We start from the raw sequence: 51,708 nt of genomic DNA, 5'->3' as shown, positions 1-51,708 counted from the left end.
GTTGCCAGGCAACAAAAAGGACAGCCCGAAAGGGTTGTCCTTTTTGTATTAGATGGTAAAGATAGGGCTTAAAGTAAAAAAGTACGAAGTGTTTTTTAAGAAAACGTGTATAGACATACACCCAATTGAAGATTACAACATACTATATTACAAGAGCCTATCGAAAAGATAATTCAAAAAATTGTATACAAATCAATATTTAAGGACAGAATGGGTGTATGGAGGTGGACGGGATGAGTTCATTTTTAGCAAAGAGTCATTATGAAAAAACATGCATTATTTGTGAAAATCTTAAACCAAAAGGCATACATCTATACACTTCTTTTATTTGTACTGATTGTGAAAACGATTTAATTCAAACAGATACAAATGATCCTAAATATAAACATTTTCTCAAACAGCTAAAAAAAATAACAACCCCTGAAATATTTTCATAATAAGTCCAATTTGGGCTTTATTTTTTTGTGGAAAATAGGAATGGCTATCATTTTTTGTTAAAATGAATGAGACTCACAGAAGGAAGAGAAAAATGAATATGCAAATGAAGAAGCCTTTATATGAAGCGTTAATGGAACATGTCAACAAAAGACCTGTTTCTTTTCATGTCCCTGGACATAAATATGGTTTTATTGAGCAATCGGACGCAAATCACTATTTTGAGCAGATCTTAAAGATTGATGCGACTGAATTATCGGGGTTAGATGATTTACACTCGCCTGAGGGGGCAATCTTTGAAGCAGAAAGGCTATTAGCGGACTTATATCATACGAAAAAGAGTTTTTTTCTTGTGAATGGTTCAACCGTAGGTAACCTCGCGATGATAATGGCTACCTGTACAGAAGGATCAATTGTCCTTGTCCAAAGAAATTGCCATAAGTCAGTGTTAAATGGATTGAGATTAGCGAGGGTGAGACCAATTTTCCTCGAGCCAGAATATAATCACGATTGGAAGGTTGCTGTTGGGGTTAGTACTGAAACCGTTAAACAGGCTATAAACCGCTATCCAGACGCTAAAGCAGTGATTGTAACTTACCCAAATTATTATGGAATGACCTATGATTTAGAAAGTATTATTCATTTGGCCCATCTTCAGGACATCCCTGTATTGGTAGATGAGGCGCACGGGCCTCATTTTATCGTCGGGAAACCTTTTCCAGCATCATCCCTCGCATTAGGGGCAGATATGGTGATCCATTCAGCCCACAAGACACTTCCCGCGATGACGATGGGTTCGTTTCTACATATTAATAGTGACTTGATAAATGAAGCGAACGTAAAGGAATACTTAGGAATGTTGCAATCCAGCAGCCCCTCTTACCCGATTATGGCCTCGCTTGATATCGCAAGAAATTATGCTGCTACATACGAACAAAAGGATTTGTCTTTTTTACTAAGTGAGATAAATGACTTTAAAGAGAGCTTACTCGAAATCCCTGCAATAAAAGTGTTAGATTTTCCAAACTGTCAAGGTGATCACCTGAAAGTAACCATACAGTCACGGTGTGAGTTAAGTGGATTTGAACTGCAACAGAGGTTTGAAGAGATGGGGATCTATACAGAATTAGCAGACCCGTTTAATGTGTTGTTCATCCTTCCATTATTAAAGGAAGGGGAACATTATCCATTAGAGGAAACAGCAGTGAAAATAAGCAAGGCGCTCTCTGGTTTGGCCACTCAGGTGGAAAGAGAAGAGGTCCATCTGGAAAGTCAAGGGATTGCGGAGCTAGCTATCCCCTATCATAAAATGGAGACGTTTGCCGTAAGAGAGGTACCGATAGATGAGGCAGTGGGTCTTATTTGTGCAGAGTCACTTATTCCATATCCACCAGGAATTCCCTTGTTATTAAAGGGGGAACAAGTAACAAAAGAAAAACAGCAAGAACTGAATCGACTGGTACGATCTGGGGCAAGGTTTCAAGGGGGCTCCTCATTAAAAAAAGACTTGATAAAGGTATTTGTACTAGGATGAACATAGATGCTGGATAACTCGAGGCACCAAGTCGTACTGAGCAACATGAGATAGTTACATTTTGGAGGTTTAATATAGATGAGCAATGGAATTTTTATTACGTTTGAAGGACCAGATGGAGCGGGCAAATCGACAATTATTGATTTGGTGGCGAACCAGCTTCACGATGCCCTATTAACGCGTGAACCAGGTGGGATTGAAATTGCCGAACAAATTCGTAAGGTCATTTTAGATAAGGAAAACACGTTAATGGATCCTCGAACGGAAGCCCTTCTTTATGCAGCAGCTCGTAGGCAGCATTTGATTGAAAAAGTAAAGCCTGCATTAGCGGCAGGAAGAATCGTTTTATGTGACAGGTTTGTCGATAGCTCATTGGCCTATCAAGGCCATGCGCGAGGGTTAGGTATGGACGAGGTATTTACGATTAATCAATTTGCGATTGAGAATCTCATGCCGGAGTTGACCATCTATTTTGATATAGAACCAGAGGTGGGGCTTAAACGGATTAATAAGAATAAAGATAGAGAGATTAACCGGTTGGATTTAGAAGATCTTGCCTTCCATCAAAAGGTTAGAGAGGGGTATGAAATCTTAATGAACAGATTCCCTGACCGGATGAAGCGGGTGGACGCCTCTGGATCGATTGAGGAAGTGCTTAAGAGAACCCTGCAGATTGTAGAAGAGAAATTGGCAGAAAAATAGCCTCTATAGGTTGATAATAAAAGATGGTAAATAGGAATGCTGATTATCGTAAAATTAACTGGCTCCAGTCACTAGCGACGAGTGTACAAATTAATTATCTGAAAATTAATCATCTATTCTACTCTATTAAAGGAATGCTGATCGAGAACCTGTTATAATAAAGATAGAGGACATTAGCATTGTAATATATGGAGAAGAGGGTGTGTTCAAAATGAAACTTATCATAGCCGTTGTTCAAGATCAGGATAGCAATCGTTTATCTAAAGCCTTAATAGACTATAATTTTAGAGCGACCAAATTAGCTAGTACAGGTGGATTTTTGAAGTCGGGAAACACTACTTTTATGATCGGGACCGAGGATATTCGGGTTGACAAGGCACTCCAAATTATAAAGGACAATTGCAGGTCGAGAGATCAACTGGTCGCTCCTGTATCACCGATGGGGGGAAATGCCGATTCCTATGTTCCTTACCCTGTGGAAGTAGAGGTTGGAGGGGCAACTGTATTTGTTTTACCGATTGAACAATATCTGCATTTTTAAATGAATGTATTAACTGATAAAGTGAGTGATTTGCTTGGAAAAAACATGGGATCAACTAGAGGAGCTGCAGCCTACAGTCTTGAAAATGTTAAAAAACAGCTTATTGAAAAATCGAGTGGCCCATGCATACCTATTTGAAGGCATGAGAGGGACAGGTAAAAAGGAAGTCGGTCTTTTACTCACGAAGGCGCTATTTTGCGAGTCCCTTATCGAAGGCTATAAACCATGTGAGACATGTAACAATTGCCGACGTATTCAGAGTGGAAATCATCCGGATGTTCATATTGTCGAACCGGATGGGTTATCCATTAAGGTTGATCAGATTAGAAGCTTGCAAACTGAGTTTTCAAAAAAGGGAGTAGAATCCTTGAAAAAGGTGTACTTGATCTCTCATGCTGATAAAATGAGTGTAAGTGCATCCAATAGCTTGTTAAAGTTTTTAGAGGAACCGAACCCTGGAACGGTTGCTTTTCTGTTAACCGAACAATTGCAGCAGCTCTTACCAACGATTCTTTCAAGGTGCCAAATATTGACATTTAAGCCATTAGCACCTAAAGTAATGATGAAACAACTTGTTGAAAATGGCGTCGCGCCAGTAAAGGCACCGTTATTAGCCCAGTTAACCAATAACTTAGATGAAGCGCTTAAATTAAATGTCGATGAATGGTTTGCACAAGCCCAAAAAATAGTGGTAAAATTATATGAGGTGCTGAAAAAAAATCCGCTAGAAGCGATGGTCATGCTTCAAAGCGATTGGTTTTCACATTTCAAAGAGAAAGAACAGATTCATCGTGGTTTAGATCTTTTACTTCTTATTTTTAAGGATTTACTATATATACAATTAGATAAGCAGGAGCAAATGGTTTTCATAGAAGAAGACGAGCGGTTAAGGCAATTTGCCCTGCAAACATCTGGACGGCGCATATCGGATCAAATGTCAGCTATTCTTGAAGCAAAAAGAAAGCTGCAGGCAAATATGAATCCTCAGCTGATGATGGAACAGCTTGTGTTAAAATTGCAGGAGGGATCTTCATTTGTATGATGTTGTAGGAGTACGCTTTAAAAAAGCGGGGAAAATCTATTATTTTGATCCTGGAGACCTCTCAATCGAAAAGGACGACTTTGTCATTGTTGAAACGGTTCGTGGCGTTGAATATGGTAAGGCAGTTATCGCCCGAAAACAAGTAGAGGAGCACGATGTTGTCCTTCCATTAAAAAAAGTGGTGAGAATTGCTGATCATAAGGATCGCATGATTGTAGAGGAAAATAAGCAAGCAGCCGAAGAGGCGTATCAGGTTTGTAATGAAAAAGTGAATGAGCATCAACTGGATATGAAGCTAGTCGATGTTGAATATACATTTGACCGAAACAAGGTCATTTTCTACTTTACGGCAGATGGAAGAGTTGACTTCCGTGAGCTTGTTAAAGATTTAGCTGCTATTTTTCGAACGCGTATTGAATTACGCCAAATTGGCGTTCGTGATGAAGCCAAGATGCTTGGCGGGATTGGACCGTGTGGCAGAATGCTATGCTGTTCGACCTTTTTAGGTGATTTCGATCCTGTTTCCATTAAAATGGCGAAGGATCAAAACCTTTCCTTAAATCCCACCAAGATTTCTGGATTGTGCGGTAGACTTATGTGTTGCTTAAAATATGAAAATGATGAATATGAATCTGCTAAAGAGGCTCTGCCGGATTTAGGGGAAATCATCGAAACACCACAAGGTAAAGGAAAAGTGGTAGGATTAAATATATTAGAGCGGGTACTTCAGATTGAACTAAAGGAACAAGAACGGGTTCTGGAGTATACTTTGGATGAAATCATTAAAGAAGGTGCCTTTTCTATACAATCCACAGATTAATGAGGTGGAAGCCGTGGATAAAAAGGAAATTTTTGAATCAGTAAGTAATATGGAAACACAAATTGGCCATCTTTATCAGCAACTAGGGGAATTAAAGCAGCATTTAGCTGAGATACTAGAAGAGAATCATTATTTAAAGCTTGAAAATGAACATTTGCGGCGCCGTTTAGATGTAACCACGGAAGTAGAAAAGAAACAATTAGAGAATAAAAAGGGCGTTGAACCCCCAGGCCTGTCTCCTGCTGGTAAGCCATTTGATGTTGGTGAAGGATATGATAACCTCGCCCGTCTTTATCAAGAAGGGTTTCATATTTGTAATCTTCATTTTGGAAGCTTGCGGAAGGATGGCGATTGTCTATTCTGTCTTTCTTTTCTTAATAAGAAATAACCTAAAGAGGCTGACCACATCAGCCTCTATTTTCATACATACATTTTAGATTGGATTGATCTATTTGGTGAACCTAAAAGAAGATGAGCGGCTTGATTATTTACTTGCTGAGAATTTACGAATTATTCAAAGCCCTTCTGTTTTTGCTTTTTCACTCGATGCTGTCTTACTGGCACGCTTTGTTTATGTACCAATTCAAAAGGGGAATATAATCGACCTCTGTAGTGGCAATGGGGTCATTCCATTATTTTTAAGCGCTCGGACAAAAGCAACGATTACGGGGGTTGAAATACAAGAACGTTTATTTGATATGGCCATTCGCAGTATTGAATATAATGGACTTGAGGATCGTTTACAGATGATTCACGGTGATCTCAAGGATATCCCAAAGCAACAAGGGTTTGGAAAATATGATGTTGTAACCTGCAATCCTCCTTATTTTACAACGTCATCCAAACAAGAAATAAATCCGAATGAGCATCTGGCTATTGCCCGACATGAACTATTGTGCACGTTAGAAGATGCGATCAAAGCCTCAAGTCAATTAGTGAGGCAAGGTGGGAAGGTGGCATTTGTCCATCGTCCAGGTCGCCTGATGGATATCATTACGCTGATGCGGCAGTATCGACTGGAGCCAAAGCGGATTCAGTTTGTCTACCCTAAGCTGGGAAAAGAAGCCAACACCATTTTAGTGGAGGCAATCAAGGATGGCAGTCCGGATTTGAAAATTCTCCCGCCACTGATCGTTTATAACGAGGCAGATGAATATACTCCTGAAATCAGAGGGATTTTATATGGAGAGTAGCAGTCACTATTTTTATGTTCTAACCTGTATAGATGGTAGTTTATACGGTGGATATACCAATAATCTCGAACGCCGAATTAGACTGCATAATGACGGAAAGGGAGCCAAATATACACGTGGCAGGGGCCCAGTCAAACTTACCTATTTTAAAGGGTATGAACATAAAAGTGATGCTTTAAAGGCTGAGTACCAATTTAAACAATTACCTAGAAAGAAAAAGCTTGAGTTTTTACTAAGAGAAAATGGTGATGAACATGTGGCAGCAGAAAAGCTTTGAGAATGAGGAGCATAAAGGAATTCTCTATTTAGTTCCAACTCCCATCGGTAATCTTGAAGATATGAGTTACCGGGCAATTAGAATCTTAAAAGAAGCAGATTTAATTGCGGCGGAAGATACAAGAAATACGAAAAAGCTGTGCAATTATTTTGAAATAGAAACGTCGATTGTCAGTTATCACGAGCATAATAAAGAGGCAAGTGGAGAAAAACTGATCGAAAAGGTTAAGCAAGGGTTAAAGGTAGCCCTCGTGAGTGATGCCGGAATGCCAGCTATTTCTGACCCAGGCTATGAACTTGTGTTGGCAGCGATTGATGAACAAGTGGCGGTTGTCCCATTACCAGGGGCGAATGCAGCCCTTACCTCATTAATTGCTTCGGGATTGTCGTGTCAGCCCTTTTACTTTTATGGGTTTTTACACCGTAATAAGAAAGACAAACGAGTGGAGTTAGCAGGTTTGAAAAATCAAACGGCAACGTTAATCTTCTATGAATCTCCCCATCGCTTAAAAGAGACATTAGCGATTATGCTTGATGTACTTGGGAATAGAAATATTGCTCTGTGCCGGGAGTTAACGAAGAAATATGAGGAATTTATTCGTGGAACCCTTGAGGAAGCCATTGCTTGGGCTCATCAGGATGAAATTCGTGGTGAGTTTTGTTTGATTGTGGATGGGACGGATCAACAAGAGGAGGACGAAGCGCTTAGCTGGTGGCAGCATTTATCACTTGAGGAACACGTGAATCACTACATATCAGTTAAAGATATTCCTTCAAAGGAGGCCATTAAGCAGGCCGCAAAGGATCGTGGTATCACAAAACGAGAAGTATACCAGGCCTATCATGTTGAGGATAAATAAAAAATGCTCCAGCACTTTTTAGTGCTGGAGCTGTTTTATTATTTAGCTACTTCGAAGTTTTTTTGGATCTCTTCAAGTAATTGCTCTGCACCTTCACGGCTAAGAATTAATTTTCCGCCAGCAAGAGCTAAATTATCATCAGAAACTTCACCAGTTACTTGGCAAGTCATATTAGGCTTATATTTTTTCAAAACGATGCGCTCGTCGTCAACGTAGATTTCAAGAGCATCTTTCTCAGCGATACCAAGTGTACGTCTTAATTCAATTGGAATTACCACACGACCCAATTCGTCAACTTTACGAACAATACCTGTAGATTTCATTATGATGATCTCCTCTCAATTTTACAAAATTAGTAATCTATCTTTTAATTCATTCGTCACAATTCGACAAATTTCTTATAAATCAATAATACCAGTACTTCCCATATCCGTCAATTATTTTATTTTAAAAAATAAAAGGAAATTTTTCCTTATGGAGCAGTAGTTGATTTGTAAGGAAAAATTAAATACTTATTTCATTTATATAGGATAATTATAATATCTATAATTAAAACTACTATTATTGTAGAAAAGTGAGAATTCGACAATCTTCTACATTACTCTTGCTTATCCTACATATGGTTCGGTCGTTCCTTGAGAATTATGGGTGTATTAGGAAAATTTTTTTAATAAATGGAAGTCAATGAAGGTGCTTTCTTGCACAAATGTTTATTTTTCGGTATATTTTGATGATAGAAGCAGTAAAAAGAGGCAATAATAGTTTAATGGGGTTTTGGTTCATTTAGACTGTAAAACCTGTCAAGCTCAAGTACCCAGTGACTAGTCCATACGTCGCTAAATGGGTACTGCGCTTTTCTAATGAGGAGGGAAATTGATGGAGAAAAATGGTAAGAGCTTTTATCTAACAACGCCGATTTATTATCCAAGTGGGAATTTACATATTGGTCATGCGTATACCACAGTTGCTGGTGATGCAATGGCCCGGTACAAACGGATGCGCGGCTACGATGTGATGTATTTAACGGGTACAGATGAGCATGGTCAAAAAATCCAGCGCAAAGCTGAAGAAGCAGGGATAACACCACAGCAATATGTCGATGGCATTGTCAATGGTATTAAAGAGCTATGGAACAAACTCGATATTTCTTATGATGATTTTATTCGGACAACGGAAGAAAGACATAAACAAGTGGTTGAAAAAATATTTGCCCGTCTTTTAGAACAAGGGGATATTTATTTAGATCAGTATGAAGGTTGGTATTGTACTCCGTGTGAATCCTTTTTTACTGACCGGCAGCTAGTTGATGGGAATTGTCCTGATTGCGGTCGTTCTGTAGAAAAAGTAAAAGAAGAATCATACTTTTTTAGAATGAGTAAGTATGTTGATCGGCTTTTACGATTTTATGAGGAAAATCCTGAGTTTATCCAACCGGAATCTCGCAAAAATGAAATGATCAATAACTTTATCAAGCCAGGATTGGAAGACTTAGCTGTTTCTAGGACAACTTTTGATTGGGGTATTAAAGTGCCTGGTGATCCAAAACACGTTATTTATGTGTGGATTGATGCTCTTTCTAACTATATTACAGCCCTTGGTTATGGTACGGACAATGATGAGAAGTATGCTAAATACTGGCCGGCCGATGTTCATCTTGTTGGAAAGGAAATTGTTCGTTTCCACACGATTTACTGGCCAATCATGTTAATGGCTTTAGATTTACCGCTGCCTAAAAAGGTCTTTGCCCATGGCTGGTTGTTGATGAAGGATGGAAAAATGTCCAAGTCAAAGGGGAATGTCGTCGATCCAGTGACATTAGTGGACCGATATGGTTTAGATGCGCTTCGTTATTATTTATTAAGAGAGGTTCCATTCGGCGCAGACGGTGTGTTTACGCCAGAGGGCTTTGTTGAAAGAATTAATTTTGACCTAGCTAATGATCTTGGGAATTTGTTAAACCGGACTGTTGCCATGATTGACAAATATTTTGATGGGGTCATCCCGGATTATGCTGGCTCTGTTAGTGAATTTGACGAGTCATTGCTACAAGTAAATCGGGAAACGATTACGAAGTACGAGGAAGCGATGGAGAAGATGGAATTCTCCGTGGCATTAACGTCCATTTGGCAGTTAGTGAGCCGGACCAATAAATATATTGATGAAACGCAACCATGGACTTTAGCAAAGGATGAAGACCGTAAAGGGGAGCTTGCTAGTGTAATGGTGCATCTGGCTGAATCACTCCGCCAAACTGCCATTCTGTTACGTCCATTTTTGACACGGACACCTGACGGGATTTTTTCACAACTAGGTATACACGATGAACAGTTAACTACTTGGGATAGTCTTGAGACTTTTGGTGGGATTGCAAGTGGGACAAAGGTGGAGAAGGCTGCACCGCTATTCCCACGGTTGGAGATCGCCGAAGAAGTAGAATTTATTAAGGCAAAAATGAATGGTTCTGCACCTGTTGTCGAGGAAAAGGAAGAGGTCAAAGCGGAGAAACCAGATGAACTGGCTGAAATCGCAATTGATGACTTTATGAAAATTGATTTACGTGTGGCAGAGGTGATTGAAGTTGAACCGGTTAAAAAGGCGGATAAACTGCTCAAGCTTCAGCTTGATCTTGGCTATGAAAAACGTCAGGTCGTTTCAGGAATTGCACAATACTATAAGCCTGAGGAACTGGTAGGGCGGAAAGTCATTTGTATCACCAACTTAAAACCAGTTAAACTTCGCGGCGAATTATCGCAAGGAATGATCTTGGCAGGTTCAATGGACGGTCAGCTTTCGATTGCAACGGTTGATCAATCATTACCAAATGGCTCTAAGGTAAAATAATGATAGACAAAAAGCGCCCCCATAGGGCGCTTTTTACATCGAAAATTGTCAACTTTTCGATGTTAATGTTTCACGTGGAACATTTATCCTGTTTAGTTGCTGTTTTTTGACATTGTGCAACCAGACGTACACAATGGGAAGAAATAAATAGAAAAGAGGGATTTGATTTAGTATGTTATTCGACACACATGCCCATTTAAATGACACCCAATTTAATGAGGATTTAGAAGAGGTCATTGCCAGGGCCCAAAATGAAGGCGTTACAAATATGGTCATTGTCGGCTTTGATCGACCGACCATTAATCGAGCGATGGAATTAGTGGAAACTTATGATTTTATGTATGCATGCGTAGGCTGGCATCCTGTTGATGCGATTGACATGACAGATGAAGATTTACAATGGATTGAGGAACTGGCAGTACATCCAAAGGTGGTCGCCATTGGTGAAATGGGCTTAGATTATCATTGGGACAAGTCTCCAAAGGATATTCAAAAGGACGTTTTCCGTAAGCAAATTCGCTTGGCCAAAAAAGTTAAACTCCCGATCGTTATACACAACCGGGAGGCCACTGCCGACATCGTGGAAATCCTCAAGGAAGAAGGTGCCGAGGAAGTAGGCGGGATCATGCATTGCTTTAGCGGCAGTCCGGAAGTGGCAATAGAATGCGTGAAAATGAATTTTTATATCTCACTAGGGGGGCCTGTTACCTTCAAAAATGCAAAAAAACCAAAAGAAGTCGCAGCGGAGATTCCATTAGATAAGCTGTTAATTGAGACAGACTGTCCGTATTTGGCTCCACATCCGTATCGAGGAAAAAGAAATGAACCTGGGTATGTGAAGTTAGTCGCTATGGAAATTGCCGAAATAAAGGGTTTGACATTTGAACAAGTAGCGGAAGCCACGACACGAAATGCTAAAAAATGTTTCGCCATAAAATGATAAGGGAATTTGTCGAAGGCACAAGAAGCTTGTCCTAATTTTTTCTGATAACAAAAAGTTCTACATGTCTCCTTTTCAACATAGGATAACCGTGTCGATAAGTTTTTCTTTGCAACCTCCCCAAGTTTATGCATAATTAGAAATACCTTGGCAAGGTATGCAAGGATTGACAGCCGACAGCATGGTTTTATAAATCTCTCCGAGAAAAGGAGGCGTTTTTCATCGTATTCCAAAACATGAAAAACCTTTTTTCCGAGTCTTTGAGTGGGAGGAATTTGATCATTGCTATTGCTAGTTTCCTAGTTTTGCTAACAGCTCTTGGCATTCATTTATTTGAAGGTTCAAAGAAAACTGTGGCAATAACGATTAATGGCAAGCCAGAGGTCGTAAAAACACATGCAGATACCATCAATGAATTGTTAGATGAACTGGATGTACCCTTTCACTCACAAGACTACCTGTATCCAACGGCAAATAAGAAGGTAAGGAACCATCTTAAAGTTGTTTGGAAACAGGCGAACAAGGTTCACATTGTCAAAGACAACGAGAAGAAAACGATCTGGACAACGGCCGGAACGGTGGCTGAACTCCTAAAGGAACAGAAAATATCAGTAAAAAAACAGGATCAGATTGCACCCAACCCGCAAACGGCAATTAGGAATAAGATGAATATAGAAGTAAAGAGTGCGATTCATCTTACATATGTGGACGGAGGTAAGGAACAAAAGGTTTGGACCACTTCGGCTACGGTCGCTGACTTTTTAACACAACAGGGTATCAAACTAAATGAATTAGACCGAGTTGAACCGTCATTAACAGCACCCATCTCAAAGAATGGTGTCGTTAACGTCATTCGAGTAGAAAAAGTCACCGATGTAGTGGAAGAACCCGTTCAATATGCCGTGGTAACCAAAAAGGATGAAAATTTAGAAAAGGGCCAGGAAAAAGTTGTCACTCTAGGGAGACACGGGCTTGTGTCTAAACAATTTGAAGTGGTTTTGGAAAATGGTAAGGAAGTTTCCAGAAAACTGATGAATGAGCAGAGTATTACCAAGAAACAAGATAAGGTTGTGGCTGTCGGAACAAAGGACTTAGCTGTTCAGGTTTCCCGTGGTGGCACAGAAACGGGAACAGAGTATTATGTGACTGCAACTGCCTATACGGCTTATTGCAATGGCTGTTCAGGGCGTACAGCGACAGGATTAAATATCCGTGCTAATCCGAATATGAAAATAATTGCTGTTGATCCAAGGGTCATTCCACTTGGAACAAAGGTGTATGTGGAAGGTTACGGTTACGCCGTTGCTGCAGACACAGGTGGTGGGATTAAAGGTTATATCGTTGATTTATTAATGCCATCTAAAGAGGAAGCCTACCGCTGGGGGCGGAAGAAGGTCAAGATAAAGATTTTACAGTAAGTCAATCTATTGACTGTGCTGTTGCATAATCTATTTGTTCATGTTGCTCCAGTACCTCCGGGTGTTGGAGCTTTTCTTATAATAACGGAATTTATCTGTTTTGGCTTTGAGAATTGCCCAGCTCCAAGCGCCTTGCGCGTTTCTCTTGCAAAAGCATTTTGCTTTTTCTGAGATTTTCTTTATACTTACAACGATGCATATTAATTTTATATGACAGTGGCAAGTGGAGATAGCAGGGTGCTATTCCGCCTTTCACACTTCATTATATGAATTTGTTTACTAATATAGACGATGGACATTACAAAAATGTTTCAAGTTTTTATCAAATTTTTTAAAAATATTACGAAGGATTTGTCTTGGCTATGAAGATTAAAGAATTTATTGTCGTTGAGGGAAAAGATGACACGACCACCATTAAACGGGCTGTTGATGCAGATACGATTGAGACAAATGGTTCAGCTGTAAATCAGTCAACGATTGAAAAAGTAAGGCGAGCCCAAGAGACCCGTGGGGTGATTATTTTTACAGATCCTGATTTTCCGGGTGAAAAAATTAGAAAGACGATTGCAGCGGCTGTGCCAGGCTGTAAACACGCCTTTCTTCCAAAAGAAGCAGCAATTGCCAAGAATGGCAAGGGACTAGGAGTGGAACATGCTAGCCCAGAGGCGATCCGAGAAGCGTTACGAGATGCACAAATGATGCGTGAAATGATTGCGGAGGAGATTTCGCAGGATGACTTACTAACAGCTGGCCTCATTGGCGGTGATGGTGCAAAGGAACGAAGGATTAGACTTGGAGAATTATTGAAAATCGGCTATACAAATGGAAAACAATTACATAAACGCTTAATGATGTTCCAAATTAGCAGACAGGAATTCGCAGAAGCACTAAGCGTTGTACGACAGGAGGAACATAATGAATAAAGATATCGCAACCCCTGTGAGAACAAGGGCTATTCTCGAAAAATATGGTTTTTCTTTTAAGAAAAGCCTAGGTCAAAACTTCTTAATCGATACGAATATTTTAAAAAAAATCGTCAGCTTTGCGGACCTGACGGAAGATTCCGGGGCGATCGAAATTGGCCCGGGGATTGGTGCGCTTACTGAGCAGTTGGCCCGGACGAGTAAAAAGGTCGTTGCCTTCGAAATTGATCAACGCTTATTACCAATCTTGAAGGATACACTGTCACCTTATGAGAATGTCAGCGTTATTCATAAGGATGTATTAGAAGCAGACGTGCAAATGGTGATGGATGAACAGTTTGCGGGCATCGATGATATTATGGTGGTTGCTAATTTACCCTATTATGTGACCACCCCAATTATTATGAAGCTGCTCGAGGAACGCCTGCCCATCCGAGGAATCGTGTGTATGCTCCAAAAAGAGGTAGCAGACCGAATCTCAGCCAAGCCTGGTACCAAGGATTATGGCTCACTGTCAATTGCCGTTCAATATTATACGGAGGCAGAAACGGTCATGATTGTCCCAAAAACAGTCTTTGTCCCGCAGCCGAATGTTGATTCTGCGGTTATCAGATTGACAAAACGAGTGCAGCCCGCTGTGATAGTGAAGGATGAAGGTTTCTTTTTCCAAGTGACAAAGGCCAGCTTTGCGCAGAGAAGGAAAACAATCCTTAATAACTTAACAAGCCAGCTCCCAGATGGGAAACAGAAAAAGGAAGAAATCCTTGCCGCTCTGAGTGCAAGCGGGATTGAACCAACCCGTCGTGGGGAAACATTATCACTAGAGGAATTTGGCCTACTAAGCGATGAATTATATCCACATTTCCATTAGACCCGTAAAAGGGTCTTTTTTTTGCCTATAACTTTAGTGAAGTTTCCAGTTCTTATTCACATGGACAATTTGCCTTGCATAGCCTATCAGAGAAATCCTAAACGAAAGGCCCTTTTGCTGGTCTTATTGGAGTGACGGCAATGGAAATAAAGGTGATGGATATCGTTGGAAGAAAATCGTATAACTGTGATCTGCTCTTCCGTGTTATTGATATTCGAAAAATTAATAACCAGAATGTTGCAATCCTTTATGGTGAGGATTTTCGACTCGTTGCGGATGCGCCGTACACCGATTTGATTGTTATTAATCAAGATGACAGGGTAAAACTGCGCCAGGAATACCGCACACTTGAGGAACAGTCGTTAAAACTTTTTACCCAAGAAGTAGAGTTAATAAAATCAAGACAGGAATACGAGGCCACAGGTGGATATGCCAAGCAGAGTAATTATTTTCAAATCCCAGGAAAGGTACTCCATTTGGATGGGGACCCATCCTATTTAAAGAAGTGCATGACCCTATATGAAAAAATCGGAATACCTGTGTTAGGTATACATTGTGGTGAAAAAGAAATGCCAGAGAAAATTGGAGGCTTAATCGACCATTATCGCCCCGATATCTTGGTGATCACTGGGCATGATGCTTATTCTAAGGCAAAGGGAAAGGTGACGGATATCAATGCCTATCGTCATTCGAAGCATTTCGTCCAAACCGTCAAGGAAGCGCGGAAAAAGGTCCCCCATTTAGACCAATTGGTCATCTTTGCCGGGGCATGCCAATCACATTTTGAATCCCTCATTTATGCTGGGGCAAACTTCGCGAGCTCACCATCAAGAATTAATATACATGCACTCGATCCCGTCTATATAGTGGCCAAAATCAGCTTTACTCCGTTTATGGAAAGAATAAACGTCTGGGATGTATTACGAAATACATTAACAGGAGAAAAAGGACTTGGCGGAATTGATACAAGGGGGGTCCTCCGAACGGGTATGCCCTATCGACCGATTTTAGCAGAGGATGAATGAGCCTGATAGAAAAGCGCAAGGTGAATGAGTAATACTTAAGGAGCAGTCAAGTTCAACTCACACCTCGCTACGGGACGCCTTCGCTTTTTTAGTGGGGCTTCTTTTTTATAAACGCATACATAGAACACTGGTAATCAGGTAACGATAGGAATGTTGAAAATTAGAAGAAAAAGTAGAAGAAAAAATATTGACAAACTTTTTATTGGACTGATATAATTTATGTTTTTATTTGACAGAACTATGTCGGTGTGTTATACTTTTCCATAGTGAGGTGGACCGAATGCCAAAAACCTTAGCCGATATTAAAAAGGCTCTTGACACGAATTTAGGGAAAAGATTATTGCTCAAAGCAAATGGCGGTCGTAGGAAGACTATCGAACGTTCCGGTGTTTTAGCAGAAACTTACCCATCTGTTTTTGTTATTGAACTAGATCAAGATGAAAATTCATTCGAGCGTGTTTCCTACAGCTATGCGGATGTCTTAACAGAAACAGTTCAAATTACTTTCTACGATGATGCAGCAGGACATGTAGCTTTAAGCTAGTATATAAGCAATAAATGGGCAGTAAACATTCGTTTACTGCTTTTTGCTGTCTAAAAACAAAGCATGCCCGCCATGATGGCGGAATCCCACCTTTCATTAGAAAGCGCTGGAAAAAACCCCCACTGATTGAAGTTTGCCTTTATTACATACTAATAATGCTGTGGTATGAAAGGGGTCGTTTAGATGGGCAGACGCAGAGGAATCATGTCTAACCACTTGAAAGAGGAGTTAGCCAAAGAGCTTGGTTTTTACGATGTTGTCCAAAGAGAGGGATGGGGCGGGATCAAGGCAAAGGATGCAGGAAACATGGTCAAGCGTGCCATTGAACTTGCGCAGGAACAGTTGACCGCTCAAGGTCCCAAGTCTTAAGTCATAAAATAGGCACGTCCACGATTCGTTTAAACAGAACATCACCACAGCAGGCCAGTGCAGGGAACCCTAAGTTTCCGGCACTGGCTTTTTTTTTAAGATAAGAAAGTATAAATTTTGACTTTGAGAATTGTCCAGCTCCAGGCGCCATCGGCTCGAGGTCACAAGCCAATCCGACCAAAAGGTTAAAGAACAACCTTTCGGCCGGCTCGTCTTGTGCTTGTCGCCGATAGGCGGGCGCCTTGCGCTTTTCTTACACCGATCTGGGTAGAACGGATTGAATGCTTTTCTTGTCCAAATCATGGCTTTTTTCTAGATGAAACTAATGATAAAATAATAATTTTAGTAAGATATATGATATCGCACGTCTTACATTTATCGTTTTGTGGTAAAATAGGACAAAATGTGGAATTTGGAAGAGGAATTAACTAAAGTAGGTGGACGTAGTGAAGCTTTTAGTCAAAGCACCGGCCAAAATTAATCTAGCATTAGATGTTTTACATAAACGTTCCGATGGCTATCATGAGGTTGAAATGATCATGACAACCATTGATTTGGCTGATCGGGTTGAACTAACCTTATTAAATCAAGATAAAATACATATTCTTTCCCATAATCGATATGTTCCGGATGATCAGCGTAATTTAGCCTATCAAGCGGCGCAGCTTTTAAAGGATCGGTTTGCCGTGAAGAAGGGTGTAATGATTTCGATCGAAAAGACCATTCCGGTCGCGGCAGGATTAGCGGGTGGCAGCAGTGATGCAGCGGCCACTCTAAGAGGTTTAAACAAGCTTTGGGATCTGGGCCTAAGCTTGGATGAATTAGCAGAGCTAGGGAGTGAAATTGGTTCGGATGTATCCTTTTGTGTATACGGTGGCACGGCTTTGGCAAAGGGAAGAGGAGAGGTTATCACAGAGCTACCTGCACCGCCAACGTGTTGGGTGATACTGGCAAAGCCTTTTATTGGGGTGTCAACTGCCGAGGTTTACCGTCGGCTCGATGTAAAAGGAACAGAGCATCCTAATATTGGCGGTATGATTGAGGCTATTCATACCCATGACTATCAAAGAGTCTGTGACAATATGGGGAACGTTTTAGAGGATGTAACCTTATCCCTTCATCCAGAAGTTGCCCAAATTAAGGAACAAATGAAGCGTTTTGGAGCCGATGCAGTCTTAATGAGCGGCAGTGGGCCAACCGTGTTTGGTATCGTTCAGCATGATTCGCGTATGCATCGTATTTATAACGGACTACGAGGATTTTGTGATCAAGTCTTTGCTGTCCGCATGCTAGGAGAGCGACACTCCCTTGATTGAAGGCGTACAATAATGGTATCCTTTGATTAGAATATTCGGGTTTTGGGGGTAAATTATGAAATTTCGCCGCAGTGAACGTTTGATCGATATGACAAATTATTTACTGGATCATCCTCGTCAGTTAGTACCGCTCACCTTTTTTGCCGAGCGTTATGCGTCAGCTAAATCTTCCATTAGTGAAGATTTAGCGATTGTGAAAGAGACGTTTGAACAGAGAGGAATTGGTTCCTTGCAAACAGTACCTGGGGCTGCCGGTGGTGTTAAATTCTTCGTCAAAGTAAGCAGGGAAAAGGTAGAACCATTTATTAACGAGCTTTGTCAGTTAATTGGTGATCCGGAGCGGCTCTTACCGGGGGGCTATCTATACTTAACCGATATCTTGGGAAATCCTCAAGTAGTACAAAAGGCAGGCCGCATCATTGCTTCCGCCTATGCGGATGCGAAAATTGATGTAGTGATGACAGTCGCGACAAAGGGAATCCCACTTGCTTATGCGGTAGCAAGTCAATTAAATGTCCCCGTTGTGATTGTCCGAAGAGATAGCCGTGTTACGGAAGGACCGACTGTCAGTATTAATTATGTGTCGGGATCTGCTAAAAGAATTCAAACTATGGTATTGTCAAAACGAAGCATGAAGCAGGACTCACGCGTACTTATTGTGGATGATTTTATGAAGGCGGGCGGAACAGTCATGGGAATGATAAGTATGCTCGAGGAATTTAATGCCCACCTCGCGGGAATTGCTGTTTTAGTTGAGTCGGAAAAAATCCAAGAACGACTAGTGGATGAATATTTGTCGCTTGTCCAACTGTCTGATGTTGATGTCAAAGAAAAGAAAATCAGTGTTCAAGCAGGAAACTATTTTAATATGTGGAGGGGTTAACATGAAAGTAGTGCAAACAAGTCAAGCACCAGCTGCGATTGGACCATATTCTCAAGGGATTGTTGTCAATAATGTGTTTTATAGCTCCGGCCAAATTCCGTTAACTGCTGATGGCATGTTGGTAACAGGCGATGTAACTGAACAGACTCATCAGGTTTTTCGTAATCTACAGGCTGTCCTAAGTGAAGCGGGCGCTTCGCTTGAAACGGTTGTAAAGGCAACTGTGTTTATTAAAAATATGGATGAGTTTGCTGCTGTAAACGAAGTGTATGGCGAATATTTCTCCACTCATAAGCCAGCCCGTTCTTGTGTGGAAGTGGCTCGTTTACCAAAGGATGTCTTAATTGAAATTGAAGTAATCGCGCTCGTGAAATAAACGAGCGTTTTTCTTATATAAAAAAGTCCATCTGTGTCCTTTTTCCTGTCATGGAATCGGATAATAAGTTGAAATTTCACAAAAGTTCACTATTTTGCCCTAATTTTTCAAAAATATTTTAAAAATTAAGAAGGAATATAGAATTTATTGTGGAATTTATTTAACTAGCTTTTTATCTAAAGAAAAGGGTGTGAGCAAATGGAAGTGACTGACGTAAGATTACGCCGGGTTAATACGGAAGGTCGAATGAGAGCGATTGCATCAATCACGTTGGACAATGAATTTGTTGTCCATGACATCCGTGTTATCGACGGAAACAACGGTTTATTTGTAGCTATGCCAAGTAAACGTACTCCAGATGGAGAATTTCGTGACATTGCGCATCCAATCAATTCAGGAACACGCGGTAAAATCCAAGAAGCTGTTTTGGCGGAATACCACCGATTAGGCGAAATGGAAGTAGAATTTGAAGAAGCCGGAGCTTCCTAAGGATTTTAACAACTAGGGCCTTTCTTCTGAAGGCTCTTTTTATATTGCAAAAACACTTCACCAATCCTCCGAATCAAACCCACTGCTTCTCTCTCCTTAAATAAATTAAAAATTACAAAATTAGACACTTGCAGATGACTCCTTGAAAAGCGAGTCTATATACGTTAATATTTTTAGTGGATAAAAAGGTAAATTGGAGGACTTGAACATGCCTAATCGTTACGCTGTGATTTTGGCCGCAGGGCAAGGTACGCGGATGAAATCTAAGCTATATAAAGTGTTACACCCAGTATGCGGAAAGCCAATGGTCCAACATGTAGTTGATCAAGTAACAGAGCTTAACGTTCAGGAAATGGTCACGATCATTGGCCATGGGGCTGAAATGGTGAAGGCGCAGTTAGGCGATACTAGTCTCTATGCCCTGCAGGAAGAACAGCTTGGAACTGCCCATGCAGTCATGCAGGCACAAAGTATGCTTGAAGGTAAAGACGGCGTGACTATTGTTGTTTGCGGTGATACGCCATTAATTAAAGCGGAAACGATGGAGGCTTTAATTAAACACCATGAGGACTTAGCTGCAAAAGCGACTATTCTTACGGCAAGAATTGACGATCCAACAGGGTACGGCCGAATCATTCGCAATGAAAACGGTCTTGTTGAAAAAATTGTCGAGCACAAAGATGCCTCAGATGCTGAACGGAAAGTGAACGAGATCAATACAGGTACATATTGTTTTGATAATCGTGCTTTATTTGAAGCATTGAAAAATGTAAACAATCATAATGTTCAAGGGGAATACTACTTACCAGACATCATTGAGATCTTGAAAAAACAAGGGGAAGTAGTTACAGCTTACCAAACGAATGACTTAGAAGAAACACTAGGAGTAAACGACCGTATTGCCTTAGCGGAAGCAGAGCGAATCATGCGTAAACGCACGAATGAAGCACATATGCGCAACGGTGTCACCATTATCGATCCAGCTAACACCTATATCGAGACGGATGTTGTGATTGGACAGGATACGGTGATTTATCCAGGAACAATGATCAAAGGTAAAACAACGATTGGTGCTGATTGCTTTATTGGTCCAAATACTGAAATTGATGCCTGTGAAATTGGCAGCGAATCAGTGATTCGTCAGTCTGTTGCTCATAAAAGTTTGATTGGTTCCCATGTTAACATCGGACCGTTTGCCCATATTCGCCCTGAGTCGACTGTTCATGATGATGTAAAGATCGGCAACTTTGTCGAAATCAAGAAGGCTGTATTTGGCAAGGGAAGCAAAGCCTCGCATCTAAGCTATATTGGTGATGCTGAAGTCGGCAGCGATGTCAATATTGGCTGCGGTTCGATTACAGTGAACTATGACGGAAAAAATAAATTCTTAACGAAAATTGAAGATGGAGTCTTTATTGGCTGCAACTCCAATTTAGTTGCCCCAGTGACAATCGGTAAGGGTGCCTATGTAGCTGCCGGTTCAACCATTACCAAGGATGTACCGGGTGAAGCGCTGGCCATTGCACGTGCCCATCAGGTGAATAAGGAAGACTACGTTCAAAAGCTTAATGTAAGGAAATAAGCAATAATAATTGGAGGGCCATCATGTCAAATCAATATTTAGATCCGAATTTAAAGGTGTTTAGTTTAAACTCGAACTTGCCGCTGGCAAAAGAGATTGCTAAGGTGATCGGAGTAGAACTTGGAAAATGTTCCGTTTCAAAGTTTAGTGACGGTGAAATTCAAATTAATATTGAAGAAAGTATCCGTGGCTGTGATGTATATGTGATTCAATCCACCAGTTTACCTGTTAATGATAACATTATGGAATTATTAATCATGATTGATGCCTTAAAAAGAGCTTCTGCTAAAACAATTAATATTGTTATGCCTTACTACGGATATGCACGTCAGGACCGCAAAGCCCGCGCTCGTGAGCCGATTACAGCAAAATTAGTAGCAACTTTGCTTGAAACTGCTGGTGCAACCCGTGTGATTTGTCTTGACTTGCACGCTCCACAAATTCAAGGTTTCTTTGATATTCCGACTGACCACTTAATGGGTGTTCCAATTTTATCAGAGTACTTTAAAAATAAGGATTTGATTGGTGACATTGTGGTTGTTTCTCCGGATCATGGCGGGGTTACAAGAGCTAGAAAAATGGCAGAGCGCTTAAAAGCACCGATTGCCATTATTGACAAACGTCGTCCAAGACCGAATGTAGCGGAAGTTATGAATATTGTCGGTAACATCGAAGGAAAAGTGGCGATCTTAATTGACGATATCATTGATACAGCTGGAACGATTACTTTAGCTGCAAATGCTTTGGTAGAAAACGGGGCATTGGAAGTATATGCATGCTGTACCCACCCTGTTTTATCTGGACCTGCGATTGAACGGATTGAAAACTCAAAGATTAAAGAGTTAGTGGTAACGAATTCAATTGCTCTTCCAGAAGATAAGAAGAGTGAAAAAATTGTTCACCTTTCGGTAGCACCTTTAATTGGGGAAGCAATTATCCGTGTCCATGAAGAGCAATCTGTAAGTACTTTATTTGATTAATATAAAAATATCGGCGCCTGCTTTGTGCAAATAAATGTTTAGACCTTCCTATTTTAGGGTATTTTTATTAGAGATAGTTTTAACTAAAAATGGAAGGTGACTAAACAGATGAGTACGGTATTACAAGCGAAAGAACGGATGGAATTTAAACATTCTGCACTAAGAAAAATTAGAAGTAATGGCAATATACCTGCCATTATTTACGGTGCAAAGGTTGAAAATAAACCTGTGTTTGTCAGTTCAGCTGATTTAACAAAAACACTCCGCACCGTTGGAAGAAATGGTGTCATTTCGCTTGATGTAGATGGCAGCAAGTTTGATGTTGTGTTGACCGATTATCAAGAGGATTCTTTTAAAAAAGAGATTCTCCATGTTGATTTTCTTGCGGTAGACAAATCTTCAAAGATTAACGTGGAGGTTAGACTTGTTCTCGTTGGTGATGCTGTCGGAGTAAAAGATGGCGGCGTCCTGCAACAGACAGTCCACCAATTGTCGATTACTTCTACCCCGGACAATATCCCACAGCAAATAGAAGTGGATATTACAAATCTTCAGGTAGGGGAAACCGTATTGGTGGGTGACATTCCATCGGGAGGTGCCTTTAGCATTAGCCACGAAGATGATGAAGTTGTCGCTTCCATTCTTCCGCCAAGGCAGGAGGAGGAAATTAACGCAGGCGAGCAACAAGATGGCGGTCACCCAGATCACGAAGAAGGCAGAGAAACGAAGCCAGAATAACCAAGCGAAAGTGTCTGTTTTCACGAACGACCCTTTGCTGAATACTGAAGCTGCACTGTTATCAAAGATTTCTAGACGTAACCTTGTTAGGGTTACGTCTTTTAACACATCGTGAAAGGATTAATGGCGATGTTACGAAAAATATTTAAAAAATGGTCTGAACCGGAAGACATGGGGGGTCTAAGGATGAAATTATTCGTTGGTTTAGGTAACCCAGGGAAGCAATATGATCAAACAAGACATAATATCGGTTTTGAAGTCATTGATTCATTATCCAATCAGTTATCAATTCCGCTAAATCAGTCAAAACTTAAAGGGCTGTATGGGATGGGCGTACATAATGGGGAAAAAATAGTACTTTTAAAACCGCTAACCTATATGAATTTATCAGGAGAATCAATCAGGGCAGTTGTTGAGTATTATCAAATAGAATTAGAGGATCTCGTCGTAATCTATGATGATCTTGATCTGCCAGTCGGGAAAATAAGACTGCGGCAAAAAGGAAGCCCGGGAGGACATAATGGGATTAAATCGACCGTTGCCCATCTGGGGACGCAGCAGTTTAATCGCATTCGCATTGGCATTGATCGCCCGCAGCCTGGGATGAGTGTCCCTGATTATGTGCTTGGGCGTTTTCGTTCAGAGGAACGACCGTTAACCGAGGAAGCTGTAAGGAAAAGTGCAGATGCCTGTGTTGCTTGGTTAGAGAAGCCTTTCCTGCAAGTAATGAATGAATATAATCAGTAATTGTTCATGATACGAGCTGAACTTTCATACAATAGGGTGACACTTTATTAGTAGATATAAATGGAGTTATGGCAAATGAATAAGTTCCTTCTATCTAGTTCATACTATTAATGAATAATAGATTGAGGAGGGACAGGCGTGGCCATCCATTACCATTGTCGTCATTGTGGGACGAAAATTGGCTCCATTGAGCAAACATCGATACATTCAGAAACTCTTGGTCTTCACAAATTAACCGATCAGGAAAGACAGGAAATGGTTACGTATGACTCATCTGGTGATATTCAGATAACAGCCATTTGTGAAGACTGTCAGGAAGCGTTAGAGCGGAATCCCGATTACCATCAATACGATTTTCTGATTCACTGATATAGTGAGATTCCAGTTCTCTACTTTGATAAATGTCCAGCTCCAGGCGCCGTCGGCTCGAGGTCACAAGCCGAACCGATAGGCAGGCGCCTTGCGCTTTCTTTTTAGCTTTGGAAGCTCTCCAAAGCATTTTTCTATTTATTATTTCTACTATAAAAATTTTAATTATATTAAATTAATACGAAAAAGGGAGGGAGGAGAGACCTTGGAGGGTTTAAAGTCATTATTCTTGAAACAGGAAGATATCCACTCTATTATTGCGGGGGTGGAGGAAGGCTTGCGTGAACAGCTGATTGCTGGCTTATCCGGTTCGTCGCGGACAGTGCTGATTGCGTCTATTTACGAACAAACGAAAAGACCAATCATGCTCATCACCCACAATCTATTACAAGCACAAAAACTCTATGATGATCTCGTTCATCTATTAAGTGAAAAAGAAGTTTTCCTCTTTCCGGCTAATGAGCTAATTGCAGCCGAATTAGGGATCGCGAGTCCTGAATTAAGGGCACAAAGAATTGAGGCCTTGAATCACTGGAGTAAACAAAAGCAAGGGGTAATCATCGTTCCGATGGCAGGCTTAAAGAAAATTGTTCCGCCAATGTCTTTATGGAAGCAATATCAGCTGTCATTAAAATTGGGGGAAGATCTCCATATCGATCAAATGCTAGAAACATTTGTAAAAATGGGCTATAGCCGTGCTGAAATGGTGACAACACCTGGGGAATTCAGTGTAAGAGGCGGAATCATCGATATTTATCCGCTCACAGAAGCCGACCCACTTCGGATTGAATTGTTTGATACCGAAATAGACTCGATCCGCTACTTTTCTCTGGATGATCAACGTTCAAAGGAAAAGATTAAGGAGGTTCTAATCGGACCAGCGACAGAAACCTTGCTGGAAGATGTGGACTATAGTCGGATTACGAGCAAGCTTGAGGAGGGATTAGCTAAGAGTTTAAAGAAGCTAAAAGATGATAAAGCCAAAATGCAGCTGAGTCAAAATATCAGCCATGAACTCGAACAGCTAAAAAACAAGCAAAAACCTGACCAGGTTTATAAATATCTATCCTTAGCCTACGACAGGCCTACTAGTTTGCTAGACTACCTTCCGCATAACGGACTTGTCTTTATAGATGAGATTAGTCGAGTTCAAGAGATGAATGATTCTCTGGTCAAAGAAGAAGCTGAATGGTATACAGGTTTACTAGCAGAGGGGCAAATTGTCCATGATCTACATATCTCTCATGACTTACATGCCCTGTTACAAAAGAAGGAGTTTCCGCTTCTATACATGTCCTTATTTTTACGGCATGTAGCCAATACAAATCCGCAAAACATTATTAATATCGCCTGTAAGCAAATGCAAAATTTCCACGGGCAAATGCATCTGTTAAAAGCAGAAATTGATCGCTGGAAAAAAGGGAATTATGCAGTCCTCTTTTTAGGGGCTGATGAGGAGCGGGTCAAAAAATTAGAGCGTGTTCTAGAAGACTATGAAATTGAAGGCAGTGTCGTAAAGGGGGACCAGAAACCATTACCTGGCAGGGTTCAAATTATGATGGGGAACCTCCAAACAGGGTTTGAACTGTCCATTCAGAAAATCGCCGTCATCACCGAGGAAGAATTATTCAATAAGCGCGTGAAAAAATCATCCAGCCGGCAAAAGCTTTCCAATGCTGAGCGGATTAAGAGTTACTCCGAGCTTAAAATTGGTGATTATGTGGTTCATGTTAATCACGGGATTGGGAAATATTTAGGGATTGAGACGCTCGTCATCAATGGAATTCATAAAGACTATTTGAATATCCGCTATCAGGGCTCAGATAAGCTCTATGTACCGGTTGATCAAATTGATCTCGTTCAAAAATATGTGGGCTCAGAAGGGAAAGAGCCAAAGGTATATAAGTTAGGCGGCAGTGATTGGAAAAAGGTGAAGAAGAAGGTTGAATCCTCTGTTCAGGATATTGCCGATGATCTCATCAAGCTGTATGCCGAACGGGAAGCTGCAGTTGGCTACGCCTTTTCCCCTGATGGCGATATGCAACGGGAATTTGAGACATCGTTTGCCTACCAAGAAACCGAAGACCAGCTTCGCTCTATTCATGAAATTAAAAAGGATATGGAAAATGCGCGTCCAATGGATCGTTTGCTCTGTGGTGATGTTGGCTATGGGAAAACAGAAGTGGCCATCCGAGCGGCTTTCAAATCGATTGCTGACGGAAAGCAGGTTGCCTTTCTTGTGCCGACGACAATTTTAGCCCAGCAGCATTTTGAAACATTGAGGGAGCGCTTTCAGGATTATCCCATCAATATTGGTCTATTGAGCCGATTCCGTTCGAAAAAGCAGCAAACGGAGACGATTAAAGGCTTAAAAGCAGGTACCGTTGATATTGTGGTGGGAACCCATCGCTTGTTGTCAAAGGATATTGTTTACCGTGATTTAGGGCTGCTGATTGTGGATGAAGAGCAACGATTTGGGGTAACCCATAAAGAGAAAATTAAGAAACTGAAAACAAATGTGGACGTGTTAACCTTGACGGCAACGCCAATCCCAAGAACGCTTCATATGTCGATGTTGGGGGTCCGCGATTTATCAGTTATCGAAACGCCGCCGGAAAATCGCTTTCCAGTACAAACCTATGTCATGGAGTACAATGGTTCCTTGGTGCGAGAAGCCATTGAGCGTGAGCTGGCCCGCGACGGACAAGTTTACTTTTTATATAACAGGGTTGAGGATATCGAACGCAAGGCTGAGGAAATCTCGATGCTTGTCCCAGATGCCCGAGTTACGTTTGCCCACGGACAGATGACCGAAAATGAATTGGAATCCGTGATGATCAGTTTCCTCGCCGGGGAATTTGATGTCCTTGTGAGTACAACTATTATTGAAACGGGTGTTGATATTCCCAATGTGAATACCTTAATTGTCTATGATGCGGACCGGATGGGTCTCTCGCAGCTTTATCAGCTGCGCGGCCGGGTGGGCAGGTCTAACCGTGTCGCCTATGCCTATTTTACGTACCGCAAGGATAAAGTCCTGACTGAAGTGGCTGAAAAACGGCTTCAAGCGATTAAGGAATTTACAGAATTAGGATCTGGTTTTAAAATTGCGATGCGCGATTTATCGATAAGGGGTGCGGGGAATCTATTAGGTGCCCAGCAGCATGGGTTTATTGATTCGGTTGGTTTTGATCTTTACTCGCAAATGTTAAAAGAAGCCATCGAGGAGCGCAAAGGGGATCTTGGTGCGGAAGTGAAGAAGACTGTCGAAATTGACCTTGAAATTGACGCCTATATCCCAGATACGTACATTAAGGATGGCCATCAAAAGATTGAGATGTATAAAAGGTTTAGAGGCGTGCAGACTCTTGAGGATATGGAAGAGCTGCAAACCGAAATGATCGATCGCTTTGGAGAATATCCTAATGAAGTGGCCTATCTGTTCCAAATTGCTGAAATGAAAGTACATGCCCTAACGAATGGTGTGGAGCAAATTAAGCAAGTGAAGCAGGAGGTAACTATTTTAGTATATGAGCAGATTACCAACACGATTGATGGTAGCAAGATCTTCCATATTGGGAACCAATTTGGGCGAAATGTGAATCCTGGCATGGAGGGCTCTAAGCTTAAAGTTGTGATTAAGATTAAAGAGTATGATACTGCCCAATGGCTTCATATTGTCAACGAAATGGTGAAAGGAATTCCTTTAGCCAAGAAGAGTAAGGGAAATCCCGTCAAATAATTAATTCGACGAACGAGTTGGCTTCTAGCTATATTTATCCATTATTGAGATATTTCTCATATATGTGAAAAAATATTATGATTGTGTATAGAACTTTCCAGATGAAAGATACTAAGTTCAAAGTTGGTGATGGTTCGAAAAGCGGAAGCGCCTTGCATAGGGGCGTAAGGTTACAGACGAGCCATTGAGAAGGCTGTTTTTTAGCCTCCTTGACGGATTGGCTTAGGACTCCTAGGCGCTGAAGCTAGACAGTTATCAAATTCTAAGAATATGATCAATCACCAAGTTGAAAAATCATCAGATGAAAGTGAGGCAACATTGGATGAAAGCAACTGGAATAGTTCGTCGAATCGATGATTTGGGTCGTGTTGTTATTCCCAAAGAAATACGTAGAACCTTACGTATTCGTGAAGGGGACCCGTTAGAGATTTTTGTGGATCGAGACGGGGAAGTCATTTTAAAGAAGTATTCACCAATCAGCGAATTAAGCGATTTTGCCAAAGAATATGCAGAAGCCCTATTTGATAGCCTCGGTAATCCTGTTTTAATTTGTGATCGTGATACGTATATTGCCCTTGCGGGTGGATCTAAAAAAGATTACTTAAACAAGAATATCAGTGATTTAGTAGAAAAAACGATGGAAGAACGCAACTCGGTTCTCCATACCCAGCAGGGCGACATTGCCTTGGCAGACGGGAATGATGAAACGGTATCATCCTACACCATTGGCCCTATTATCGCAAATGGTGATCCAATCGGGGCTGTTATTATTTTCTCAAGAGAAGGAACCCTCGGAGAAGTTGAACAGAAGGCGGTTGAAACCGCTGCTGGGTTCTTAGCTCGACAAATGGAATCATGATATAGAAAACGAGAAGCTTCATATTCTAAGGAACAGTGATAGACAAATATCAAATTTACACGAAAGGCAGCGCAAGCTGTCTTTTTTATGTGCTATAATACCTTGAAGTTTCACTTTTATTTAAGAGGTGATCATTTGCAAAAGTCCTCCATTCAATCAAATACGTTTTTTAAAGGGGCCTTCATTCTAACGATTGCCGCGATTTTGACGAAAGTCCTCAGCGCCTTTTACCGGATCCCTTTTCAAAATATTGTCGGTGATATCGGATTTTACATATATCAGCAAGTATACCCGTTTTATGGTATGGCAATGGTACTAGCAACTACAGGCTTTCCAGTTGTGATTTCCAAGCTTTATGCAGAACAGAGGGAAAAAGGCGAAGCTGAAAAGTCACGTCTGCTTCTTTTTGTATCGTTTCTTTTTTTACAAGTATTTGGTGTTATTTGTTTCCTTGCTCTTTATGTCGGGGCGGAGGGGATTGCCCGTTGGATGAACGATCCCCAGTTAGCGATCCTAATAAGGGTTGTTTCAATCGTCTTTTTAACCTTTCCGATGGTTTCCTTATTAAGAGGTTACTACCAGGGGCGCGGTGATATGGTTCCAACTGCACTATCGCAAGTGGGAGAACAAACGATTCGAGTATTGACGATACTTTTCTTATCCTATCTTTTTATCGAAAAAGGTTATTCCCTCTATCTTGTCGGTGGCGGGGCCATGTTTGGCTCGATCACAGGCAGTATTATTTCTGGCCTTATTCTGTTTATGTTCTTACTGGTCCGTAAAGAATGGAAAGTAATCATGCCGAGCCGCGGGATCCTTCAAAGTTATGCTGTGGAGGTCAAAGAAATTATTAAAGCCCTTATTTTTCAAGGCTTAATGATTTGTATAAGCGGGATGCTGATGATCTTTATTCAGTTAGCAGATTCATTAAATCTATACTCTTTACTCGTAGCAGATGGAATGGGGCCGGACCTTGCTAAAACCGTCAAGGGGATTTTTGATCGTGGCCAACCGTTAATCCAGTTAGGCACAGTGGCAGCGACATCGATGTCGTTAGCGCTTGTTCCCCTTATTAGCCGGACCCGTTTGGCAGCTAAACCTGAGGAGTTGCGTGATAAAATTCAACTAGTACTAAAGGTAAGTATCGTGGTGGGATCTGGTGCGGCAGCGGGTTTATGGGCTATTATGGAACCAACCAATACGATGTTGTTTGAAAATGAATCAGGTTCCAGCGTATTAGGTGTGTTGAGTTTTGTTATTCTGTTTACGTCGATTATTTCAACGGTCATAGCGGTTATGCAGGGGATGGGCATTCTTGTTTTTCCCGCTTTTGTTGTTATAGCAGCTTTTCCAGTTAAATATTTTCTCAATGTCCTGCTTATTCCATTATGCGGAATAATGGGAGCGGCGATTTCTTCACTATTGACATTAGGTCTCGTCGTGAGTCTATTATTTATGCGCTTAAGAAAAATGACAAACGGATCCCTATTGCCATTTGGATTTATCCGGACCGTGCTAACCGCCACAGTTGTGATGGTACTTGTATTAAAAGGCTATCTTTACATAACGGATGTGGCTGTCACTTTTCTTGGCTTGGACCGACTTGGGGCTGCTTTGCAGTCGTTAAGCGCCGTCACAATCGGTGGTTTGTTGTTTTTGTACATCGTTCTTCGCGATAGCGTATTTCGGGAGGAAGAACTGGCATTATTCCCGCTTGGAAGTAAACTAATACATCTTTTAGCGCGAAAGGAGAGGAGTTAAACAATGGGAAATAACATTGAAATTATCGGATTAGGGGCGGGCGATTTAGACCAGCTGCCGGTTGGAGTTTATAAGAAATTACTTCACAGTGGGAAGCCTTTGTGTTTACGAACAAAGGAACATCCGGTTGTAGCCGATTTAGAAAAAGAAGGGTTGGTCTATACCTCCTTTGATGCAGTCTATGAAAAACATGACCAGTTTGAGGCAGTTTATGAAGAAATTGCCCAGACTTTATTAGTAAAGGCAGAAAATGAATCGGTTATTTATGCGGTTCCCGGTCATCCTCTTGTGGCAGAGCGAGCTGTCCAGCTCTTATTGGAATATGGTCCGAAGAAGAACGTGGACATTATCATCGGTGGAGGACAAAGTTTCATTGATGCTATTTTTACTTCATTAAAGATTGATCCAGTAGAAGGATTTCAGCTCCTTGATGGCACGGCGCTCCAGGCAAGCCAGCTGCAAATCGAGCAGCATATCTTCATTAGTCAGGTATACGATCAATTTATTGCCTCCAATGTAAAGCTTACTTTAATGGAAAAATTACCGGATGATTACCCGGTCACAATCGTAACGGCAGCTGGAAGCAGCCAGGAAGTGATTCAACAAGTACCCTTATACGAGTTGGACCGAAATGTTACCATAAATAACTTAACCTCTGTCTATATTCCACCAGTGCAGGAAGAATCAATTCTTTTGAAGAATTTTGCTAAGCTCAGGGAGATCATTGCCGTATTAAGAGGACCGAATGGTTGTCCATGGGATAAGGAACAAACCCATGAATCATTAAAAAGGTATTTGATTGAAGAAACATACGAAGTGATTGAAGCAATCAATAATGAGGATATTGATAACTTAGTCGAAGAGCTCGGTGATGTATTGCTGCAGGTGATGCTCCATGCTCAAATTGGTGAGGATGACGGTTATTTTTCGATTGATGACATTATTGAGGTGTTATCAGCGAAAATGATCCGCCGCCACCCACATGTGTTTGGTACAGGGAAGGCGGCCAATGCTGACGAGGTCGTGCAAAATTGGCAAGAGATAAAGAACCAGGAAAAAGGCGAAGCTGCCGCTTCCCTACTTGAAGGTGTATCAAAGGCCCAGCCTAATTTGCTGCGTGCGTATGAAATGCAAAAGAAGGCTGCAAAGGTTGGCTTCGATTGGCAGGAAATAACCCCTGCATTGGAGAAAGTGAAAGAAGAACTCGATGAATTTATTGCGGAGCTGGATGGTACAGATGACGGGCTTGTACGGGCGAAGCAAGAATTTGGTGACTTGTTGTTTGCGTTTGTGAATGTAGCGAGATTCTTGAAGCTTCATCCAGAGGAAGCTTTATTTGAAACAAATGAAAAGTTTACAAGAAGGTTCCACTACGTAGAAAAAATGGTCCAAGCAAGCGGCAGATCATTTGCTGAACATACGCTCGACCAGCTTGATCTGTATTGGGATGAAGCAAAGACAAAGGGACTATAGGAGGTATTCAAATATGCGATTAGATAAATTTTTAAAGGTTTCTCGGTTGATTAAACGGCGCACATTGGCAAAGGAAGTTTCGGATCAAGGGAGAATCGAAGTGAATGGGAAAGAGGCTAAGGCCAGCACGACCGTAAAGGTAGGCGATGAATTAACGATTCGCCTGGGCCAGCGGAAGGTAACGGCAAGAATTGATCGGATCCAAGAAACATCTCGCAAGGATGAAGCCGCCGAGATGTTTACAATTTTAAAAGAAGAGAAATTGGGCTCGAACGATAGTCTCTAAGATTAGCTTGTTCTAATTCCCCTCTCCCGCTCATACAAATGTACAAAAGGGTTGTACAAATGATTGTGAGGGATGAAGGATGAACCAATACTATGAAGGCAATCCACCAAAGAGCAATGTTCCAGATCATGATGTCATCATGAGAGGGAGAAAGCTGCTTGAAATTACCGGGGTTAAACAAGTCGAAAGCTTTGATAATGAGGAATTCTTACTGGAAACGTCAATGGGATTTTTAGCAATCAAGGGACAAAACCTGCAGATGAAAAATCTTGATGTCGAAAAGGGAATTGTCGCCATAAAAGGGAAGATATTTGATTTAGTCTACCTGGATGAACAGCATGGGGAGAAGGCTAAAGGATTCTTTAGCAAGTTATTCCGATGACTCTGTCAACGCAATTTCTCACCATGCTTTCGATGATTGGAATGGGGTCATTGTTTGGCGCCATGTTTGATACGTATCAACGTTTTTTAAATCGACCTAAACAAAAGGCTTGGATTGTCTTCATTAATGATTTATTATTTTGGGTCATTCAAGCCTTAATTATTTTTTATACATTGTTCTTAGTGAACAATGGCGAATTACGATTTTATATTTTTATCGCGCTTCTATGTGGTTTTGCTGCCTACCAAGGCTTATTTAAAGGGATCTATCTGCGCTTTCTTGAGGCACTTATTCGATCCATTATTGGGCTGTATAGATTTTTGAAAAAAACCTTCCTGTTCCTCATTTATAAACCTATTGTCGGGCTAATCCAACTAATAATCATGATTATTCTTACGCTTGGCAGGGGACTATTCACCCTTGTCAAATTTGTTTTGAAGGTATTATTATGGGTATTGAAAATATTTTTTGTTCCATTGCAGAAAATATTGCTATTATTTTGGAAACTTTTGCCGAAAGTTATTAAAAAAAGCGTCGAGAAGTTATATAATAAAACGGCAGGAAATTTAATGAAAATAAGGAATTATATTTATAAGTGGATAGATAAATGGAAGAAAAGAAACGAGTAAAGGAGGGGAAGGGAAATGGGTGCAGAACGGAAAAAAAATGTATCTAAGATCCAGACCACCTATGTCGAGCAGCAGGAATATGCGGAAATTGCTTCAGCCAGGAAAAGAAAATTATTGATGAGACGATTATCATTATTTCTTGTCTTTGCTGTTGTACTAGCTTATCTTATGATTTCAAGTAACATTTCCCAGACCGCTAAACTCGAGGCAAAGATAGCAAAAAAGAAACAGCTTGATCATCAGCTTGCTGATCTTAAAAAGCAGCAGGATATTCTGAATGAGGATATCCTTAAGTTAAATGATGATGATTACATTGGAAAGCTGGCAAGGAAAGAGTACTTTTTCTCGGAAAAGAATGAAATTATTTTTAATATTCCTGACGAAAAGCAGGAAAATTGAACAACTTCACGAGTTATTGACACTGAATTTTTACTTTCTGTATAATATAGAGTAAGATTGATTTTTTACATTTTAAGGAGGAACATTCTTTTTATGTCAATTGAAGTAGGCAGCAAGTTACAAGGAAAGGTAACAGGAATTACAAATTTCGGAGCGTTTGTGGAGCTGCCAGATGGCTCAACTGGACTTGTTCACATCAGTGAGGTTGCTGATAATTATGTGAAGGATATCAATGACCATTTAAAGGTCGGTGACCAAGTGGAAGTAAAAGTCCTTAATGTTGAGAAAGATGGGAAGATAGGGCTATCGATTAAGAAGGCAAAAGATCGACCAGAGCCTGAACGGAAACAATATTCGAACTCACATTCACAACGCCCTCGTCAAGGTAGACCAAACGACCGTAATAACGCTAGACCAGAAAATTTTGAATCAAAAATGGCAAAATTCCTAAAAGATAGCGAGGATCGTTTAACTTCCTTAAAGCGAAACACAGAGTCCAAGCGTGGAGGAAGAGGAGCTAGACGGGGTTAACTTGCTGCACACTATTCATCGATATAGCAGGTTTCACTTTAAACAATAGTAGAAGACAAGTCGACATTGACTTGTCTTTTTTGTGTTCAATTGAGTTTTGGGTTTGCAAACTGGCTAGAGCTACTGTCTTTTCCCTGTTATTCGATATTATTTGGTTGAATATAGTGGAAACCGTCGAACGATTTTTAGAATATGTTCACTATTTTGACAAACTTCTAAACCAATAGAAATTATAATAGTGGGCAACGATAAAAGAATAGGGAGTGTGATTTATGGAAAAGACAAACGTGAGTTTCATAGAGCCGGTCGGAGAAGTCAGCCTTCATTCTTCTAAGTGGGATATGGGGAGAGGACTAAAGAAAATTCAATTCATGCTTGAGTCCTTTTTTATAAAAAAGGGTTATCTCTTACTGTTAGTGGGCTTTCTGCTTGGACGAGCCTTAATTTTGGCGAAGTTAACCCCATTTTGTCTTCCTTTCTTTGCCTCCGTCTATTTAATCAAAAGAGACCGGGCCCCTCTTGCATTGATCGGCCTGATTGTTGGGTCAGCAACTATTTCACTGGGCAATGCTGCCTTTACCTTTATTGACACTGTGTTATTTTTAGTGATTTTCCGAATAAGCCAAAAATGGCTGACAAATGAAATGCGCTCTTTGCCATTTTTCGTCGGAATTATTCTTGGTGTAGGGAAGCTGGCAGAGTCCTTTATTTTATCTAACCAACTGACCTTATATGATTTACTAATGGTCGGCGTTCAAGCAAGTCTAGCATTTATATTGACGCTAATTTTTTTACAAAGCATACCCCTGTTGACGTTCCATAAACGCAGGCAGCTTTTAAAAACAGAAGAAATTGTTTGTTTAATCATCATGCTTGCTTCTATTTTGTCGGGAACGATCGGCTGGAAGGTTTATGATTTGTCGATTGAACATATTATGTCAAGATATTTGGTATTAGTTTTCTCCTTTATTGCCGGGGCTACAATCGGCTCCACCGTGGGGGTAGTAACAGGGTTAATCTTCAGTCTTGCCAGTGTCTCAAGTTTTTATCATATGAGTCTATTAGCCTTTTCGGGGGTGCTTGGCGGCTTATTGAAGGAAGGGAAAAAGATAGGCGTCTCCATTGGGTTATTTATCGCGACCCTGTTGATTGGTATGTATGGGGAGGGTGGAGGCTCGATCCTACAAACGGTATTGGAGAGCTCAGCCGCGATCTTTCTCTTCCTCTTAACACCACAAGCGTTAACTTCTAGATTAGCAAAATATATTCCTGGTACACCTGAGTTTACAGCTGAGCAGCAAAAATATATGCGCAAAATGCGCGATGTGACAGCGCAGCGGGTTTCACAATTTTCAGGCGTGTTCGATGCTCTCTCGAAAAGTTTTTCGCAAATGGAAGTGATGCCGGAGGAAGAGGATGACAAACGGGAAATGGATTACTTTATGAGCAATGTTACGGAACGAACGTGCCAAACTTGCTTTAAAAAGGAACAATGCTGGGCAAAGAATTTTAATACAACCTATGCCTACCTTGAAGATATTATTCATGAAATGGATCAAAATGATGGGAATGTCTCATTAAGGCTATCTCGGGAATGGGAAAAGCATTGCACCCGATCTAAAAAAGTCTATGAAACCATTGGACAAGAATTAACCTTTTTCCAAGCCAATCAACGATTAAAGAAGCAAGTACGGGAAAGTAGAAAACTAGTGGCAGAACAACTACAAGGTGTATCGGAAGTCATGGATAACTTCGCAAAGGAGATTCAGCGTGAAAGGGAGAATCATCACAAGCAGGAAGAGCAAATCATGGAGGCCATCCAAGAGTTTGGCATCCATATTGAACAGGTAGAAATCTATAGTCTCGAACAAGGAAATGTTGATATTGAAATGGCGGTCCCTTTCTGTAATGGCCACGGTGAGTGTGAAAAGTTAATTGCCCCAATGCTATCCGATATTCTTGGAGAAACGATTATCGTCAACAAGGAGGAATGCGCTACCGTCCCACACGGACAGTGTCAGGTTACCTTCCGATCATCCAAGGCCTTTACAGTTGAGACAGGGGTAGCCCATGCAGCTAAGGATGGCGGCTTAATATCAGGAGATAGCTTCTCGACGATTGAACTTGGCTTAGGAAAGTATGCGATTGCGATTAGTGACGGAATGGGCAATGGGGAAAGGGCCCATTATGAAAGTAAAGAGACACTTAAGCTACTGCAAAAAATACTACAATCAGGTATAGAAGAAAAGGTCGCGATTAAATCAGTGAATTCCATTCTCTCACTTCGAACGACAGATGAGATTTTTTCCACATTAGATTTAGCGATGATTGACTTGAAAAATGCTTCAGCGAAATTCCTGAAGATTGGCTCCACCCCGAGCTTTATCAAACGGGGAAATAAAGTCATTAAAATTCAGGCCAGTAATTTGCCAATGGGAATTCTCCAAGAGTTTGAGGTAGATGTCGTGAGCGAGCAATTAAAAGCAGAGGATTTGCTGATTATGATGAGCGATGGGGTGTTTGAAGGACCAAAGCATGTGGAAAATTATGATTTATGGATGAAGCGCAAGGTACAAGAATTAGAAACAGATGATCCACAAGAGGTAGCGGATTTAATAATGGAGGAGGTCATTCGCTCGCGGTCCGGATTAATTGATGATGATATGACTGTGACGGTTGCGAAGATCAAGCATAATACACCAAAGTGGGCGACCATTCCGATTCATAAACTAAAGCGCCAGGCTTAACTGATTATTTTGCACGGTCTTCCCGTAAATATGTATAAATCACCTTGAACACGTCGAAAATGGTACCAATACATGAAGTGGAGGGAGAAGGTTATGTACACAGGGAAAATACGGCAAATATTACTGATTACTGATGGGTGCTCAAACCAAGGAGACGACCCCATTGCCATGGCTGCACTTGCAAATGAACAAGGGATTACGGTAAATGTCATTGGGGTAATGGAGCAGGACGTGATTGATGAAAAGGGAATAACCGAAATTGAAGGGATTGCCATGTCGGGTGGCGGAGTCAGTCAGATCGTCTATGCAGAGCGGCTCTCGCAAACTGTTCAAATGGTCACCCGTAAGGCCATGAATCAAACCATTCAAGGTGTCGTGAACCGTCAACTTCAGGAAATATTGGGACGGTCACAAACAATGGAAGATTTACCACCAGAGAAACGTGGGGAAGTCATGGAGGTCGTGGATGAATTAGGAGAAACTGTCGAATTAGAAGTGTTGATTCTTGTCGATACAAGTGCCAGCATGAAGCATAAGCTTCCAACGGTTAAAGAGGCGCTCCTTGATTTATCTCTAAGCTTAAACGCTCGTTCAGGTGATAATCAATTTTCTGTTTACGTATTTCCCGGGAAAAAGAATGATGTCGAAAAATTGCTGGATTGGACACCGAAGTTACAAGTTTTGACAAGCGTATTTTCGCAGTTGTCGACAGGCGGGATTACCCCAACGGGACCGGCACTAAAAACAGCCTTGTCAGCGTTTAATCAAAAACCATCATTAAGGAGTCTACTTTCACGTGATGATGAATCATACTTTGAAGAGTCAATGTAAAGTAAGTCCCGGGACAAGTATAACTGGAAAATGGCATTCACAAACCTATACGATCATAAAGGAACTAGGATTTGGTGCAAACGGGGTCGTTTACCTTGCCAAGCATAAAAATACTCATGTTGCTTTGAAAATGAGTGATAACGGTATGTCAATCACCTCAGAGGTCAATGTGTTAAAATCCTTTGCAAAGGTCCAGGGACACTCCCTCGGACCTTCTTTGCTTGATGTCGATGATTGGCAAAGTAATGGAGGACGAATCTCTTTTTATGTAATGGAATATATTCAAGGTCCGGAGTTTCTTGCTTTTATTCAAATGAAGGGGAAATCATGGACAAGTGTTTTATTTTTGCAGCTGCTCAATGATTTGGATCTTCTTCATGCAACAGGATGGGTGTTTGGTGATTTAAAACCAGAAAATCTCATTGTGACGGGTCCTCCACCTAAAATAAGGTGCATCGATGTGGGCGGAACGACCATACAAGGAAGGGCAATTAAGGAATTTACCGAGTTTTATGACAGAGGCTATTGGGGTTTAGGGACAAGAAAGGCAGAACCGTCTTATGATTTATTTGCCGTTGCGATGATTATGATTAACACCGCCTATCCAAAACGTTTTACCAAAACGATTGGTGGACTTAAGCAATTAAAAGAGGCCATTCGCCAAAAGCCAGAGCTATTGAAGGTTGAAAAGGTCATCGTTAAAGCACTGCAGGGAGATTACGCAAATGCCCGGCAAATGAGAACGGATTTATTGGATACGATGGTTGAAAAGCCGGCCATCTCCCCGCGTACCGCGGGGGTAGGCAACCAATCGTTAAAACAAACGCAACAAAAAAACACAAAGAAAAGTGCAACTGTCACAAGACAGACGTACCGACGAAAGAAGAAAAAGAGTGGGTGGATGGAATTTTTCTTTATCGCTGTTGTTCTAGGTTTACTATATGCTTGGTATACTTTTAATAATTTACCGTAATAAAATGAAACTAAATGCTAGTTGGTCCGTATTAATAGAAAGCTTTATCTTTATTTAAATAAGGTTGCTATAAAAATGGAAAAAATTCTAACTTATTTACAATACCAATACTTTGATAGTTTATTCTTAAAAGTGGTAAGCTATTGGTATTCAATTTTTAAATGGGTACAAAATATGCCTTAGAAAGTGTGCAATTATGATGTTGGAACCAAAGGTTGAGTCATTTCTTAACCGTCACTCGTTCAAACTCGAAGACGAAAAAATCGTAGTAGGTGTGTCAGGAGGTCCGGATTCTTTAGCGTTGCTCCACTTCTTACTTATGAACAAAGAAAAAAGGAAGCTGTCCATCGTGGTCGCACATGTTGATCATATGTTCCGCGGAGAGGAGTCCTTTTTAGATGCACTGTTCGTCAAAGATTTTTGTGAGCAACACCGAATTCCTTTCGAAATGCTCCAAATCAATGTGAAAGAGATAATGGAAGCAACAGGAAAAAGCTCTCAAGTGGCAGGTAGAGATGTAAGATATGATTTTTACCAACAAGTAATGAAAAAGTACGATGCCTCATATTTAGCACTTGGCCATCATGGTGATGATCAGATAGAAACCATGCTGATGCGGCTGACAAGAGGAAGTAGTGGAAAAGCTCGAGCGGGCATTCCGTTTTTACGACCCTTTCATGAGGGTACAATCTTTCGACCATTTTTGGGCGTCACAAAGGATGAGATTCGAGATTATTGTCAAAGACATCATCTTACACCTCGGTTAGACCCAAGTAATGAGAAAAGTGTTTATAGCAGAAATCGATTTCGTAAACACGTTCTACCCTTTTTGAAGACAGAAAATAGTCATGTTCATGAACATTTTCAGCGGTTTAGTGAAGAACTGCAAAGTGATGAAGCCTTTCTTCAGGAATTAGCTGTTGAACGGTTGAATACAGTCATGACAAAAAGGGCAGATGACAAAATTACTATTGACATCAAAAGATTTCTTATGATGCCTTTACCTTTACAAAGGAGAGGTATTCAACTAATATTAAACTATCTTTACAAGGAAAAACCAGCTTCTCTTTCTGCTATACATATCGATCAAGTTTTTGTCTTACTTCATCATCCGGAGCCTTCAGGGAAACTTGATTTCCCAAATGGATTGAAGCTTATTCGCTCCTATTTCCAGTTATCGTTCCAATTCCATCAGCAAACTGCTGAACCCTATTATTTCGAAATAAATCAACCTGGGACGATTGTACTACCAACTGGAGAGAGCATAAGTATAAATTTCATAGATGAGGGAATTTCAGATACCCGGCATAATACAGCCGTTTTTAATACAAACCGTATTAAATGGCCGATTATCATCCGTACGAGGAAAAAAGGCGATCGAATGACGTTGAAAGGAACACATGGATCGAAAAAATTAAAGGATATTTTTATTGATCAAAAGGTTTCTGCACAGGACAGAGATAGTTGGCCTGTTGTGACAGACCGAGAAGATATTATTTGGTTACCAGGTCTGAAAAGATCTTCCTTCGAAGGTATAGATGCATCTGCAAAACAATATATTCAACTCACATATAATAAGTAATGATCTTCTAGGGGGCACATTTTTATGATGAATCAGGATATTGAAAAGGTCTTAGTATCAGAAGAAGAAATTCAAGAAAAGATCCAAGTGTTAGCGGCTGAACTAACAGAAGAGTATAAAGATCGATTCCCACTCGCGATTGGCGTGTTAAAGGGAGCTATGCCTTTTATGGCGGACCTGCTAAAACGCATGGACTGCTATCTTGAAATGGACTTTATGGATGTTTCTAGTTATGGTACTGGCTTTGTTTCTTCAGGCGAAGTAAAAATCTTAAAGGATTTAGATACTTCTGTCGAAGGTAGGGACATATTAATTATTGAGGATATTATCGATAGTGGATTAACCCTCAGTTATTTAGTGGATTTATTCCGTTACCGGAAGGCAAAATCAATCAAAATTGTTACCTTACTTGATAAACCTACTGGAAGAAAAAGTGCGATTAAAGCAGATTATGTAGGATTTATTGTTCCTGATGAATTTGTTGTAGGGTATGGATTGGATTATATTGAAAAATATCGAAACCTTCCATATATTGGCGTGTTAAAACCAGAAGTTTATAGCAATAATCAATAAGTAATACCACAACAGAAGGCTCATTCCGTCCATTGGTTTAGGTCCTTCAAAGCCCTTACGAATGAGAGTAATTCCTTGAATTAGTAAGATTTTCTATGATACTATTTAATATAGTTTTTACCCGTGGGAGGAGGTAAGAGATGAATCGGATTTTCCGTAATACCATCTTTTATTTATTGATATTTTTAGTCATTATTGGCGTGGTGAGTTTCTTCAATGGAAACAATGAACCAACAGATCAGATTTCATATGATAAGTTTGTTACACAATTAGAAAATGGTGAAGTGAAGTCATTTTCTATGCAGCCAGAACGTGGGGTTTATGAGGTTCGCGGTGAACTTGAAGCGAAGAGTAAAAAGTTCATAACCTACATTCCAAACAGCGAGAAGATTCTTGACCGTATTGATAAAGCAGACTCAAAAGTGGAAGTGATGCCGGCAAAAGAAACAAGCGGCTGGGTTACCTTCTTTACTTCCATTATTCCGTTCGTGATTATCTTTATTTTATTCTTCTTTTTGTTAAACCAAGCTCAAGGCGGCGGCAGTCGTGTTATGAATTTTGGTAAATCTAAGGCGAAACTTTATAACGATGAAAAGAAAAAGGTTCGTTTTAGAGATGTAGCTGGTGCTGATGAAGAAAAAGCAGAATTGGTTGAAGTAGTTGAGTTCTTAAAAGACCCTCGTCGATATGCTGAACTAGGTGCTCGAATTCCAAAGGGCGTCCTGCTTGTAGGACCTCCTGGAACCGGTAAAACGTTGCTAGCACGGGCTACTGCCGGTGAAGCAGGCGTACCATTCTTCTCGATCAGTGGTTCTGATTTTGTGGAAATGTTTGTTGGGGTCGGTGCCTCCCGTGTTCGTGATTTATTTGAAAACGCGAAGAAAAATGCTCCGTGTATCATTTTTATCGATGAAATTGACGCCGTTGGACGTCAGCGTGGTGCTGGTCTAGGTGGCGGTCATGATGAACGTGAACAAACCTTGAACCAATTGTTAGTTGAAATGGATGGTTTTGGCGCAAATGAAGGAATTATTATCATTGCAGCAACAAACCGTGCTGATATTCTTGACCCTGCGTTATTACGTCCAGGACGTTTTGATCGTCAAATTACGGTTGATCGTCCAGATGTAATTGGACGTGAGGCAGTACTAAAAGTACATGCTCGTAATAAACCATTAGATGAATCAGTCAACTTAAAAAATATCGCCATGCGTACACCTGGTTTTTCCGGTGCAGATTTGGAAAACTTATTAAATGAAGCAGCACTAGTGGCAGCTCGAACCAATAAGAAGAAAATCGATATGGAAGATATTGATGAAGCAACTGACCGGGTTATTGCCGGGCCAGCGAAGAAAAGCCGGGTTATTTCCGAGAAGGAACGTAAGATTGTTGCTTTCCATGAGGGTGGCCATACGGTTATTGGTTTAGTGCTTGATGAGGCAGATATGGTTCATAAAGTAACCATCGTTCCTCGTGGTCAGGCTGGTGGGTACGCCGTCATGCTTCCAAGAGAAGACCGTTACTTTATGACGAAGCCAGAATTACTTGATAAAATTGTTGGTTTATTAGGTGGACGCGTTGCTGAAGAAATCGTTTTTGGTGAAGTAAGTACGGGCGCACATAATGACTTCCAACGTGCAACTGGTATTGCGCGTAAGATGGTAACCGAATATGGTATGAGTGATAAGCTTGGACCATTACAATTCGGTCAAGCGCAAGGCGGTCAGGTTTTCCTTGGTCGTGACATTCATAATGAACAGAATTACTCTGATGCGATTGCCTACGAAATCGATCTTGAAATTCAAAGCATTATTAAGGAATGTTATGAGCGAGCTAGAAAAATCCTTACTGAAAATCGTGACAAGCTTAATCTCATCGCTACGACATTGCTAGAGGTAGAAACACTCGTGGCTGAACAAATCAAATATTTGGTTGAGCATGGTCATATGCCAGATTCATCTGTTCGTTTAGATGAAGTGAAGATTGGTCCGAAACAAACAGAGGATGTAAAGGTAAACATTAATACCAAAAAAGATGAGCTAGAAAAAGAGGAAGACTCCTTTTTAGATAAGCCATCTGATGAGATAGACTATAAATAGTTTACAGAAAGAGTGCTTCGCTGAAGCGCTCTTTTTTTCATGCTTTAACAATTTATGTTATGATGTTTGCGTGTATGGAAAAAGAAATTATGGTAAAGCGAGTGATAGATTTGATTTTCGTATTTGATGTGGGAAATACCAATATTGTCTTAGGTGTCTATCAAGGTGATGTACTTAAACATCATTGGCGAGTTGAAACAAATCGCAATCGCACAGAAGATGAATTTGGAATGAACATAAAAGCATTGTTTGATCATTCGGGGCTTACATTTTCTGATATTGATGGGATTATTATTTCATCAGTTGTGCCACCCATCATGTTTGCACTAGAAAGAATGTGTCAAAAGTATTTTCACATTAAGCCGCTGATCGTTGGACCAGGGATTAAGACAGGGCTCAATATAAAATATGAAAATCCAAGAGAAGTGGGTGCAGACCGGATTGTCAATGCCGTGGCAGCGATTCATGAGTATGGAAGTCCGCTCATTATTGTTGATTTTGGTACGGCGACCACTTATTGCTATGTGAATGAGGATCGTCAATATTTAGGCGGCGCCATTGCCCCTGGGATTGGGATCTCTACGGAGGCCCTTTATTCACGTGCGGCCAAACTACCAAGGATTGAAATTGCCCGTCCAGAAGGGGTAATTGGCAAAAATACGGTCGCTGCGATGCAGGCTGGAATTGTCTATGGCTATGTGGGACAAGTAGAAGGTGTGGTCAAACGGATGATGGAGCAGAGTGGGAAGAAGCCAACCGTGATTGCCACCGGTGGACTCGCGAATTTGATTGCCCAGGAATCGACGATTATTGATGTGGTTGATCCATTTTTAACTTTGAAGGGTTTACAGCTTATCTATAAACGAAACATGGGATAACCTAAAGAGAGACAGCTAGAAGGGAGTTTGACAATGAACGATTATCTTGTAAAGGCACTTGCCTACGATGGCACTATACGTGCATATGCCGTTCGAACGACAGAAACAATCAGTGAAGCGCAACGACGCCATCAAACATGGAGGACAGCCTCAGCTGCACTAGGCCGCACGATGACGGCAGGGCTTATGATGGGCGCGATGCTCAAGGGTGAGGATAAGCTTACGATCAAAATTAACGGTGGTGGCCCGCTTGGCCCAATCGTTGTGGATAGTAATGCCAAAGGGGAAGTTCGCGGTTATGTGACAAATCCAGAGGTGGATTTTGAATCCAACGAACACGGCAAGCTTGATGTCCGCCGCGCGGTCGGGACAGAAGGTTTGTTAGCAGTAGTAAAGGATGTTGGTTTGCGTGACTTTTTTTCCGGACAGGTTCCACTTGTATCAGGAGAATTAGGAGAAGACTTTACTTACTACTTCGCTACATCTGAACAAGTTCCATCTTCGGTAGGCGTGGGAGTTTTGGTAAATCCAGATGATACCATCTTGGCTGCTGGCGGGTTTATTTTTCAATTAATGCCTGGCACTCCAGATTCAGTTATCTCAACACTTGAAGAACGGTTAAAAACAATTGAGCCAATTTCCAAATTAATTGAACGAGGGTTAACGCCAGAGGAAATCCTTGCGGAGCTATTTGGCAAGGAGCAGGTGAAGGTATTAGAAACAATGCCAGTGAGCTTTCAATGTAACTGTTCTAAAGAGCGCTTTGCCAATGCTATTACAGGGTTAGGTGCAGCTGAAATCACGGCTATGATCGAAGAAGATGGGCAAGCTGAGGCTCATTGCCATTTCTGTAATGAAAAATATATGTTTTCGAAGGAAGAGCTAGAAGAACTCAAAAAGGAAGCAAGATAATTTGATCATGAGGAGAAATAAGTTGGGGAAAAAGCAGCTATGGATGGTAATTGCCGGCCTCATTATGCTTAATTGCTTAACGATTGCTTTTTTTCTTGGCCGGACTACGGACGCTGGCGGTGTAGCAAACAATGAGGAATCTGTGGCTACCATAGGGAAAAAGACGATCTCACGTCAAGACTGGCTGAATGAACTAGAGGCTAAATACGGAAAAGATGTCCTAAAGGATATGATTGATCAGAAGGTTATTGGAGAAATGGCGGCTAAGTATAAGATTAAGGTTTCTAACGAGGATGTTGAGCGTGAATTCAGCATGCTGAAAACCACCTATAATTCTTTTAGCCCAAATAGTAATAAAGATGAGAAGACGTGGAAGGCACAAATTCGCAATAGTCTCCTTTTAGAAGAACTGTTAACAAAGGATGTGTCTGTTTCAAAGAATGAATTAAAAAGCTACTATGATCAACATAAGCAACTTTTCACTGTTCCTACTGCTTATCATTTATCGCATATTATTGTAAAAACTAAGAAGGAAGCAGAAAAGACCGTGAAAGAGTTAGTTAATGGTTCAAGTTTCTCGACACTAGCGATGGAACGCTCCATCGAGGAGTTTTCTGCTAATGAAGGCGGAGATATTGGCTATATAAGCGAAGCGGATGAACGTTATCCTAAACAATATATTGATACGGCTAAAAAGCTGAAAAAAGGTGCTTACAGTAAGCCCCTAAAAGTCGAGCAAGGGTATGCAATTGTAAAGCTTGAAGGAAAAATAAGTGGGAAAAAATACGCATTTGAGGATGTAAAAGCGCAGATTCGCAGACAAATCGCCCTAGAGCAAATGAAGGCACCTGTTTCTGCTTCCACATTTTGGCAAGAAGCAAAGGTAGAATGGTTTTACGGAAATAAAGACGAGACAAACTAAGCACAGAAGAAATTCTGTGTTTTCTTTTATGGATTTAGCAAATAATTACAAATATACAATTTTAAAAAAGTTTTCGATTTATTCACAATATTTTAAGCTAAATCAATTGACAAATCATGTATAAAACTGTTAAATTCATTTATATAAATCCAATAAAAATACTCGGAATAGAGGTGCCCTAATGGCTCGTGTTGCAAACTCAGTTGCCGACTTAGTCGGTCAAACACCGATTGTTAAATTAAACAGATTAGTAGAAGAAAACAGTGCAGAGGTTTATTTGAAGCTCGAATATTTTAACCCTGGCAGCAGTGTGAAAGATCGTATCGCATTAGCGATGATTGAAGCTGCGGAGGAAAAAGGTTTAATCAAACCAGGCGTTGATACCATTATTGAGCCAACAAGTGGAAATACAGGCATCGGACTGGCGATGATTGCTGCCGCAAAAGGTTACAATGCTGTCTTTGTTATGCCAGAAACAATGAGCTTAGAAAGAAGAAATCTACTTCGTGCATATGGTGCTGAATTAGTGCTAACACCAGGTCCAGCAGGGATGAAGGGTGCTATTGCCAAAGCAGAGGAGCTTGTAAAAGAACATGGCTATTTTCTTCCACAACAATTTAAAAATGAGGCTAACCCTGAGGTACACAGAAGAACAACAGGTAAGGAAATAGCTGAACAAATGGATACACTTGATGCCTTTGTTTCAGGTATCGGAACAGGCGGAACGATCTCAGGTGCAGGTAGTCTGTTGCGTGAAAAGTTCCCTGAAGTGAAGATTTATGCGATTGAGCCAAAGGATTCACCAGTTCTTTCAGGCGGCAACCCTGGTCCGCATAAGCTTCAAGGACTTGGTGCTGGATTTGTTCCAGATACATTAGATACAAACATTTATGATGAAGTGATTCAGATTGGTACAGAAGAGGCCTTCGAAGCATCCCGTCGTGCGGCGAGAGAAGAAGGAATTCTAGGCGGTATATCTTCAGGTGCAGCCATCGCCGCTGCTCTAAAAGTAGCAAAGGAACTTGGAAAAGGGAAAAAGGTTCTTGCAATTATTCCTGATAATGGTGAACGTTATTTAAGTACCCCATTATACCAATATGAGGCAGAATAAATAGCGAACAGAACAGGTCAGTGACTTTTGTTCAATGATAGATAAATAAGAAGGGGCTTTGGCGATTGCCGAGGCCTCTTTTGTGTGGGAAGACTGAGGGAGAGGTTAACAATTATTCATTAAGTCTTCCAGCACGGGAAAGATTGTTTCTTTTTGTAAAATAAATAATCTTTCATGTATGATAAGGATAGTGAATCGAGCTAAAGGAGGAATATGGAATGAGGACAACACAAGAGAAAATACAGTGCGGCCCATATACCTTGGACTTTACCAAAAAAACATATGTAATGGGGATTTTAAATGCCACGCCAGATTCTTTTTCCGATGGCGGCAGATTTAATGAAATAGAACGTGCGGTCGAACACGCGCAAGAAATGGTAGCAAATGGTGCGGATATTATTGATATCGGCGGAGAATCCACACGCCCGGGTCATGCGGCGGTTTCGGTGGAGGAAGAGCTAGAACGGGTTCTTCCTATCATACAAGCCATTTCAGAGCGTGTACATGTTCCCGTCTCAATTGATACTTATAAAGCAGAGGTAGCGAAGCAAGCCATCGAAGCGGGGGCCCATATCATTAATGATATATGGGGGGCAAAAGCTGATGATCAAATGGCCCACGTTGCGGCCCAATATGATGTCCCTATCGTGTTAATGCACAACCGCCATAACAGGGACTATGATTTTTTCATGCGTAATGTGTTAAATGACCTATATGAAAGCATAGCGATTGTCAAACAAGCAGGCGTTAGAGATGAAAATATTATTGTTGACCCGGGCATTGGGTTTGCGAGGGATTATCAGGAAAACTTAATCACCATGCAGAACTTAGAAAAATTCGTGATGCTCGGTTATCCTGTTCTATTGGGTACTTCCAGAAAATCAATGATTGGCCAAGCCTTAGACCTGCCTGTGAGTGAACGCATGGAAGGAACGGGCGCAACGATCTGTTATGCGATTCAAAAGGGGTGTCAGATCATCCGTGTTCATGATGTGAAAGAAATGAGCAGAATGGCCAAAATGATGGATGTCTTGATGGGGAAGGTGAACTGATTGGATAAAATTTATGTCAATAAGATGCAGTTTTATGGATACCATGGTGTCTTCCAGGAAGAGAACAGACTAGGGCAGCGTTTTACCGTGGATTTAGCCGTATCCGTTGATTTACAAAAAGCTGGCGAAACAGATGAACTAGAATACTCGGTCAATTATGGTGAGCTCTATCAAGTGTGTAAAGATATTGTGGAAGGGAAATCGTATAAATTAGTAGAAGCTGTAGCTGAAAAAATTGCCGCTAGCGTCCTAAGTGAATTTCCTCTCGTATCAGATGTCACTGTAAAGGTGATTAAACCAGACCCGCCGATACCCGGTCATTACCAGTCTGTTGCAGTAGAAATTACTAGGAGAAGATAAAAGTGGAAAATTCAGCATTTATTGCCCTTGGTTCGAACATCGGAAATCGTTATGATAATATAATGAGTGCCATCAATCAATTAGTAAGCTACTCAAATATCAAATTGGTAAATTGTTCATCTGTGTATGAAACAGATCCTGTTGGTTATGAAGACCAAGATTTATTTTTAAATATGGTAATCGAGGTTCAGACGTCGTTAAGTGCAATGGAGCTGTTAGATGTGTGCTTAAAAACGGAGCTTGAACTTGGAAGGAAAAGGATCATTCACTGGGGGCCTCGAACGATAGACCTTGACATTCTGACCTTTAACCAAGAAAATATTGAAACAGAGAAGCTAATCGTTCCGCACCCGAGGATGCTAGAACGAGCGTTTGTATTGATTCCACTTACGGAAATTAATGCTGCTAATAGGATACCCGGGGTTGATAAACCCCTTAACTTATTGATAGATGAATTACCTGATAAAGAAGGAGTCCGAATATGGAAGCGGAAAAATGGGGAAGACGGATACGAGCATATCGGAAGCTAAAAGGTTACACGCAGGAAAGCTTTTCGCGGGAATTAGGTGTATCTGTATCCATTATAGGAGAGATTGAAAGAGGAAATCGCTTGCCAGCAAGTGAGTTACTTGAGAGAATCGCTCATTCCTTAAAAGTTAGTATAGATGATTTAGCGCCGAAAGAATAGAAACGCAGCTGTTTAACTATGAATGATTGGCCATGTTTTCCGAGGTTTAAGTTAAAATTCTAGAAATGTATAGGTGGTTAATCAATGTTAAAGATTGGTGATGTTGAAATAAAGAATCCTGTTGTTTTGGCGCCGATGGCAGGTGTCTGTAACTCTGCATTCCGCTTAACGGTAAAGGAGTTTGGCGCTGGTTTAGTTTGTGCTGAAATGGTAAGTGATAAGGGAATTGTGTTAAAAAACGAAAAAACCATGAATATGCTTTATATCGACGAACGGGAAAAACCGCTAAGCTTACAAATCTTTGGTGGCGAAAAAGAAACGCTTGTCGCTGCGGCTAAGTTTGTTGATCAAAATACGAATGCCGATATTATTGATATCAATATGGGCTGCCCTGTTCCAAAAATCACAAAATGCGATGCGGGGGCAAAATGGCTGCTTGATCCAAATAAGATTTATGAAATGGTTTCTGCTGTTGTTGCTGAGGTAGAGAAGCCTGTTACAGTAAAAATGCGGATGGGTTGGGATGAGGAGCATATTTATGCGGTTAGAAATGCCCAAGCTGTTGAACGTGCTGGAGGAAAAGCGGTAGCACTTCATGGCCGTACGCGGGTGCAAATGTATGAAGGAACTGCAAATTGGGATATTATCCGTGAAGTCAAACAATCTGTTAACATTCCGGTTATCGGGAATGGCGATGTCCAAACACCACAGGATGCTAAGAGAATGTTAGAGGAAACGGGTGTCGATGGAGTTATGATTGGAAGAGCGGCATTAGGAAATCCATGGATGATTTATCGAACTGTGCAATACCTAGAAACAGGGAAGTTAATGGCAGATCCATCTGCTCGCGAAAAAATTGACGTGTGTATTCTTCACTTAGATCGCTTGATTGCTTTAAAAAATGAAGGCATTGCGGTCCGTGAAATGCGTAAGCATGCTGCTTGGTATTTAAAAGGCGTACCTGGTAATGGGAAAGTGCGTAATGCCATCAATGAGTGTGATACAAGAGATCATCTTGTAACATTATTAAATGATTTAGTAAGAGAGATAGAGGAAAAAGAGCAAAGTCAATTGATCGTTGGGTAAAGGATACTTTTAATGATTGAAGTTGCTGTTTCACTCATATTTAAATTTATTTTTGTTTATGATTGTTGCTGCCAGTAGAAAATCTGGCAGTTTTTATTCTATGTATGAACATTTTTGATGTCTGAATTGTCGAGTTTGTGTAAAATAATATAGTATGTAAAAAAATCGGCTTGTATTCTTTAGGTTTTACATAAATAAAGAAAGTAATGGAGTTGAATTAGGCATGAGCCAGGAAGAATTAAATGACCAATTTTTGGTCAGACGAGAAAAAATGAACACCATGCGTGAAAATGGACTAGATCCATTTGGTAAACGATTCGATCGTACACATTCCACAAATGAATTAATTGAGCAATACGGTGAGCTAGAAAAAGAAGAAGTCGAGACAAAAAATATCGCTGTATCTATTGCAGGTCGAATTATGACAAAGCGTGGTAAAGGAAAAGCAGGATTTGCTCATATCCAAGACTTAACAGGCCAAATCCAGGTTTATATTCGTCTGGATGCAGTCGGTGAAGAACAATATAAAGTATTTGATTCAGTCGACTTAGGTGACATCATCGGTGTAACTGGAACACTTTTTAAAACTAAAGTAGGCGAGTTATCGGTGAAAGTTGAGAACTTTGTATTCTTGACAAAGGCACTGCGTCCGCTGCCAGATAAATTCCATGGTTTGAAGGATGTAGAGCAACGCTACCGTCAACGCTATTTAGATTTGATCATGAGCCAGGAAAGCAAAGAAACGTTTATTGCTAGAAGCCGTATTATTCAATCTATGCGTCGTTATTTAGATGACCATGGTTATTTAGAAGTAGAAACACCGATGATGCATGCCATTGCAGGTGGAGCATCGGCCCGTCCATTTATTACACATCATAATGCCCTTGATATGCCCTTGTTTATGAGGATTGCGATTGAGTTACACTTAAAACGCTTAATCGTCGGCGGACTAGAAAAAGTCTATGAAATTGGCCGTGTATTTAGAAATGAAGGTGTATCTACCCGCCATAATCCGGAATTTACGATGATTGAGCTTTACGAGGCATATGCTGATTATCGTGACATCATGAGTCTAACGGAAAATTTAATTGCTCATATTGCTCAAGAAGTAATTGGGACCACAACTATCCAATATGGCGAATATGAAGTAGATCTTAAACCTGAGTGGAAGAGACTTCATATGGTAGATGCTATTAAAGAATATACTGGTGCGGATTTCTGGAAAGAAATGAGTGTGGAGGAAGCGCGTGCGCTTGCAAAAGAGCATGGAGTAGAAATTAACGATAATATGCTTTATGGACATATTGTTAATGAATTCTTTGAACAAAAGGTGGAAGAGAAATTAATCCAACCAACCTTTGTTTACGGTCACCCAGTAGAAATTTCACCACTTGCGAAGAAGAACGACGAGGATCCTCGTTTCACTGATCGTTTTGAGTTATTTATTGTTGCACGTGAACATGCTAACGCCTTTACGGAACTGAACGATCCAATTGATCAAAGAGAACGGTTTGAAGCGCAGTTAAAAGAACGTGAGCAAGGTAATGATGAAGCACATATGATGGATGAAGATTTTGTTGAAGCGTTAGAATATGGTATGCCTCCTACAGGTGGTTTAGGTATTGGAATTGACCGTATCGTTATGCTTTTAACTAATTCACCGTCTATTCGTGATGTATTATTATTCCCATTGATGCGTCATCGCTAATAGTTCAAAAAAGTGTCGGGCTGCCTGACACTTTTTTTCTTTAAAAGAAAAGGTATAAACTTGCTTCGAGAATTATCCAGCACCAGGCTCCTTGCACTTTTATACCAAAAGAGTCTGAATAAATATATTTTATAAGAATAACAAAAAAAACGTAAAAAGCTATTGCGCCTTGCTTTTAATGGTGGTATATTAATATCTGTTGCTGACACAGTAACTTAGAAACAAAAAGTAATTTAAAAAAAGTTATTGACATTACGCTAGTAACTTGATATGATTATAAAGTCGCATTTGAGCGACGATGTGATTTGTT

General features: G+C 40.7%; 54 protein-coding genes. 53 read left to right on the top strand and 1 reads right to left on the bottom strand.

All coding sequences use genetic code 11. The annotated features are described in order from the left end of the window. Nucleotides 1-233 precede the first annotated feature (233 nt). From TY15_RS13980 to rsmI, 11 genes are all read left to right on the top strand, one after another. On the top strand, nucleotides 234-437 hold the full coding sequence (locus TY15_RS13980) for a sigma factor G inhibitor Gin (protein ID WP_040206601.1): 204 nt from the start codon (nucleotides 234-236) through the stop codon (nucleotides 435-437). 92 nt (nucleotides 438-529) lie between these two features. Next, nucleotides 530-1,969 (top strand): aminotransferase class I/II-fold pyridoxal phosphate-dependent enzyme, encoded by a 1,440-nt coding sequence (locus tag TY15_RS13975; RefSeq protein ID WP_040206599.1) that lies wholly within the window; start codon nucleotides 530-532, stop codon nucleotides 1,967-1,969. Between the two features lie 78 nt (nucleotides 1,970-2,047). Next, nucleotides 2,048-2,671, top strand: coding sequence for a dTMP kinase (gene tmk, locus TY15_RS13970; RefSeq protein ID WP_040206596.1), 624 nt, complete (start codon nucleotides 2,048-2,050; stop codon nucleotides 2,669-2,671). 23 nt (nucleotides 2,672-2,694) lie between these two features. Further along, a complete protein-coding gene (locus tag TY15_RS25180) occupies nucleotides 2,695-2,829 on the top strand; it encodes a hypothetical protein (protein WP_257000249.1) in 135 nt (44 codons plus the stop codon). 53 nt (nucleotides 2,830-2,882) lie between these two features. Next, the gene (locus tag TY15_RS13965) at nucleotides 2,883-3,212 is read left to right on the top strand and encodes a cyclic-di-AMP receptor (protein WP_040206610.1); all 330 of its coding nucleotides are present in this window, start codon (nucleotides 2,883-2,885) and stop codon (nucleotides 3,210-3,212) included. A gap of 34 nt (nucleotides 3,213-3,246) precedes the next feature. After that, on the top strand, nucleotides 3,247-4,254 hold the full coding sequence (holB, locus tag TY15_RS13960; protein ID WP_040206594.1) for a DNA polymerase III subunit delta': 1,008 nt from the start codon (nucleotides 3,247-3,249) through the stop codon (nucleotides 4,252-4,254). Further along, nucleotides 4,247-5,074, top strand: a complete 828-nt coding sequence (locus TY15_RS13955) for a PSP1 domain-containing protein (protein WP_040206593.1) — start codon at nucleotides 4,247-4,249, stop codon at nucleotides 5,072-5,074. Before holB ends, TY15_RS13955 begins: the two co-directional genes overlap by 8 nt. Next, the gene (yabA, locus tag TY15_RS13950) at nucleotides 5,028-5,462 is read left to right on the top strand and encodes a DNA replication initiation control protein YabA (RefSeq protein WP_179301794.1); all 435 of its coding nucleotides are present in this window, start codon (nucleotides 5,028-5,030) and stop codon (nucleotides 5,460-5,462) included. The genes TY15_RS13955 and yabA overlap by 47 nt, the downstream gene beginning before the upstream one ends. A gap of 64 nt (nucleotides 5,463-5,526) precedes the next feature. Next, nucleotides 5,527-6,267, top strand: a complete 741-nt coding sequence (locus TY15_RS13945) for a tRNA1(Val) (adenine(37)-N6)-methyltransferase (RefSeq protein ID WP_040206590.1) — start codon at nucleotides 5,527-5,529, stop codon at nucleotides 6,265-6,267. Continuing rightward, a complete protein-coding gene (locus TY15_RS13940) occupies nucleotides 6,257-6,544 on the top strand; it encodes a GIY-YIG nuclease family protein (protein WP_040206588.1) in 288 nt (95 codons plus the stop codon). Before TY15_RS13945 ends, TY15_RS13940 begins: the two co-directional genes overlap by 11 nt. Next, nucleotides 6,522-7,403 (top strand): 16S rRNA (cytidine(1402)-2'-O)-methyltransferase, encoded by an 882-nt coding sequence (gene rsmI / locus TY15_RS13935; protein WP_040206607.1) that lies wholly within the window; start codon nucleotides 6,522-6,524, stop codon nucleotides 7,401-7,403. The genes TY15_RS13940 and rsmI overlap by 23 nt, the downstream gene beginning before the upstream one ends. 38 nt (nucleotides 7,404-7,441) lie before the next feature. Here rsmI and TY15_RS13930 read toward each other — a convergent pair whose 3' ends face one another. After that, nucleotides 7,442-7,732, bottom strand: coding sequence for an AbrB/MazE/SpoVT family DNA-binding domain-containing protein (locus tag TY15_RS13930; protein WP_179301815.1), 291 nt, complete (start codon nucleotides 7,730-7,732; stop codon nucleotides 7,442-7,444). A 547-nt stretch (nucleotides 7,733-8,279) separates the two neighbouring features. Here TY15_RS13930 and metG point away from each other — a divergent pair. The 42 genes from metG (at nucleotide 8,280) to lysS (ending at nucleotide 51,398) form a co-directional block, all read left to right on the top strand. Continuing rightward, the gene (gene metG / locus TY15_RS13925) at nucleotides 8,280-10,244 is read left to right on the top strand and encodes a methionine--tRNA ligase (protein ID WP_040206584.1); all 1,965 of its coding nucleotides are present in this window, start codon (nucleotides 8,280-8,282) and stop codon (nucleotides 10,242-10,244) included. Between the two features lie 172 nt (nucleotides 10,245-10,416). Next, nucleotides 10,417-11,184: a TatD family hydrolase gene (locus TY15_RS13920; RefSeq protein ID WP_040206583.1), complete on the top strand. Its 768-nt coding sequence runs from the start codon at nucleotides 10,417-10,419 to the stop codon at nucleotides 11,182-11,184. 236 nt (nucleotides 11,185-11,420) lie between these two features. Further along, nucleotides 11,421-12,602, top strand: a complete 1,182-nt coding sequence (locus TY15_RS13915) for a G5 and 3D domain-containing protein (protein WP_040206581.1) — start codon at nucleotides 11,421-11,423, stop codon at nucleotides 12,600-12,602. A gap of 362 nt (nucleotides 12,603-12,964) precedes the next feature. Then, entirely contained in the window at nucleotides 12,965-13,525 is a 561-nt protein-coding gene (rnmV, locus tag TY15_RS13910) for a ribonuclease M5 (RefSeq protein ID WP_040206579.1), read from the top strand. After that, nucleotides 13,518-14,396 carry a 16S rRNA (adenine(1518)-N(6)/adenine(1519)-N(6))-dimethyltransferase RsmA gene (gene rsmA / locus TY15_RS13905; RefSeq protein WP_040206577.1) on the top strand — a complete coding sequence of 293 codons (879 nt, stop codon included), beginning with the start codon at nucleotides 13,518-13,520 and terminating at the stop codon, nucleotides 14,394-14,396. Before rnmV ends, rsmA begins: the two co-directional genes overlap by 8 nt. Nucleotides 14,397-14,536: 140 nt before the next feature. Then, entirely contained in the window at nucleotides 14,537-15,421 is an 885-nt protein-coding gene (yabG, locus tag TY15_RS13900; RefSeq protein ID WP_040206576.1) for a sporulation peptidase YabG, read from the top strand. 280 nt (nucleotides 15,422-15,701) lie between these two features. After that, nucleotides 15,702-15,965, top strand: coding sequence for a biofilm formation stimulator Veg (gene veg, locus TY15_RS13895; protein ID WP_007084178.1), 264 nt, complete (start codon nucleotides 15,702-15,704; stop codon nucleotides 15,963-15,965). Nucleotides 15,966-16,148: 183 nt separating this feature from the next. Continuing rightward, nucleotides 16,149-16,334: a small, acid-soluble spore protein, alpha/beta type gene (locus TY15_RS13890; RefSeq protein WP_040206574.1), complete on the top strand. Its 186-nt coding sequence runs from the start codon at nucleotides 16,149-16,151 to the stop codon at nucleotides 16,332-16,334. A gap of 446 nt (nucleotides 16,335-16,780) precedes the next feature. Further along, the gene (gene ispE / locus TY15_RS13880; protein WP_040206572.1) at nucleotides 16,781-17,650 is read left to right on the top strand and encodes a 4-(cytidine 5'-diphospho)-2-C-methyl-D-erythritol kinase; all 870 of its coding nucleotides are present in this window, start codon (nucleotides 16,781-16,783) and stop codon (nucleotides 17,648-17,650) included. A 55-nt stretch (nucleotides 17,651-17,705) separates the two neighbouring features. Then, nucleotides 17,706-18,533: a pur operon repressor gene (gene purR, locus TY15_RS13875; RefSeq protein WP_040206570.1), complete on the top strand. Its 828-nt coding sequence runs from the start codon at nucleotides 17,706-17,708 to the stop codon at nucleotides 18,531-18,533. Nucleotide 18,534: 1 nt separating this feature from the next. Then, on the top strand, nucleotides 18,535-18,909 hold the full coding sequence (locus TY15_RS13870) for a RidA family protein (protein WP_040206568.1): 375 nt from the start codon (nucleotides 18,535-18,537) through the stop codon (nucleotides 18,907-18,909). 198 nt (nucleotides 18,910-19,107) lie between these two features. Continuing rightward, nucleotides 19,108-19,398 (top strand): septation regulator SpoVG, encoded by a 291-nt coding sequence (spoVG, locus tag TY15_RS13865; RefSeq protein WP_040206567.1) that lies wholly within the window; start codon nucleotides 19,108-19,110, stop codon nucleotides 19,396-19,398. 208 nt (nucleotides 19,399-19,606) lie between these two features. After that, nucleotides 19,607-20,980: a bifunctional UDP-N-acetylglucosamine diphosphorylase/glucosamine-1-phosphate N-acetyltransferase GlmU gene (gene glmU, locus TY15_RS13860; protein WP_040206565.1), complete on the top strand. Its 1,374-nt coding sequence runs from the start codon at nucleotides 19,607-19,609 to the stop codon at nucleotides 20,978-20,980. Between the two features lie 23 nt (nucleotides 20,981-21,003). Next, nucleotides 21,004-21,960, top strand: a complete 957-nt coding sequence (locus tag TY15_RS13855) for a ribose-phosphate diphosphokinase (protein WP_040206564.1) — start codon at nucleotides 21,004-21,006, stop codon at nucleotides 21,958-21,960. 108 nt (nucleotides 21,961-22,068) lie between these two features. Further along, nucleotides 22,069-22,698 (top strand): 50S ribosomal protein L25/general stress protein Ctc, encoded by a 630-nt coding sequence (locus tag TY15_RS13850; RefSeq protein ID WP_040206563.1) that lies wholly within the window; start codon nucleotides 22,069-22,071, stop codon nucleotides 22,696-22,698. Between the two features lie 186 nt (nucleotides 22,699-22,884). Continuing rightward, nucleotides 22,885-23,445: an aminoacyl-tRNA hydrolase gene (gene pth / locus TY15_RS13845; protein WP_040206562.1), complete on the top strand. Its 561-nt coding sequence runs from the start codon at nucleotides 22,885-22,887 to the stop codon at nucleotides 23,443-23,445. 138 nt (nucleotides 23,446-23,583) lie between these two features. Beyond that, the gene (locus TY15_RS13840; RefSeq protein ID WP_040206561.1) at nucleotides 23,584-23,814 is read left to right on the top strand and encodes an anti-sigma-F factor Fin; all 231 of its coding nucleotides are present in this window, start codon (nucleotides 23,584-23,586) and stop codon (nucleotides 23,812-23,814) included. Between the two features lie 205 nt (nucleotides 23,815-24,019). Next, a complete protein-coding gene (mfd, locus tag TY15_RS13835) occupies nucleotides 24,020-27,556 on the top strand; it encodes a transcription-repair coupling factor (RefSeq protein WP_040206558.1) in 3,537 nt (1,178 codons plus the stop codon). Between the two features lie 322 nt (nucleotides 27,557-27,878). After that, nucleotides 27,879-28,415 carry a stage V sporulation protein T gene (spoVT, locus tag TY15_RS13830; protein ID WP_007084190.1) on the top strand — a complete coding sequence of 179 codons (537 nt, stop codon included), beginning with the start codon at nucleotides 27,879-27,881 and terminating at the stop codon, nucleotides 28,413-28,415. 135 nt (nucleotides 28,416-28,550) lie between these two features. Next, on the top strand, nucleotides 28,551-30,176 hold the full coding sequence (locus TY15_RS13825; RefSeq protein ID WP_244440933.1) for a putative polysaccharide biosynthesis protein: 1,626 nt from the start codon (nucleotides 28,551-28,553) through the stop codon (nucleotides 30,174-30,176). Nucleotides 30,177-30,179: 3 nt separating this feature from the next. Beyond that, nucleotides 30,180-31,649, top strand: a complete 1,470-nt coding sequence (yabN, locus tag TY15_RS13820; RefSeq protein ID WP_040206551.1) for a bifunctional methyltransferase/pyrophosphohydrolase YabN — start codon at nucleotides 30,180-30,182, stop codon at nucleotides 31,647-31,649. Nucleotides 31,650-31,662: 13 nt separating this feature from the next. Next, complete coding sequence (locus TY15_RS13815) at nucleotides 31,663-31,935, top strand: RNA-binding S4 domain-containing protein (protein ID WP_040206548.1); 273 nt, start codon at nucleotides 31,663-31,665, stop codon at nucleotides 31,933-31,935. A gap of 79 nt (nucleotides 31,936-32,014) precedes the next feature. Next, complete coding sequence (gene yabP, locus TY15_RS13810) at nucleotides 32,015-32,317, top strand: sporulation protein YabP (protein WP_040206547.1); 303 nt, start codon at nucleotides 32,015-32,017, stop codon at nucleotides 32,315-32,317. Continuing rightward, entirely contained in the window at nucleotides 32,314-32,946 is a 633-nt protein-coding gene (yabQ, locus tag TY15_RS13805; protein WP_040206546.1) for a spore cortex biosynthesis protein YabQ, read from the top strand. The genes yabP and yabQ overlap by 4 nt, the downstream gene beginning before the upstream one ends. Nucleotides 32,947-32,961: 15 nt before the next feature. Further along, nucleotides 32,962-33,345 carry an FtsB family cell division protein gene (locus tag TY15_RS13800; RefSeq protein ID WP_040206543.1) on the top strand — a complete coding sequence of 128 codons (384 nt, stop codon included), beginning with the start codon at nucleotides 32,962-32,964 and terminating at the stop codon, nucleotides 33,343-33,345. Between the two features lie 93 nt (nucleotides 33,346-33,438). Next, entirely contained in the window at nucleotides 33,439-33,876 is a 438-nt protein-coding gene (locus tag TY15_RS13795) for a S1 domain-containing RNA-binding protein (protein ID WP_040206541.1), read from the top strand. Between the two features lie 272 nt (nucleotides 33,877-34,148). Further along, a complete protein-coding gene (gene spoIIE / locus TY15_RS13790) occupies nucleotides 34,149-36,623 on the top strand; it encodes a stage II sporulation protein E (protein ID WP_040206538.1) in 2,475 nt (824 codons plus the stop codon). A 93-nt stretch (nucleotides 36,624-36,716) separates the two neighbouring features. Further along, nucleotides 36,717-37,454, top strand: a complete 738-nt coding sequence (locus tag TY15_RS13785; RefSeq protein ID WP_040206537.1) for a vWA domain-containing protein — start codon at nucleotides 36,717-36,719, stop codon at nucleotides 37,452-37,454. Beyond that, nucleotides 37,423-38,427, top strand: a complete 1,005-nt coding sequence (locus TY15_RS13780) for a protein kinase domain-containing protein (RefSeq protein ID WP_040206536.1) — start codon at nucleotides 37,423-37,425, stop codon at nucleotides 38,425-38,427. Before TY15_RS13785 ends, TY15_RS13780 begins: the two co-directional genes overlap by 32 nt. Nucleotides 38,428-38,626: 199 nt before the next feature. Next, entirely contained in the window at nucleotides 38,627-40,009 is a 1,383-nt protein-coding gene (gene tilS, locus TY15_RS13775; protein ID WP_040206603.1) for a tRNA lysidine(34) synthetase TilS, read from the top strand. 27 nt (nucleotides 40,010-40,036) lie between these two features. Then, complete coding sequence (gene hpt / locus TY15_RS24930; RefSeq protein ID WP_455326433.1) at nucleotides 40,037-40,582, top strand: hypoxanthine phosphoribosyltransferase; 546 nt, start codon at nucleotides 40,037-40,039, stop codon at nucleotides 40,580-40,582. 140 nt (nucleotides 40,583-40,722) lie between these two features. Next, nucleotides 40,723-42,681 (top strand): ATP-dependent zinc metalloprotease FtsH, encoded by a 1,959-nt coding sequence (gene ftsH, locus TY15_RS13765; RefSeq protein ID WP_040206534.1) that lies wholly within the window; start codon nucleotides 40,723-40,725, stop codon nucleotides 42,679-42,681. Between the two features lie 110 nt (nucleotides 42,682-42,791). Continuing rightward, a complete protein-coding gene (locus TY15_RS13760; RefSeq protein WP_179301813.1) occupies nucleotides 42,792-43,559 on the top strand; it encodes a type III pantothenate kinase in 768 nt (255 codons plus the stop codon). Nucleotides 43,560-43,592: 33 nt separating this feature from the next. Then, the gene (gene hslO / locus TY15_RS13755) at nucleotides 43,593-44,471 is read left to right on the top strand and encodes an Hsp33 family molecular chaperone HslO (protein ID WP_040206533.1); all 879 of its coding nucleotides are present in this window, start codon (nucleotides 43,593-43,595) and stop codon (nucleotides 44,469-44,471) included. Nucleotides 44,472-44,493: 22 nt separating this feature from the next. Further along, a complete protein-coding gene (locus tag TY15_RS13750) occupies nucleotides 44,494-45,393 on the top strand; it encodes a peptidyl-prolyl cis-trans isomerase (protein ID WP_040206531.1) in 900 nt (299 codons plus the stop codon). 181 nt (nucleotides 45,394-45,574) lie between these two features. After that, a complete protein-coding gene (gene cysK, locus TY15_RS13745) occupies nucleotides 45,575-46,504 on the top strand; it encodes a cysteine synthase A (RefSeq protein WP_040206530.1) in 930 nt (309 codons plus the stop codon). Between the two features lie 218 nt (nucleotides 46,505-46,722). Then, entirely contained in the window at nucleotides 46,723-47,556 is an 834-nt protein-coding gene (gene folP / locus TY15_RS13740) for a dihydropteroate synthase (protein WP_040206529.1), read from the top strand. Then, nucleotides 47,557-47,916 (top strand): dihydroneopterin aldolase, encoded by a 360-nt coding sequence (gene folB, locus TY15_RS13735; RefSeq protein WP_040206528.1) that lies wholly within the window; start codon nucleotides 47,557-47,559, stop codon nucleotides 47,914-47,916. It abuts the gene before it with no gap. A 2-nt stretch (nucleotides 47,917-47,918) separates the two neighbouring features. Next, a complete protein-coding gene (gene folK / locus TY15_RS13730; RefSeq protein WP_040206526.1) occupies nucleotides 47,919-48,446 on the top strand; it encodes a 2-amino-4-hydroxy-6-hydroxymethyldihydropteridine diphosphokinase in 528 nt (175 codons plus the stop codon). Beyond that, the gene (locus TY15_RS13725; RefSeq protein WP_040206524.1) at nucleotides 48,398-48,604 is read left to right on the top strand and encodes a helix-turn-helix domain-containing protein; all 207 of its coding nucleotides are present in this window, start codon (nucleotides 48,398-48,400) and stop codon (nucleotides 48,602-48,604) included. The genes folK and TY15_RS13725 overlap by 49 nt, the downstream gene beginning before the upstream one ends. 84 nt (nucleotides 48,605-48,688) lie before the next feature. Then, nucleotides 48,689-49,690 carry a tRNA dihydrouridine synthase DusB gene (gene dusB, locus TY15_RS13720; protein ID WP_040206521.1) on the top strand — a complete coding sequence of 334 codons (1,002 nt, stop codon included), beginning with the start codon at nucleotides 48,689-48,691 and terminating at the stop codon, nucleotides 49,688-49,690. 223 nt (nucleotides 49,691-49,913) lie between these two features. Further along, nucleotides 49,914-51,398 (top strand): lysine--tRNA ligase, encoded by a 1,485-nt coding sequence (lysS, locus tag TY15_RS13715; protein ID WP_040206520.1) that lies wholly within the window; start codon nucleotides 49,914-49,916, stop codon nucleotides 51,396-51,398. Nucleotides 51,399-51,708: the final 310 nt, after the last annotated feature.

The organism is Neobacillus jeddahensis (genome assembly GCF_000612625.1).
GTDB lineage: Bacteria > Bacillota > Bacilli > Bacillales > Cytobacillaceae > Neobacillus > Neobacillus jeddahensis.
The sequence above is the reverse complement of the archived record's forward strand: the minus strand, read 5'-3'. Positions and strand labels throughout refer to the sequence as shown.

Excerpts from the sequence above, each read along its gene's own strand:
- TY15_RS13980 (WP_040206601.1), top strand. The coding sequence starts at position 234 with ATGAGTTCATTTTTAGCAAAGAGTCATTATGAAAAAACATGCATTATT.
- TY15_RS13975 (WP_040206599.1), top strand. The coding sequence starts at position 530 with ATGAATATGCAAATGAAGAAGCCTTTATATGAAGCGTTAATGGAACAT.
- tmk (WP_040206596.1), top strand. The coding sequence starts at position 2,048 with ATGAGCAATGGAATTTTTATTACGTTTGAAGGACCAGATGGAGCGGGC.
- TY15_RS25180 (WP_257000249.1), top strand. The coding sequence starts at position 2,695 with ATGGTAAATAGGAATGCTGATTATCGTAAAATTAACTGGCTCCAGTCA.
- TY15_RS13965 (WP_040206610.1), top strand. The coding sequence starts at position 2,883 with ATGAAACTTATCATAGCCGTTGTTCAAGATCAGGATAGCAATCGTTTA.
- yabA (WP_179301794.1), top strand. The coding sequence starts at position 5,028 with ATGAAATCATTAAAGAAGGTGCCTTTTCTATACAATCCACAGATTAAT.
- TY15_RS13940 (WP_040206588.1), top strand. The coding sequence starts at position 6,257 with ATGGAGAGTAGCAGTCACTATTTTTATGTTCTAACCTGTATAGATGGT.
- rsmI (WP_040206607.1), top strand. The coding sequence starts at position 6,522 with ATGTGGCAGCAGAAAAGCTTTGAGAATGAGGAGCATAAAGGAATTCTC.
- metG (WP_040206584.1), top strand. The coding sequence starts at position 8,280 with ATGGAGAAAAATGGTAAGAGCTTTTATCTAACAACGCCGATTTATTAT.
- TY15_RS13920 (WP_040206583.1), top strand. The coding sequence starts at position 10,417 with ATGTTATTCGACACACATGCCCATTTAAATGACACCCAATTTAATGAG.
- TY15_RS13915 (WP_040206581.1), top strand. The coding sequence starts at position 11,421 with ATGAAAAACCTTTTTTCCGAGTCTTTGAGTGGGAGGAATTTGATCATT.
- rnmV (WP_040206579.1), top strand. The coding sequence starts at position 12,965 with ATGAAGATTAAAGAATTTATTGTCGTTGAGGGAAAAGATGACACGACC.
- rsmA (WP_040206577.1), top strand. The coding sequence starts at position 13,518 with ATGAATAAAGATATCGCAACCCCTGTGAGAACAAGGGCTATTCTCGAA.
- yabG (WP_040206576.1), top strand. The coding sequence starts at position 14,537 with ATGGAAATAAAGGTGATGGATATCGTTGGAAGAAAATCGTATAACTGT.
- veg (WP_007084178.1), top strand. The coding sequence starts at position 15,702 with ATGCCAAAAACCTTAGCCGATATTAAAAAGGCTCTTGACACGAATTTA.
- TY15_RS13890 (WP_040206574.1), top strand. The coding sequence starts at position 16,149 with ATGGGCAGACGCAGAGGAATCATGTCTAACCACTTGAAAGAGGAGTTA.
- purR (WP_040206570.1), top strand. The coding sequence starts at position 17,706 with ATGAAATTTCGCCGCAGTGAACGTTTGATCGATATGACAAATTATTTA.
- TY15_RS13870 (WP_040206568.1), top strand. The coding sequence starts at position 18,535 with ATGAAAGTAGTGCAAACAAGTCAAGCACCAGCTGCGATTGGACCATAT.
- spoVG (WP_040206567.1), top strand. The coding sequence starts at position 19,108 with ATGGAAGTGACTGACGTAAGATTACGCCGGGTTAATACGGAAGGTCGA.
- glmU (WP_040206565.1), top strand. The coding sequence starts at position 19,607 with ATGCCTAATCGTTACGCTGTGATTTTGGCCGCAGGGCAAGGTACGCGG.
- TY15_RS13855 (WP_040206564.1), top strand. The coding sequence starts at position 21,004 with ATGTCAAATCAATATTTAGATCCGAATTTAAAGGTGTTTAGTTTAAAC.
- TY15_RS13850 (WP_040206563.1), top strand. The coding sequence starts at position 22,069 with ATGAGTACGGTATTACAAGCGAAAGAACGGATGGAATTTAAACATTCT.
- pth (WP_040206562.1), top strand. The coding sequence starts at position 22,885 with ATGAAATTATTCGTTGGTTTAGGTAACCCAGGGAAGCAATATGATCAA.
- spoVT (WP_007084190.1), top strand. The coding sequence starts at position 27,879 with ATGAAAGCAACTGGAATAGTTCGTCGAATCGATGATTTGGGTCGTGTT.
- yabN (WP_040206551.1), top strand. The coding sequence starts at position 30,180 with ATGGGAAATAACATTGAAATTATCGGATTAGGGGCGGGCGATTTAGAC.
- TY15_RS13815 (WP_040206548.1), top strand. The coding sequence starts at position 31,663 with ATGCGATTAGATAAATTTTTAAAGGTTTCTCGGTTGATTAAACGGCGC.
- yabP (WP_040206547.1), top strand. The coding sequence starts at position 32,015 with ATGAACCAATACTATGAAGGCAATCCACCAAAGAGCAATGTTCCAGAT.
- yabQ (WP_040206546.1), top strand. The coding sequence starts at position 32,314 with ATGACTCTGTCAACGCAATTTCTCACCATGCTTTCGATGATTGGAATG.
- TY15_RS13800 (WP_040206543.1), top strand. The coding sequence starts at position 32,962 with ATGGGTGCAGAACGGAAAAAAAATGTATCTAAGATCCAGACCACCTAT.
- TY15_RS13795 (WP_040206541.1), top strand. The coding sequence starts at position 33,439 with ATGTCAATTGAAGTAGGCAGCAAGTTACAAGGAAAGGTAACAGGAATT.
- spoIIE (WP_040206538.1), top strand. The coding sequence starts at position 34,149 with ATGGAAAAGACAAACGTGAGTTTCATAGAGCCGGTCGGAGAAGTCAGC.
- TY15_RS13785 (WP_040206537.1), top strand. The coding sequence starts at position 36,717 with ATGTACACAGGGAAAATACGGCAAATATTACTGATTACTGATGGGTGC.
- TY15_RS13780 (WP_040206536.1), top strand. The coding sequence starts at position 37,423 with ATGATGAATCATACTTTGAAGAGTCAATGTAAAGTAAGTCCCGGGACA.
- tilS (WP_040206603.1), top strand. The coding sequence starts at position 38,627 with ATGTTGGAACCAAAGGTTGAGTCATTTCTTAACCGTCACTCGTTCAAA.
- hpt (WP_455326433.1), top strand. The coding sequence starts at position 40,037 with ATGAATCAGGATATTGAAAAGGTCTTAGTATCAGAAGAAGAAATTCAA.
- ftsH (WP_040206534.1), top strand. The coding sequence starts at position 40,723 with ATGAATCGGATTTTCCGTAATACCATCTTTTATTTATTGATATTTTTA.
- hslO (WP_040206533.1), top strand. The coding sequence starts at position 43,593 with ATGAACGATTATCTTGTAAAGGCACTTGCCTACGATGGCACTATACGT.
- cysK (WP_040206530.1), top strand. The coding sequence starts at position 45,575 with ATGGCTCGTGTTGCAAACTCAGTTGCCGACTTAGTCGGTCAAACACCG.
- folP (WP_040206529.1), top strand. The coding sequence starts at position 46,723 with ATGAGGACAACACAAGAGAAAATACAGTGCGGCCCATATACCTTGGAC.
- TY15_RS13725 (WP_040206524.1), top strand. The coding sequence starts at position 48,398 with ATGGAAGCGGAAAAATGGGGAAGACGGATACGAGCATATCGGAAGCTA.
- dusB (WP_040206521.1), top strand. The coding sequence starts at position 48,689 with ATGTTAAAGATTGGTGATGTTGAAATAAAGAATCCTGTTGTTTTGGCG.
- lysS (WP_040206520.1), top strand. The coding sequence starts at position 49,914 with ATGAGCCAGGAAGAATTAAATGACCAATTTTTGGTCAGACGAGAAAAA.